The sequence below is a fragment of the Hymenobacter rigui genome (assembly GCF_003944715.1).
GTDB lineage: Bacteria > Bacteroidota > Bacteroidia > Cytophagales > Hymenobacteraceae > Hymenobacter > Hymenobacter rigui.
In genome coordinates this window covers 286853-344523 of record NZ_RWIT01000003.1, presented here as the reverse complement: position 1 = coordinate 344523, position 57671 = coordinate 286853, and the positions used below count along the sequence as shown (strand labels likewise).

The 57671-nt window shown below is 60.5% G+C and carries 45 protein-coding genes (2 of these 45 running past the window's edge); 17 read left to right on the top strand and 28 right to left on the bottom strand.

Annotated features, from left to right (window positions below; all coding sequences use genetic code 11):
• The 3 genes from EI291_RS08485 to EI291_RS08480 all read right to left on the bottom strand — a co-directional run.
• Positions 1–856, bottom strand: the 5' portion of a protein-coding gene (locus EI291_RS08485) for an AAA family ATPase (protein ID WP_125419374.1). The gene continues 461 nt to the left of window position 1, outside the view; the window shows 856 of its 1317 coding nt (coding positions 1–856); the start codon lies at positions 854–856; its stop codon lies beyond the left edge, outside the window.
• 118 nt (positions 857–974) lie between these two features.
• Positions 975–1100: a hypothetical protein gene (locus EI291_RS23340; RefSeq protein ID WP_262697270.1), complete on the bottom strand. Its 126-nt coding sequence runs from the start codon at positions 1098–1100 to the stop codon at positions 975–977.
• A 103-nt stretch (positions 1101–1203) separates the two neighbouring features.
• Complete coding sequence (locus tag EI291_RS08480; protein ID WP_125419373.1) at positions 1204–3300, bottom strand: sigma 54-interacting transcriptional regulator; 2097 nt, start codon at positions 3298–3300, stop codon at positions 1204–1206.
• 234 nt (positions 3301–3534) lie between these two features.
• Between EI291_RS08480 and EI291_RS08475 the strand changes: the two genes are divergently transcribed.
• The 4 genes from EI291_RS08475 (at position 3535) to EI291_RS08460 (ending at position 8267) form a co-directional block, all read left to right on the top strand.
• The gene (locus tag EI291_RS08475; protein WP_125419372.1) at positions 3535–4869 is read left to right on the top strand and encodes a TolC family protein; all 1335 of its coding nucleotides are present in this window, start codon (positions 3535–3537) and stop codon (positions 4867–4869) included.
• A gap of 109 nt (positions 4870–4978) precedes the next feature.
• Entirely contained in the window at positions 4979–5404 is a 426-nt protein-coding gene (locus EI291_RS08470) for a universal stress protein (protein WP_125419371.1), read from the top strand.
• Between the two features lie 86 nt (positions 5405–5490).
• The gene (locus EI291_RS08465) at positions 5491–6597 is read left to right on the top strand and encodes an HlyD family secretion protein (RefSeq protein ID WP_125419370.1); all 1107 of its coding nucleotides are present in this window, start codon (positions 5491–5493) and stop codon (positions 6595–6597) included.
• A 98-nt stretch (positions 6598–6695) separates the two neighbouring features.
• Positions 6696–8267 carry a DHA2 family efflux MFS transporter permease subunit gene (locus tag EI291_RS08460; protein ID WP_125419369.1) on the top strand — a complete coding sequence of 524 codons (1572 nt, stop codon included), beginning with the start codon at positions 6696–6698 and terminating at the stop codon, positions 8265–8267.
• 149 nt (positions 8268–8416) lie between these two features.
• Here EI291_RS08460 and EI291_RS08455 read toward each other — a convergent pair whose 3' ends face one another.
• Entirely contained in the window at positions 8417–9454 is a 1038-nt protein-coding gene (locus tag EI291_RS08455; RefSeq protein WP_125419368.1) for a hypothetical protein, read from the bottom strand.
• Positions 9455–9594: 140 nt separating this feature from the next.
• Between EI291_RS08455 and EI291_RS08450 the strand changes: the two genes are divergently transcribed.
• Positions 9595–11016 (top strand): hypothetical protein, encoded by a 1422-nt coding sequence (locus EI291_RS08450; protein ID WP_125419367.1) that lies wholly within the window; start codon positions 9595–9597, stop codon positions 11014–11016.
• A gap of 72 nt (positions 11017–11088) precedes the next feature.
• On the opposite strand, the gene EI291_RS08445 is transcribed toward EI291_RS08450, so the two are convergent.
• The 3 genes from EI291_RS08445 to EI291_RS08435 form a co-directional block, all read right to left on the bottom strand.
• The gene (locus EI291_RS08445) at positions 11089–12012 is read right to left on the bottom strand and encodes a hypothetical protein (RefSeq protein WP_240635439.1); all 924 of its coding nucleotides are present in this window, start codon (positions 12010–12012) and stop codon (positions 11089–11091) included.
• Positions 12013–12251: 239 nt separating this feature from the next.
• The gene (locus tag EI291_RS08440; protein ID WP_125419366.1) at positions 12252–13625 is read right to left on the bottom strand and encodes an energy transducer TonB; all 1374 of its coding nucleotides are present in this window, start codon (positions 13623–13625) and stop codon (positions 12252–12254) included.
• On the bottom strand, positions 13591–14013 hold the full coding sequence (locus EI291_RS08435) for a BlaI/MecI/CopY family transcriptional regulator (RefSeq protein ID WP_125419365.1): 423 nt from the start codon (positions 14011–14013) through the stop codon (positions 13591–13593). Before EI291_RS08435 ends, EI291_RS08440 begins: the two co-directional genes overlap by 35 nt.
• A gap of 193 nt (positions 14014–14206) precedes the next feature.
• On the opposite strand from EI291_RS08435, the gene EI291_RS08430 reads away from it, so the two are divergent.
• On the top strand, positions 14207–15409 hold the full coding sequence (locus EI291_RS08430; RefSeq protein ID WP_240635437.1) for an alpha/beta hydrolase family protein: 1203 nt from the start codon (positions 14207–14209) through the stop codon (positions 15407–15409).
• Between the two features lie 81 nt (positions 15410–15490).
• Here the strand turns inward: EI291_RS08430 and EI291_RS08425 are convergent, their stop codons facing one another.
• The 5 genes from EI291_RS08425 to EI291_RS22825 all read right to left on the bottom strand — a co-directional run bounded on the left by EI291_RS08425 (position 15491) and on the right by EI291_RS22825 (position 21660).
• Entirely contained in the window at positions 15491–15865 is a 375-nt protein-coding gene (locus EI291_RS08425) for a hypothetical protein (protein ID WP_125419363.1), read from the bottom strand.
• A gap of 21 nt (positions 15866–15886) precedes the next feature.
• Positions 15887–17473 carry a TonB family protein gene (locus EI291_RS08420; RefSeq protein ID WP_125419362.1) on the bottom strand — a complete coding sequence of 529 codons (1587 nt, stop codon included), beginning with the start codon at positions 17471–17473 and terminating at the stop codon, positions 15887–15889.
• 73 nt (positions 17474–17546) lie between these two features.
• Positions 17547–20018, bottom strand: coding sequence for a penicillin acylase family protein (locus EI291_RS08415; RefSeq protein WP_125419361.1), 2472 nt, complete (start codon positions 20016–20018; stop codon positions 17547–17549).
• A gap of 67 nt (positions 20019–20085) precedes the next feature.
• Positions 20086–20643, bottom strand: coding sequence for a hypothetical protein (locus tag EI291_RS08410; protein ID WP_125419360.1), 558 nt, complete (start codon positions 20641–20643; stop codon positions 20086–20088).
• A 198-nt stretch (positions 20644–20841) separates the two neighbouring features.
• The gene (locus EI291_RS22825; protein WP_170172567.1) at positions 20842–21660 is read right to left on the bottom strand and encodes a septal ring lytic transglycosylase RlpA family protein; all 819 of its coding nucleotides are present in this window, start codon (positions 21658–21660) and stop codon (positions 20842–20844) included.
• A gap of 381 nt (positions 21661–22041) precedes the next feature.
• Here EI291_RS22825 and EI291_RS08400 point away from each other — a divergent pair, with 381 nt between their 5' ends.
• Positions 22042–22956, top strand: a complete 915-nt coding sequence (locus EI291_RS08400) for a DUF72 domain-containing protein (protein ID WP_125419359.1) — start codon at positions 22042–22044, stop codon at positions 22954–22956.
• Between the two features lie 60 nt (positions 22957–23016).
• Here the strand turns inward: EI291_RS08400 and EI291_RS08395 are convergent, their stop codons facing one another.
• A complete protein-coding gene (locus tag EI291_RS08395) occupies positions 23017–23697 on the bottom strand; it encodes a hypothetical protein (RefSeq protein ID WP_125419358.1) in 681 nt (226 codons plus the stop codon).
• A gap of 199 nt (positions 23698–23896) precedes the next feature.
• On the opposite strand from EI291_RS08395, the gene EI291_RS08390 reads away from it, so the two are divergent.
• Entirely contained in the window at positions 23897–25957 is a 2061-nt protein-coding gene (locus EI291_RS08390) for a matrixin family metalloprotease (protein WP_170172566.1), read from the top strand.
• Positions 25958–26015: 58 nt separating this feature from the next.
• Here the strand turns inward: EI291_RS08390 and EI291_RS08385 are convergent, their stop codons facing one another.
• Positions 26016–26963 carry a 3-oxoacyl-ACP synthase III family protein gene (locus EI291_RS08385; RefSeq protein ID WP_125419356.1) on the bottom strand — a complete coding sequence of 316 codons (948 nt, stop codon included), beginning with the start codon at positions 26961–26963 and terminating at the stop codon, positions 26016–26018.
• A gap of 159 nt (positions 26964–27122) precedes the next feature.
• Between EI291_RS08385 and EI291_RS08380 the strand changes: the two genes are divergently transcribed.
• Both EI291_RS08380 and EI291_RS08375 read left to right on the top strand, forming a co-directional pair.
• Complete coding sequence (locus EI291_RS08380) at positions 27123–27686, top strand: hypothetical protein (RefSeq protein WP_125419355.1); 564 nt, start codon at positions 27123–27125, stop codon at positions 27684–27686.
• 270 nt (positions 27687–27956) lie between these two features.
• Entirely contained in the window at positions 27957–30845 is a 2889-nt protein-coding gene (locus EI291_RS08375) for a PA14 domain-containing protein (RefSeq protein ID WP_125419354.1), read from the top strand.
• An 84-nt stretch (positions 30846–30929) separates the two neighbouring features.
• On the opposite strand, the gene EI291_RS08370 is transcribed toward EI291_RS08375, so the two are convergent.
• Both EI291_RS08370 and EI291_RS08365 read right to left on the bottom strand, forming a co-directional pair.
• The gene (locus EI291_RS08370) at positions 30930–31637 is read right to left on the bottom strand and encodes a head GIN domain-containing protein (protein ID WP_125419353.1); all 708 of its coding nucleotides are present in this window, start codon (positions 31635–31637) and stop codon (positions 30930–30932) included.
• Positions 31638–31773: 136 nt separating this feature from the next.
• Positions 31774–33165, bottom strand: coding sequence for a carbohydrate porin (locus EI291_RS08365; RefSeq protein ID WP_125419352.1), 1392 nt, complete (start codon positions 33163–33165; stop codon positions 31774–31776).
• Between the two features lie 121 nt (positions 33166–33286).
• Between EI291_RS08365 and EI291_RS08360 the strand changes: the two genes are divergently transcribed.
• Positions 33287–33757, top strand: a complete 471-nt coding sequence (locus EI291_RS08360; RefSeq protein ID WP_125419351.1) for a nuclear transport factor 2 family protein — start codon at positions 33287–33289, stop codon at positions 33755–33757.
• 67 nt (positions 33758–33824) lie between these two features.
• Here the strand turns inward: EI291_RS08360 and EI291_RS08355 are convergent, their stop codons facing one another.
• Entirely contained in the window at positions 33825–35882 is a 2058-nt protein-coding gene (locus EI291_RS08355; protein ID WP_125419350.1) for a M13 family metallopeptidase, read from the bottom strand.
• 94 nt (positions 35883–35976) lie between these two features.
• Between EI291_RS08355 and EI291_RS08350 the strand changes: the two genes are divergently transcribed.
• Positions 35977–36408: a hypothetical protein gene (locus EI291_RS08350; RefSeq protein ID WP_125419349.1), complete on the top strand. Its 432-nt coding sequence runs from the start codon at positions 35977–35979 to the stop codon at positions 36406–36408.
• A 55-nt stretch (positions 36409–36463) separates the two neighbouring features.
• The gene (gene arfB / locus EI291_RS08345; protein WP_125419348.1) at positions 36464–36871 is read left to right on the top strand and encodes an alternative ribosome rescue aminoacyl-tRNA hydrolase ArfB; all 408 of its coding nucleotides are present in this window, start codon (positions 36464–36466) and stop codon (positions 36869–36871) included.
• 231 nt (positions 36872–37102) lie between these two features.
• Here arfB and EI291_RS08340 read toward each other — a convergent pair whose 3' ends face one another.
• The 3 genes from EI291_RS08340 to mgtE all read right to left on the bottom strand — a co-directional run bounded on the left by EI291_RS08340 (position 37103) and on the right by mgtE (position 40235).
• Complete coding sequence (locus EI291_RS08340; RefSeq protein ID WP_125419347.1) at positions 37103–37807, bottom strand: hypothetical protein; 705 nt, start codon at positions 37805–37807, stop codon at positions 37103–37105.
• A gap of 65 nt (positions 37808–37872) precedes the next feature.
• Positions 37873–38790: a magnesium transporter CorA family protein gene (locus EI291_RS08335; RefSeq protein WP_125419346.1), complete on the bottom strand. Its 918-nt coding sequence runs from the start codon at positions 38788–38790 to the stop codon at positions 37873–37875.
• 62 nt (positions 38791–38852) lie between these two features.
• Positions 38853–40235 carry a magnesium transporter gene (gene mgtE, locus EI291_RS08330; protein WP_125419345.1) on the bottom strand — a complete coding sequence of 461 codons (1383 nt, stop codon included), beginning with the start codon at positions 40233–40235 and terminating at the stop codon, positions 38853–38855.
• A 262-nt stretch (positions 40236–40497) separates the two neighbouring features.
• On the opposite strand from mgtE, the gene EI291_RS08325 reads away from it, so the two are divergent.
• From EI291_RS08325 to EI291_RS08315, 3 genes are all read left to right on the top strand, one after another.
• Positions 40498–41319 (top strand): cyanophycinase, encoded by an 822-nt coding sequence (locus EI291_RS08325; RefSeq protein WP_125419344.1) that lies wholly within the window; start codon positions 40498–40500, stop codon positions 41317–41319.
• A 162-nt stretch (positions 41320–41481) separates the two neighbouring features.
• Positions 41482–42735 carry an OmpP1/FadL family transporter gene (locus tag EI291_RS08320; protein WP_125419343.1) on the top strand — a complete coding sequence of 418 codons (1254 nt, stop codon included), beginning with the start codon at positions 41482–41484 and terminating at the stop codon, positions 42733–42735.
• 27 nt (positions 42736–42762) lie between these two features.
• Positions 42763–44202, top strand: coding sequence for an SGNH/GDSL hydrolase family protein (locus tag EI291_RS08315; RefSeq protein WP_125419342.1), 1440 nt, complete (start codon positions 42763–42765; stop codon positions 44200–44202).
• 78 nt (positions 44203–44280) lie between these two features.
• Here the strand turns inward: EI291_RS08315 and EI291_RS08310 are convergent, their stop codons facing one another.
• From EI291_RS08310 to polA, 3 genes are all read right to left on the bottom strand, one after another.
• Positions 44281–45297 (bottom strand): YpdA family putative bacillithiol disulfide reductase, encoded by a 1017-nt coding sequence (locus EI291_RS08310; RefSeq protein WP_125419341.1) that lies wholly within the window; start codon positions 45295–45297, stop codon positions 44281–44283.
• Positions 45298–45343: 46 nt separating this feature from the next.
• Complete coding sequence (locus tag EI291_RS08305; protein WP_125419340.1) at positions 45344–45766, bottom strand: DoxX family protein; 423 nt, start codon at positions 45764–45766, stop codon at positions 45344–45346.
• A gap of 218 nt (positions 45767–45984) precedes the next feature.
• A complete protein-coding gene (gene polA / locus EI291_RS08300; protein WP_125419339.1) occupies positions 45985–48870 on the bottom strand; it encodes a DNA polymerase I in 2886 nt (961 codons plus the stop codon).
• A 143-nt stretch (positions 48871–49013) separates the two neighbouring features.
• Between polA and EI291_RS08295 the strand changes: the two genes are divergently transcribed.
• Complete coding sequence (locus tag EI291_RS08295; protein WP_125419338.1) at positions 49014–49652, top strand: DUF1684 domain-containing protein; 639 nt, start codon at positions 49014–49016, stop codon at positions 49650–49652.
• A gap of 75 nt (positions 49653–49727) precedes the next feature.
• On the opposite strand, the gene EI291_RS08290 is transcribed toward EI291_RS08295, so the two are convergent.
• The 5 genes in view from EI291_RS08290 to EI291_RS08270 are tightly spaced (at most 46 nt apart) and all read right to left on the bottom strand, a layout consistent with a single transcriptional unit that may run on beyond the window.
• Positions 49728–52139, bottom strand: coding sequence for an MG2 domain-containing protein (locus EI291_RS08290; RefSeq protein WP_125419337.1), 2412 nt, complete (start codon positions 52137–52139; stop codon positions 49728–49730).
• A gap of 45 nt (positions 52140–52184) precedes the next feature.
• Positions 52185–53330 carry a DUF4249 domain-containing protein gene (locus tag EI291_RS08285; protein WP_170172565.1) on the bottom strand — a complete coding sequence of 382 codons (1146 nt, stop codon included), beginning with the start codon at positions 53328–53330 and terminating at the stop codon, positions 52185–52187.
• 46 nt (positions 53331–53376) lie between these two features.
• Positions 53377–54522, bottom strand: coding sequence for a DUF4249 domain-containing protein (locus EI291_RS08280; protein WP_125419335.1), 1146 nt, complete (start codon positions 54520–54522; stop codon positions 53377–53379).
• A 39-nt stretch (positions 54523–54561) separates the two neighbouring features.
• Positions 54562–55686: a DUF4249 domain-containing protein gene (locus EI291_RS08275; RefSeq protein WP_125419334.1), complete on the bottom strand. Its 1125-nt coding sequence runs from the start codon at positions 55684–55686 to the stop codon at positions 54562–54564.
• A 4-nt stretch (positions 55687–55690) separates the two neighbouring features.
• On the bottom strand, positions 55691–57671 hold the 3' portion of the coding sequence (locus EI291_RS08270) for a TonB-dependent receptor (RefSeq protein WP_125419333.1). The gene runs 788 nt beyond the window's last position; the window shows 1981 of its 2769 coding nt (coding positions 789–2769); its start codon lies off the right edge, out of view; it ends in the stop codon at positions 55691–55693.

The following is a 57671-nucleotide window of genomic DNA, read 5'->3' as shown; positions in this document are numbered from 1 at the left end:
GCTTATCGGCTTCCAGCAACAGCAGCAACTCCCCGAAAATGCGGGCCACATTGCCCCGGTTCAGCTCATCAATCAGCAGAAAATACGGCTGCTCCGGGTCCTGGGCCGCGCGCTGGCAGAAGTTCAGCAGAATACCGTTCTGCAGGTGAAATTTCCCGTGGGCATCGGGCCGGAAACCCTGCACAAAATCCTCGTAGCTGTAGCTCGGGTGGAACTGCACCAGTTCGATGCGCCGGACATCCGTAGCGCCCAGTTCCAGCCAGGCCAGCCGCCGCGCCAGAAACGTTTTGCCGGTGCCGGGCGGGCCCTGCAGAATCAGGTTGCGCCGCCGCCGCAGGGCGGACAGGGCCCCATCTAGCTTGCTTTCGGTGATAAACAGCTCAGCCAGTGCCTGCTCTCGGTTGTAGGGCGGGGGGGGACTGTAAACCGGCGTTGGCTCCTGCACGGCCGCCGGCTCCGGGGACGGCGCAGGAGCTGCGGCAGCTGACGGGCTTTTGGGTGGCGTTTCCCGTGGCGGGCCGGTGTACAACTCCTGCATTTGCTCCTGGGCAGCTACGTCGCCATCCAGCAGCGGGGAGTTTTCCAGGGTGGGGCGCTTGGTGGCAATAGTGAAGCTGAGCTTCTCCAGTATCCGGTTGGTGGGTGCCCCCGCCGGCAAAGGCCATACGGCCGTGGGTTGCCCCAGCGCCAACCGATATGCCAATTGGGCCACGGTGCGCGGGGCGTACCGCTTGCTCTTGTACACCAAATCGTACACGGTACTCAGCGGCATGCGCTGCCCCTGCGCATCCAGCTGGCGCAGGGCCTGCAATACCTGGGCACGGGTCAGCAGAATAGAATCGGGAGAAGTGGGCATGCGGTTCTAAAGTACGGGCAAAACAGCCGGATGCGGCCAAAAAGGTCCCGCTGGCCGGCCACAAAAAAGCCCAGTCAACAAAGTGCTGACCGGGCTTTTCTGCAGTAGTCAGAACGGTTTAGGAACCTTTCTGGGTGGTTTTCTGCTTGCCGTCGGGCTTATCGGTTTTCGTTTCTTCGTTTTTCTTTTCCTCGCGCTTGGTGGCGGGGTCGGTATGCTTGGGGGTGCTGGTAGTCTGGGCCATGGTCGTCAAATCTGAAGGTGAATAGCCGTGGTATACGGCCCCCGCAACATAATGGCTGACAGAGCGCTGCGCCAGCTTACGCACTGTTGGCTTCCGGTAGGCGTTATCCGGCCGTGATGGTTCGTTGAATACCCAGCTTTTTCATGCGGGCTTCCAGCGTTTTCGGATTGATATCGAGCAGCACGGCGGCCCCGTTTGGGCCGCTTACCCGGCCGCCAGTGCGGCGCAGAGTCACCATAATATGGTCTCGTTCCTGCTCCTTAAGCGTCTTCACAGGGCCCGTTGTTTCCGGTAGTACCGGCGCAGCCTGGGCGGCGGCTGCAAACCCCTGAAACTCCAGAAACGGCCCCTGGCTCACAATAACGGCCTGTTCTACCACGTGCTCCAATTCCCGCACGTTGCCGGGCCAGCCGTATTGCTGCAGGGCGCGCAGGTCCCGCTCGCGCAGGCCGCGCACGGGCTTGCCCATCTGCTTGGTGAAGCGCTCCAGGAAGTAGCGCATCAGGGGCTCCACATCTTCGGGCCGCTCCCGCAAAGCCGGCAGCCGGATGGGAAACACGTTGAGGCGGTAGTACAGGTCGGCGCGGAAGCGGCCGGCGGCTACTTCCTCTTCCAGCACCCGGTTGGTAGCCGTAATTACCCGCACGTCGGTGTGAATAACGCGGCGGCCCCCGATGCGCTCAAACTCCTTTTCCTGCAGGACACGCAGCAGCTTGGCCTGCAGATCCAGCGGTAGTTCCCCTACTTCATCCAGAAAAATAGTGCCGCCGTCGGCCAGCTCAAACTTGCCGATGCGCCGGTCGTGGGCCCCGGTAAAAGCTCCTTTTTCATGGCCGAACAGCTCACTTTCAATGAGTTGGGCCGGTAGGGCGGCGCAGTTGATTTTGATGAGGGCCCGCTCCTTGCGGGGCGAGAGGTTGTGCAGGGCCCGGGCTACCAGCTCCTTGCCGGTGCCGGTTTCGCCGGTAATGAGCACCGTGGTATCGGTGGGGGCTACCTGGGCCAGGCGGGTGTACACCTGCTGCATCACGGCGCTGCCGCCCACGAAGTCGTCGAGGCGGGCGGCGGCGGTGGTATTGATTTCGTCGATGAGGTAGGTACGCTCCTGCTCCAGCTGAGCCCGCAAAGCGTCAATCTGCTCAAAGGCCAGTACGTTCTGAATGGCCAGCCGGATCTGGGGCACCAGCGTCTGAATCAGCTCCAGATTTTCCTCCGTAAACCCAAATGGCTCATGACTGGCGAGGATGAGGGCTACGGTAGTTTCTTCGCCCGTTTTCAGTGGGGTGCACAGCAACGACTGGGTGCCGCGTTCCTCCCGGATATAGCGCATCAGCTCATAGCGCTGCGCCAGGGCTTCAAAATCGGCCCCGACGTACACGCCCGGCGTAGCAAACAGCTCCAGCACGGCCTCCTGGGTGGCCGCCCACTGCGGCAGGTCGTCGTGGCGGTTTTCATCGAGCGGGGCAAAGGTGCCATCGGGTTGCTTATTGAACTCGGCCAGGGCCCGCACCGGCGAGTCGGGTTTGCGCACCCGTACGCCAAAGTAGTCACAGGGTACTACGCGGTTGATTTCGGTGGCAATAGAGCGGAACAGCTCCCCGCGCTCCTTAATGCTGAGCAGCGCATTGTTGAGGGCCAGCTGCATGGATTTTTCCTGTTCCCGGCGGGCCATGTCCTCAAAAGCCAGCGTGTTGGTGACGGCCACGGCCACCAGACTGCCAATCTTCTCCAGCAGGTCCACGTCGTTAAGTGAAAAATCCGGCCGCCGCCGCGCCACCAACGACATCAGCCCGATGAGGTGGCCGCCGGTACGCAGCGGCACCACCACAAAGTAGCGCATACCCCGGTCGAGCAGGGCACAAAACGGCTGGTACTGCGGATACGTTTCCAGCAGTTCCTCTAAGTCGTACTGATGCAGGCGGGACTGCTGCACAAACAGTTCGATGGGCGTGCCTTCGATGGGCATGCGGCCCAGAGGCTTGCGCCCCGGCTGGTCCGGCAGCAGCATCTCACCCAGGTAGTCGCGCAGAAACACCCGGCGGTATTGGTGGTCTGCGTCCAGCGTGAGGATGGTAATGGCATCAAAGGGGAAAATCAGCCGCAGCTTTTCCGTTACGCTCCGGAATAAGTCCTCCTTATTGCGCGTGGTAGCTATGGCATCGTTGAGGTACAGCAGCAGCGAGTCGTCCTGATCGGGCATGGTCTGTAGGAAATAAGTCAGCAGTCAATATTCCTTAAATATCAGGAATAAATAATAGGATTTGCTTACATATCAGGAAAAATACTGAATATATAAAAAAACTAATTTTTGTCTTTTAAAAAATATTATCGGCCTTTCTGAGAAGCAGAGGCCGTTTCTAAAGCAGATTAAAATGATTTTAACGGGTTGGCACGTAGTTAGGTAAAAGGCGGACATCCATAAGCTGTTTCAAATATGCTTTTCCGACCACAACATACCGCACCGTTACTCACAACCCTGGGGTTGCTGATTGGCAGCGCGGCCCATGCGCAGGTACCTATTGCCGCTGCTACTGCCGGCGACTCCCTGACGCTGGATACGACCGTTCGTGCGGTGCTGGATGCCAACCCGGCCATCAATGCCCTGCAGGAAGAAGTTAATCAGGCCCAGAGCCGCCTCGATGAAGCGCGCACCTACCTGAAGCCCGTGGTAGACGGTACCGCCAGCTATACCCGCATCGACCCGGTAGTGAAGATTCCGCTCGGCGACGCCACCTTCCAGCTGGCTCCGGCCAACAACTACGATACCCACGTAACGGCCCGCTACACGGTGCTGGATTTCGGGCGGGCCAACGCGGCCATTAATGCTGCCAAATCCCGGGCCCTCACGGCCTCCGACCAGATCAACGTAACCCGCCGCGACCTGGCTTATGCCGCCGCGCAGAGCTACTATAGCATTCTGTTTGCCCGCGAAGCTATTCGGGTGCAGGATGCCCAGATTGCCTCCCTGCGCCAGCACCAGCGCGAAATGGAGAAGCGGGTAGAAGGGGGCGTGAGCACCAACTTCGACGTGACGACCACGCAGGTGCGCATTGCCCAGGCGCTGGACCGTAAGATTGACCTCCAGAATCAGCTGCGCAATCAGGAAATTCAGTTGGCCCGCCTGCTGCACCGCCCCGAAAGCGACGTAACGCCCGTGCGGGGCCGCTTCGAGTACAATCCGCAGGCTGTGGATGTAGCCGCTGCCCTGACCCGCGCCGCCGAAAACCGCCCGGAAGTAAAGCTGGCCAAGGATGCGGAAGAAACGGCCGCCTCGCAGCTGCGTGTAGCGGAAACCAGCAACAAGCCCACCCTGAATCTGGTAGCCCAGGCCGGGGGGAAGAACGGCTACATTGTGCCAAACCTGGAACGGTTCCGCTTCAACACGGTGGCCGGAGCCCAGCTTAGCATTCCGATTTACGACGGTGACCGGAACAAGTACCAGCGAGCCACGGCCCAGTCGGCTATTAAAGGCGCCCAGGCCCGCACCCAGGATACCCAGGAGCAGGTACGGGCCGATGTGCTACAGGCTGTGAACAACATGCAGACCAGCACCGCCCGCTACGACAACTCGCAGGTGCAGATTGCGCAGGCCACCGACGCGCTAACCCGCGCCAAGGCCCGCTACCGCTACGGCGTAGGCAGCAACCTGGATGTGCTGGACGCCGAAACCCAACTGGCCCAGTCGCGCCTCTCGCGCCTGCAGTCCATCTACAACTATACCCTCGGCCAATACCAGCTCCGCCGCGCCACCGGCGAGCAGATTTGGTAGCAGTGAAATGGTAGGATAGTGAAATAGTGAGCTGATGTTCACCTACAGTCACTTTTCCGGCCAGCCCACTACACTCACCATTTCACTACCTCACCATTTCACCATTGCTATGACCATCCTGTGTCCGGTTGACTTTTCTGCTGCCTCCGAAGCGGTAGTAACGTACGCGGCTACGCTGGCGGCAGGTACCGGGGCCGAGCTACGGCTGCTGCACGTGCTGGAGCCAGAGCCCCGGCCGGCCGGGGTGCCTGTCAATGATGTGGAAATGGCTCAGCGGCTGGCCCGTTACCGGGAAGCGGCCCTGGCTGCCGGGGCCCAGGTAACTACCACCGTGCTGACTGGTGACGCAGCGCATGAAATAGTGGAAGAAGCGCGCCGACATCCGGCCGATATCATTGTCATTGGGGCGCATGGCCAGACGGGCCTCACGCGCTTTCTGATGGGCAGCACCGCCGAAACAGTAGTCCGAACCGCACTCTGCGTAACGCTGCTGGTAAAGCCGGGTCGCCCCAAGGAATACCGCCAATCGGCGTAAACTTCAAACATTCAGTTGGGTAGCGGTTTTATCTGGCCGGCTGCCTGCTCTCCTCAACTCTCGACAACGAACAACCAAGTACCCATATGGCAACTCCCGTTCAACACGATTCGGCTGTAGCGCCCACGCACCAAGCGGCTTACGAGCCAGTAGTGGACGAGCAACCCGAGGGCCGCTCCAAGCGCCCGATTATCTTCATTATCCTGGCTCTGGTGCTGCTGGCTGGTGCCTACTTTGGCTGGCAGCGCTACCAGTTCGGCCAGACCCACGAGGAAACCGACGACGCCCAGGTAGAAGGGGACGTGTACCCGATTCTGCCCCGCGTATCGGGCCCGGTGCTGGAGGTGAAGGTGGAAGATAACCAGCCCGTGAAAAAAGGCGACGTACTGGTAACGGTGGACCCCGCCGACCAGCAGCAGCGCGTGAATGCCGCCGAGGCAGCTCTGGCAGCGGCGCAGGCCAACGTAGTAGCGGCCCGCGCCGCCGTGGGTACGGCTTCGGCCAACGTCAGCTCGGCTCAGACGGCCATTGGTGTAAGTGATGCTACCCGCTCCCGCCTTGAGAAAGACCTGAAACGCAGCCAGTTTCTGCGGAAGGAGGATATCATTCCGCAGAGTGAGTACGACGCGGTGCAGGCCAACCTGAAATCGACCAGCGCCCAGCGTGCCACGGCGCAACAGCAGGTGCGCGTGGCGCAGCAGCAGGTAGCCGCCGCGCAGCAGCAGGTGAAAGTGGCCGAAGCCATGGTAAAGCAGCGTCAGGCTGACCTTGACAACGCCAAGCTGCAGCTCAGCTATACCACCATTACGGCCCCCGGCAACGGTATTGTTAGCAAGAAAAACGTGCAGCCCGGCCAGGTAGTAGGGCCCAACCAGCAGCTGATGGGCATTGTGGCCAGCGGCAACACCTGGGTAATTGCCAATTTCAAGGAAACCCAGTTGGAGAACATGAAAGTGGGCCAGCCGGTGGAAGTGGAAGTAGATGCGTACCCGAACGAGGAGTTCCAAGGTCATATTGAGTCACTGTCGGCGGCTACTGGTGCCCGCTTCGCCCTGCTGCCCCCCGATAATGCCTCCGGCAACTTCGTGAAAGTAACCCAACGGGTCCCCGTCAAAATCGTCCTCGATAAGGTTGACCCCGAGCACCCCCTGCGCGCCGGTATGAGCGTGACGGCTACGGTGAAAACCAAATAACCAATCAGCTGCCGGTTGCTAGTGCTCAGTTAGTAGCTCCTTCGCGGGAGCAATACATAACTGGCAACTAGTAACCGGCAACTGGCAACTGACCAAGTATGGAAACCGGATTTACCAAGTGGATCATCGTCATTACGGTGGTGATGTGCTGCTTGCTGGAACTCATTGATACCAGCATTGTAAACGTGGCCCTTACCCAGATGATGGGTAACCTCTCGGCTACGCAGCAGGAAGTCAGCTGGGTAGTGGCCTCCTACGGCATTGCCAACGTTATTGTAATTCCAATGACGGGCTTTCTGGCCGAGCAGTTCGGCCGCCGCAACTACTACCTGTTCTCGGTGATTCTGTTCACCATTGCCTCCATGCTCTGCGGGCAGAGCACCAACATCTGGGAGCTGGTAGCCTTCCGCTTTATTCAGGGTGTGGGTGGCGGTGCCCTCATGGCTACTTCCCAGGCTATCCTCATTGATACCTTCCCGCCCAAGCAGCTGCCCCTGGGGCAGGCTTTGTTTGGCATGGGTGTGATTATCGGCCCCACCATTGGCCCCACGCTGGGTGGTTTTATTGTGGATAACTACGACTGGCCCTGGATTTTCTACGTGAACGTACCGGTGGGCATTCTGGCCGCCATCTTCACCATTCTCTTCATCCGGGACCCGGAGCGTATCAAGAATGCTATTCCGCGGCCCCTGCGCGAAATCGACTGGGCCGGTATTTTCCTGCTGATTCTGGGCGTAGGCTCGTTACAGCTGGTGCTGGAGCAGGGTGAAACCGAGGACTGGTTTGAGAGCCTGTACATCAACTTCTTCACCCTGATGGCCGTGGTGGGCATGGTGGGCTTCATCTGGCGTGAGCTGACGGCCAAGCAGCCCATTGTGGATTTACGGGTACTCACGCGCAGCCGCAACCTGGCCATTGGGGCGTTCCTGTCGTTTATTCTGGGCTTCGGGCTATTTGCCTCGGTGTTCGTTTTCCCAATTTTCTGCCAGCGCATTCTGGGCTTCACGGCTGAGCAAACCGGCTACCTGCTGCTGCCGGGCGCGCTGCTGTCGGGCTTTATGATGCCGGTAGTGGGTAAGATGATTCAGGGGGGCATCCCGCAGAAGTTTATTCTGCCGGTGGGCTTCACCATCTTCTTTATCTTCTCCTACTGGATGAGCACCCAGATTTCGCCCACGGCCGGCGAGAGTGACTTTTTCTGGCCCCTGATTCTGCGGGGCTTTGGGTTGGCGCTGCTGTTCCTGCCCATTACTACCATGTCACTCAGCGGCATCAGCGGCAAGGATGCCGGCCAGGCCGCCGGCCTCACCGGTATGATCCGGCAGCTGGGCGGCTCGTTCGGGGTGGCGCTGGTGGGTACCTACCTGGAGCGTTCCATTGCCCAGAACCGCGTGGGTATCGCCACTAACGTGTCGCTCTACGACCCCGAGACCCAGCAACGCCTGCAGGGCCTCACGGCCAGCTTCATGAGTAAAGGTGCCAGCTTCCTCGATGCCCAGCAGCAGGCCTTTGCGGCCCTCAGCGGTATGATTATGAAGCAGACATCCATCGTCACCTACGCCCAGACGTTCCTGATGATTGGCACTTTCTTCTTGCTTTGCCTGCCCCTGATTCTGCTGGTGCAGCGCCCCAAACCCGGCGAGAAAGTGGACCTGAACGCCGCGCACTAAGCGGTGAAATTGTGAAAAGTTAGTTTTTATCATTGCACCGCCACGCAAAAGCCCCGACCGTACATTACGGTCGGGGCTTTTGCGTGGGAGAAGTGAAGCTGAAACGGTCATCCGACCATTCACAACTTCACCATTCGCAATTTCACCACTTACTGATACTGAATATACAGCGGCTTGGGCGTCAGCTCGGTCAGGACTTCCTTGGGGGTCATGATGTGGTGCGGAGCGGGGCGGCCGTCGTACTCATAAAACAGCTTGAAGCCGGTGTACTGCACGGGCTCAGCTTGAATATAGTCGCGGTACGAGTCCTTTTTCAGCACGGGGTTGCCGTGGCCGTCCATGTGCATCACCACCTGCACGCGCGGGTCGAGCTTGATGTTTTTGTAGTTGGTAATCATCTTCCGGGTGAAGCGGTGTACCGTCAACACCTTGGGCGGGAGCTTGTTTTCCGATACAATGCGGGCCAGGAAGTTGATGGTGAAATTCACATCCTTGGCATCCAGCGTCCCGATTTTCTGGTTAGGCCGCACACCAGGCTTGGTGGCCAGCGAGAATTCCGGGTCGATGCCCAAGTGAATATCGGGCTGCTTCAGGTACTGCTCCAGCTTGGGCAGCTCCGCCTCCAGGGTGCTGTGGCCAGGCTGCACATCCAGGAACAGAATGCACTTGTGCTCCCGGGCCCAGCTGATAACTTCCTCAATAGTGGCTTTGGAGTTCATCAGGCGCCATTTGCCATCCTTGCCGGGCGTGCCCTGGGCCGTGATGGTTACGTTGTGCAGGGCAGGCTGCACTGGAATGCTGGGGTCGGCGGCCTGCCACTCCTTCAGCACACCCTCGAACTTGCGGAACATCTGCTCCTTCGGCTCCCGGCCCAGAATGCCCATGCCTTTTGAGCGGATGTTGCCATAGAAAGCAATGATGCGGTGACCCGGCAGAATAGCGCCCGGCAACTGTCCGTTCTTCTTGGCAATGGAGTCGGCCTTGAGCGAGTCGCGGCGCATGGCTTCCATTTTCAGCTTCACCGTGTCAATCACAGCGGGCTTGGTAGTATCGGCTACGGCCGTGGGGTTTTCCGAGTCGGTGCCGGAGCGCGAGCCGCAGCTGGGCAGGGTGGTGAGAGTAAAGGCGAGGCCCAGGGAAGCCAGCGCAGGGGCCGTCAGGCGGGTGAAGGTCCGGAAATAAGACACTGAGTGGAAAGGTATTGAAGTCAGGAAACGCAGCGAAGGTACGGGTTTTCTCCCGGCCCATACCCGTAAATATTTCCGCGGCAACTGGCTGGAATTAGCGCCGACGGCGCTAATTTTCGGGGTCTATTCTTTGTAGTATCATGTCTTATTTGATTCGTGCCAGTGTGTTACTGAGCACTGTGCTGGGGCTGGCACACGCAACGCAAGCCCAGCAGGTAACCGTTGATAGTATCAAGCTGGCCCGTATAGGAGGCCTGTATCTGCCAGCCTCCCGTCGGGCACTGATGTTCTCGCTGCAGCCTGAAAACGGCAATACCACCCGGCTGCGGCACTATGTATTCGATGCCAGCCTGCGCCGCCGGGCCCGCCAGGATGTGTACCTGCCGGGGCGGGTAACCATGGTAAATGCCGCCACCAGTCGCCACCACCTCCTGTACCAGTTCCGCCGGCGCGGCACCGACTCTTTACTAACCCTGGTAGTGGATACCACGGGCCGGGTGGTGCATAAGCAGGCCGAGCGGCAGCGGGGCCTGCCCTGGCAGGAGCTGCGCGGGGCGCTGGCGCCTCTGTCGGAGGGCTTTCTGACGGAGGAGCCCAGCCGCCGCCACGATAAAACCCTGGTGCGCTACCTCGCCCCGAATCTGCAGCAGCAGTGGGAGCACCGCTTTACCTCGACGCAGGGTAAAGTAGCCATTGAGCAGGCCGTGCTGGACAGCACCCACCTGTGGCTGGTAGTAAGCACCAATGCCCAAAGCCGCCGGGCTACGGCCAAAGCCTATTGCCTGGAGCTGGCCACCGGCCGGGTGCTGTGCCGCATGCCGCTGGATTATAACAATGAGCGGCGGGTGCCGGCCGTAGGCGCTATGGGGCCGGGCCATAGCCTGCTGCTGGCCGGCTACACCTTTACTGGCAACCGCCCCAGCCGCACGAGTACCGGTCAGCTGTTCTATACCCGCATTACCCCCGATAGTAGCCGGCAGTTCGACCGGCGCATCGCCCTTTCGCAGGAAGCACGCATGCTCTCGGCGCAGGGCCGCAAGGTATTGTGGGAAGCCTTGCAGCCCGATGCGGCCGGCAATGTGCGGCTGGTGGGCGAAACGTACACCAGTACCTCGTTTGGGGGGCACATGGCCATTGCAGTAGCTACGGGCATTGCTACGCTGGGCATTGCCTACCTGAATACCACCACCCTGCGCCCCCGCGACGTGGTAACCCTGAAGCTGATGGCCGATGGCCAAGTGGCCGAAGTGCGGAGCCTGCCGCTGCCCGAGGCGGGCAGCTACACCGTGGGCGGTTACCTGCAGGCCCGCCGCATGGCGGAGGCAGCTGCCCGGGCCGGGGTGTTCCGGCTGCGCGGCTTCACCCCCGACAGCAACCGCATCGTGCTCCGTTCGGCCCGCCGGGTACTCACCTACGACCTGCGCACCGGCCAGCCGGTAACGGTGCGGGAGGTGCCAGCCAATGGATACTTTGATATCTGGTTTGCAGAGGCGAAGCAGATGCTGCTGTACCACGAGCAGCGGATGCCCCAGCGCGTTACGCTGCAGCAGGCAGCCTATTAAGTCTGTGGCAGCACCTATGCACAACGCCCGGCAACTTTCAGGGAAGGTTGCCGGGCGTTGTGCATAGCTTGGCTATTGGTACTGCACGTACAGTGGGCTGGGCGAGAGGCTTACCACTTCCTGAGGCGTCATCAGTCGGGAGCCGGGGCGCTGGTCGTTGCGCAGGAACAGTTTGAAGCCGGCATATTCCACGGGTTCCTTCTTGATGAACTTGCGGTAGGAGCTGCGCTTGATGCTGGGTGTGCCCCAGCCATCCATGTGCATCACAATCTGCACGCGTGGGTCCAGCCGGATGTTCTGGTAGTTGGTAACCATATCCTGCCGGAAGCGGTGCACTACCAGTACCTTCGGAGGCAGCTGATTTTCGCTTACCAGCCGGGCCAGAAAACTCCGGGCGTAGTTGATGTCCGTGGCATCAAACTCGCCCACCTCGGTACCCGGCCGCCGGCCCGATTTCATGGAAAACTCGGGGTCGATGCCCAGATGTACGAAGGGCAGGCGTAGGTACTTGGCCAGGGGCGGCAGCTCGTGCTGCAGGTCCGAAAGGCCTACCTGCACATCCAGAAATACCAGCGTCTTGTGCTCCTGGCCCCACCGGATTACCCGCCGGATGGTGCTATCGGGTAGCGGCAGGCGGTACTTGCCATCAGCTCCGGAGTCGCGCTGGGCAATAACGGTAATCAGGTGCAGGGCGGGGCGTACCGGTAAGCTGTCGGCCTGTTGCCAGCGCGCAGTCTGTGCCCGCAGGCGCCGCAGCATCTCGTCCTTGGGATATTGACCCAGAATACCCATGGTTTTGTACTGCGGGTTGCCATAAAACGCCACAATACGGCTGTCGGGCAATACGGCCCCCGGTAGCTGCCCGCCGGCCCGTGCCACGGAATCGGCCCGCAGCGAGTCGCGGTGCACCAGCAGGCGCTTACGGCGGAGCTGTTCGGCGGCCGTCAGGGGTTTCCTGGATGCCGTGCCGGGTGAGGTGTCGCAACCGGCCAGCATACTGCCAAGGAGGAAAGTCAGGCCGGCCATCAACGGGCCCAGCCACTTCACGAAAGGTATTGGTACTATCTGCTGCATTACATCACACTCATTGCGCCATCGGGCCTAAAATCCGCCGCTACTACTGCCTCCGCTGCCCGCAGGTGAACCGGACAGTGAGAACAATATACGGCCCGAAACGCAAAACCGCTGCCCACCCGGCGGTGTGCAGCGGTTTTGCTGGATGATAACGGTGGTACTTATTTCAGGGAAAAAGTGATGGGTATGGTATATTCCACGGCTACCGGCTTACCATCCTGCCGGCCCGGCGTCCACTTGCCCGGAAGGTTCTGCACGGCTGCCAGCGCTGCCTCGTTCATGGCGCGGGCTTCCGGAGTAACGGCTTGCGTTTTTACGGTAGCGGCTCCCGTGGCGGAACGCTTCACGGATGTTTCAATGCCCTTGGTTATCTGTGCGGCCTGAATAATGCCCTCGGGGGTGACGATAAACTTGACGAATACCCGACCTTCCAGCTTGGCATCTTTGGCGGCCTGCGGGTACTTAACCAATCGGCCAATATCCTGCAGCAGCTGCAGCTGGCCGCCGGCGTACTCGGGCATTTGCTGCACATAGGTATACACGGCCGGAGGCGGCGGGGGCGCGGGCATAGTTGCATCGGCCACGGTGGGCGGCGGGGGAGGAGGCAGCTCGCCGGCTTTTTCGCAGGCTGCCACACTGGCCAGCAGGGCCGTGCCGAGGGGCAGGAGCAGCCACTGTTTCCAACGGCGGGCGGAGGAGGATTGGGTAAGCATACGGATACGGGTAAGGGTGAGGGATTGGGTGAAGGATTGGGTAAGCGGTAAATCGGGTTGGTAGGGGCGTAGGGCCAAGCGGGCCAGCAGGCTGGCGTAAGCCGTGGGTGAGGCCGTAACCGGAGAAGCCAGCCGCAGCGCCGCCGAGTCGGCCATGAACTCCTGCACCTGCGCCAGAGCCCGCGGAAACAGGTGCACGAACGGTACCGGCCATAGCAGCGCCCGCACCAGCTCCAGGCGCAGCTTTTCGGCGGTGTGGCCCTGTTGCACGTGGGCTATTTCGTGGGCCAGCACGGCTTGGGCCTCCGCCGGCGTGAGGAGCACGGTTTCATCCCAGAGAATCCAGCGGCCGAATGAGCTGGTGGGTAGCTGCCCGCCGGTGCGCACCAGCACGTAGCCGTTGCGGGGCTCCCGGGGCAGGTGGCGGGTACGCAGCCACAGGCGCAACAGCCGGACCGCCAGCAATGCCAGCATCAGGAGTACGCCGCCCAGGTACAGCAGCGGCAGCCATTGTGGTAAGCTGTACAGCGCGCTGCCCACCGCCTGCACCGTGGGGCCGGGCAGCAGCCCGGCGCTCAGCACTGCCCCGGTTTCACCCGAAACAGGCTCGGCGGGCCAATGCTCCAGCCCCACGCTCACCAGCCGGGGCAGCAGCAGCGCCAACCAGGGCGTGAACTGCAGAAAGCGGCGGTTGTAGTGAAAAAAACGCTCCTGTTGCAGCGCACACCGGTACAGCAGCCAGCAGGCTCCCAGGCAGAGTGTACTTTGCAGCAGACAGCCCAGCAGCTCAGGCGTGGTGCTCGGTAGTAGGGTCGGGCTCATCGGTGGGTGGGGTTGGGGAGGAAGCCTGGGCGTGGCGCATCAGCTCGTCGAGCTGGGCTGCATCCAGGTTTTCTTCCTGCGCGAAAAAGGAAACCAGCCGGGTGAAGGATCCGCCGAAGTAGCCGCCCAGTAGCTTGCGCAACGAAAAGCGCCGGTACGCATCCTGCGCCACCAGCGCGTGGTAGCGGTGGGTGCGCCCGAAGGCCTCGTGGCCCACAAAACCCTTCTGCTCCAGAATGCGGATGATGGTGGATACTGTGGTGGTGGCGGGAGTGGGCGGGGGCAGCTCCGGCACCACGTCCTTCACAAACGAAGGGCCGCGCTGCCACAGTACCTGCATCACCTGCTCCTCAGCCCGGGTCAGTTCCGGGAAGTTTGTATCGGCCATTGGTAGTTAAGTGAAGTGTAGAACAAGTATAACTAATTTTTTAGTTAATAAACTATTTTTTTAGCTGAAATAGTTCTGCAGGGTACAAGTTCTGTTCCTATCGGAACAAGAAATGCGGTTTTTGCTGTTGTAGAGGCAGGTTCAGAATTCAGCTAATCAACTGCCTGTGATATTGATTTCCCGATTGCGCCACTTGGCGTACGCACATAAACTGGGCCTGCTGGGTCTGGTAACTACCGTATTACTGGGGGCAGGCTGCCAGAACTCAGCCTCATCCGACCCGGCCCCGGCCATCACGCCCGATACCACGGTGCCGGTCACGGCACTCACGGGCAGCACGCTACTGGGCGAGTACACCCCGGCTCAGTTGGCGGGACGGGTAGCAGATATTCCACTGGTGGGCTCCCTGGCGCGGTACTCCGTGAGAGTGTATCGCCTGACCTACACCACCCGCAACACCGATGGGCAAATGGTAACGGCCTCGGGGGCGCTGCTGGTGCCGGTAGCTACTACGGCTCTGCCAGTCATCAGCTACCAGCACGGTACCATCCGGCCCGATGATGAAGGCCGGGCTCCGTCGTACTACAGTCAGAACAGTGAGCTATGGTCGGCGGTATCGGTGCTGGCTTCTACTGGCTACGTGGTATCGGCTCCCGACTATATTGGCTACGGAGCCAGCAAGGCCCTGCCGCACCCGTATGAGCACGCCGGCTCCCTGGCCTCGGCCTCGGCTGATATGCTACGGGCGGCCCGGGAGTTCTGTAAAAAGGAGAGCATCAGCGTGAACCAGAAGAACTTCCTGCTGGGCTATTCTGAGGGCGGCTACGCTACTATGGCGCTGCACAAGTATCTGGAAGAGAAATACCCCACGGAGCTGCCGGTAACGGCCAGTGCGCCGGGTGCGGGGGCTTATCATAAGTCGGAGTTTGCGAAGTACATCATGAACTCCACGCAGCCGCTTAACTTCCTGAGCACCTACGTATGGGTGCTGGATACCTACAACCGGGTGTATAAGCTCAACCGGCCCAACAGCTATTATTACCAAGAGCCTTACGCCACCCGCCTGCAAGCTGATCCTTTCAGCGAGGTGCCCACCCAAGCTACGGCACTGTTTGCTCCGGGCTTTCGGCAGGCGGTATTGTCTGGCTCCGATGCGGCCTTAAGTGCATCCCTGACCGATAACGACATCTACGACTGGAAGCCGAAAGCCCCAACCGCTCTGTTCCACGGCACGGCCGACGACTACGTGCCTTACTTCAACTCGCAGGATGCCTACAACGCCATGCGGACCCGGGGCGCCACGCAGGTAGAGCTACGGCCCATTCAGGGCGGCAACCACTTTACCTCCGTAACAACTTACACGCTACAGGCCTTTGCCTTCATTTCACAGTATTAGGTTGAACAGCATTCTGTGTTTACCCAAAAAGGCTCATCTGATTCCAGATGAGCCTTTTTTATGGATTTTGTAAGGGCGCAGTCAGGCGGCCGGCAAAGCATTGCGCGGTTCGGCAGCCCGGCGTAGTAAGGCTCCGCTCAATGCTGCCAAGCCTCCTGCCAACCCAGCCAGCACGCCGCTGAGCAGTACCAGCAGCCACGGCTGTCCAGCCAGCGGCAACAGCGTGGCAACGCGGGCGGCCAATAGGTTTGCGCCGTGGGTATTCAGCCAGGCGGCCGGCAGCCACCAGCTAAGGCCCACCCCCAGCAAACCGGCCAGAAACGCCTGCCCGCCTGTGGGGCCGCGCCAGGCCGCCAGGGCCAGACAAAGGGGCACCACGCTCCACCACGGCAGCACCAGCTGCAGCAACACGCTACCGAGGAAAATGAGGAGTAGAAGGAAGGCAGTCTTTTTCATCGGGAAGTGAGTGGGCAGTCGTTAGTTGTTGATGCCGGCTTTGCGGGGCAGCTCGGGAGCGGGCATGGGAATGAGCACCTGTTGGCGCACGGCAATGGGCTGGCCGGCGGCGTCGCGGGCGGGGGCCCAGGTAGGCATGGCGCGCACCAGGCGCAGAGCTTCCTCGTCGCAGCTGCGGCAGAGGGGCCGGGTTACTTCGGCCGCGCCAATTTTGCCGTCGGCCTGCACCACGAAGCGCACCTCCACGGCTCCGCGCAGGTTTTCCTGGGCCAGCACTTTCGGTTCTTTCAGCTTCTCGGTGAAATACTGGCGCAGGGCCACGCCGCCACCATTAAACGTGGCCTGGGTTACGGCCTCCCGGGGCTCGAACACGTGATTAGGGCTAAAAAACTGCAGAGCCTGCGTGAGCTGCACGCGCACCGTCTGGCCGTTCTGCCGGCCGGGCTCCAGGCGGGGCAGCTTGCTCACGGCTGTCAGGGCGGCGGCGTCGCAGGCGGGGCACAGGGAGCGGACGATTTTGGCGTCCTCCGCTTTGCCATCCAAGCCTATCACGAAGCTCACGTACACCCGGCCCTCTTTGTCTCCTTTTACTACCTCCGCCGGCAATACCACGGCCGCCTGCAACGCCGAGGCAATGGTGGCTTCGGTGGTGCCGACTAAGCGGGGCATCTGCTCCACGTAAGTGTATACTTTCTCCTCGGGCTTCGGTAGGATGGGAGCGGGCGGAATGGCTACGCCGGGGGCTCCCGGAGTGGTTTGCAGACTGAAGGTGATAGGCACTGTGTAGTACACCTGCACCTGGCGGCCGTTCTGCTTGCCGGGCTCGAAGCGCGGCAGCGCTTTTATCACGCGCAGCGCCTCCTCGTCGCACCCGGCTCCGAGGCCTTTCTGGATTTCAGGCTTCGTCACGCGGCCGTCAGTGTCCACAACGAATTTCACGAATACTCTGCCCTCTACCTGCTGCTTGGCGGCCTCGGCGGGGTAGCGTAGAGTGGCCTGGATGTAGTCGATGAGTCCCGTTTGCCCGCCGGGGAATACCGGCATCTGCTCCACGTACATGTACACTTTATCCGTAACTACCTCCTCGCCGGCGGCCGGCCGTAGCCCCATCAGGTCGTCGCTGCCTTGCACCGTAGCCGCCGGCCGGGGCGGCTCGAAGCTGACGGCCAGCAGCGTCCGGACCGGTACGACCTCGTCACCGTGGCGGCCGGGCCGCCAGCGGGGCATGGCTTTCACCAGCCGCAGGGCTTCGGCGTTGCATTCTGCGCTCAGTCCTCGGGCCACGAACACGTTGGTGAGGCGGCCGTCGGGCTGCACGGTGGCGGCTACCTGCACGATGCCGCGCAGGCGGTTGTCACGCACGGCGGCCGGCAGCTGCACCTGGGTTTTCAGGTACTGCTGCAGCTTGTACTGGCCCTCGGCGTACTCGGGCAGGAGCTGCACTTCGTAGGGCTCGTACACCCGCGGCGCGCCCGTTTTGGTGGGAGCAGGCTTGGTAGTAGCCGGTTTCGCGGCGGTTTTCTGGCCCCAGGCCGGGGCCGCCAAACCCGCCGTCAATGCCAATGCCAGTACTGAAGGAATAGCCGAAACAGGCAGATAAGAAGACATTACGCGGAAATAAAAGCAGCGGAAATACGCAAGTAGCCCAGCAAGTTACGCACGAAACGGGTACTGCCGAAGACTACTTTTCCAGCCGCCAAGCCGCCTGCAGACGGGGATGGTTTTCATCGGCAGCGCGCAGGAATACCAGCTCGTCCAGCTTGCCTACGCGCCAGCTTTCCAGCATATCATCATAGTACCGAGAGGCCGGGTTGCCGCTCTGCCCGCCGGGGAAGATGCCGTAGGCTTTCACCTGCGGCCCCAGGGCCACCACCATGCGCCAGGAGGGGCCGTTGCGCGGACCGGTGGCATTCACGGTGCCGGGGCTGCCGGCGCACACAATATCCTGGTGTCCGAAGCCCGGCAGCTGGGCCAGGTGGTTGATGTCGGTGCTTTTCTGGTTGGCCCAGCCCCACTTCGGCCCCAGTGGCCCAAACTTGCGGGTCAGCGAATCCACGGCGAACTGCAGGGAAGTCGTCAGCAGGTTGTTGCCGTTTTCGCGTAGCGGCGTGCGTCGGTCGTCAATCCAGGGGCTGGTGGCGGCTTGTTCCAATAGTAGCCGGTTGGTCCGGTCGCGCGAGGGGTAGCGCATTTCCAGTCCGGTAGCCGCCTTGCCGAAATCATCCTCCCAAAGGCGTTTCATCAGCTCCTGATACCACAGTTCGAAAATGGTAGCGGCCACGGCATCGGTGGTATAGTGGTAGTCCCACCGACCCAGAACGGCCAGCGCATCTTTTTCAGCCGGACTCAGCAAAGCGGCCGGATTTTTAATAATAGCCAGCCGGTTACCCAGCGTATTATCCAGCATCCACGGCAGCATGGTTTGGGCGTTAATGCCGAGGTTGTCATTCTGCAACTCGCGTAGCGTGTCGGCGGTGGCGCGGCGCATCTTGGCCAGCTGCTGGTTGATGCGGTGGCCCCGGTCCCAGGGCGCGTAGTCCCAGCCGATGTAGTAGGGGTAATCGGGCCCGGCCGAGTGCTGGTTGGCCGACGATACGAAGCCCCGGGCCGGGTTCTGCACCCGCGGCGTCTGCGTCATCGGAATCCAGCCCTGCCAGTCGGCGCGGGCATCGGTGCCATCCAGAATAAACTTCCCCTGCTCCGGCCATTTCAGTGGGTAGCGGCCGTTGGGGCGGATGGCAATGTCGTTCTGGTTGCTGGCGAAGATGAAGTTCTGAGCCGGGGAGGCGTAGGTGCGTAGGGCCCGGTCGTAATCCTGGTAGTTACGGGCGTGGTTGAGCTTCACGAAGGCCAGCACCTCGTCGGCCCCCTCGTGAGCCGTCCAGCGCATGGCGTGCTGGGTGGGCGTCTGCGGGTTGAAGGGCTTTTCGTCGTGGTCATACACCACGGGGCCGTGGTGGGTGTACAGCACCGTGTCGAGACGGTCGGGGAGGCCGCGCACCACAATGCGTTCCACCACCCGGCGCACCGGTTTCCAGCGGCCGTCGTGCCAGTACTCGCGCTTCGTGTTGTCCCGGAACTTGAGCTGGTACCAGTCCAGCACGTCGCCGCCCACGTTGGTCACGCCCCAGGCCACCTGCTCATTGAAGCCGATAATCACGGCCGGCGCACCCGGAATGGTCACGCCGTACACGTTCTGGCCGGGCGCGTGCAATTGCACTTGGTACCAGATGCTGGGCAGGTTCAGCTGCAAATGCGGGTCGTTGGCCAGCAGCGGCAGGCCCGAGGCCGAGCGGCTACCCGCCACGGCAAAGTTGTTGGAGCCCAGCTCGGCATCCGGCTCCCGCTGCGGCACCTTATCCGACAAGGCCGCCGTGAACGAGGGCGGCGTGGCCGGCACCGGCAGCGGCTTGAAATCGAGGGGCGTGCCCACGGGCACAATGGGGTCCTCACGGAACGGGTAGTCGGGGAATAAGTCCTGCGTCACCTTCGGCCCGTATTTGCTCAGGATGTTGCTCAGGCGCAAATCGTCGGAGCGGCCGCTCAGGTCCCAGGCCATCAGCTTCAGCAGCAGGGCACACTTGAGCGGCTGCCAGGGTTCGGGCGCGTAATCGAGCAGCTTGTACTCAAACGGATATTCCCGCGGCGAAAGGCTGCTGATGTAGGCATTCACCCCCGCCGAGTACGACTCCAGCACCAGCCGCGTCGTGTCGTTCTTCAGCATGGCCCGTAGCGAGTTTTCAGCCCCATACGGCAGGCCCATGCGCCGCTGAAACCGGTCGTACTCCAGTGCCCGGGGCCCCACCACTTCCGAAATGCGGCCGGCCGCCACCCGGGTCATAAACTCCATCTGCCAGAGCCGGTCCCGGGCCGTGAGGTAGCCCTGGGCGTAGTACAGGTCGTGGTCGTTCTGGGCGAAGATGTGGGGCACCCGCCGGTTATCAAACCGCACCCGTACCGGCTGCTGCAGGCCGGGCAGGTGCAGGGTCTGCTGTTCCGGGAAGTCGGTGGGGGCTTCGCCATTCTGCCAGAAGCCGCGGTATGGACTCAGCAGCCGGGCCACGGGCGGCACGTCGCCCTGCTTGGTGTTCAGAACCCAGGTAAGAGTAAGCGTAACGAGGAGCACCAGAGTGCCCGGAAGAAATCGAAGCATTTGCCAACCAGTTTCGCGGGAGCGGAAGGTAGCAAATGCTTCGGTTTCTGGTAGTATCGCCGCTTGACTACTGGCCCAGGTAGGCCCGCAGGCCGATGGTCAACGTCAGGCCATCATAGCCCGACGTGAAACCGCCCTGCTGATAAGCCGCCATGGTTTCTATTGCCACACTCGGAGTCAGGAAGTAGGAATAACCGGCTCCGATACGCACGAACCCGCCGAAATCGTGCCCTTTGAAATCACCGATGCGCGGCACTCCCAGCGGGTCATATACTAGCTGCCGACCCCAGTAGGCATTGTACAATGCGCCTATCTGCGCCTCCGCAAATACCCGATGCCGGCTCTGGGAAGGAATATAAAACCGCAGCCAGGGGGCCACGCCCGTTATCAGTTCGTTGTGGTGCTCGTCCATTCGCTTGTAGCGGAAGGCGTGATACTCTATCGGCAGCGCAACCCCAACGGCCCAGTTGTTGGCGAAAAACACCCCCGCAACTGGCTCAAGTGCCACGTCAAAAGCGGAAGTACTGGCTTCGGACCGGAAGAACAGATTGCCGGCGGAAACTCCCAGTACGCGGGTGCCTTTGGTAGAAGTGCTTTGGGCTACTGCGGCGTACAGGGGTAACAAGCAGGCCGCTGCAAGCAGTAAAACAGGTTTATACACGATAAAAGCTGAAATAGGATAAATGGAAACCGGCTCAAGTTATTCGGAATACTTGATGATGCTAAATTCCGGCCCCCACTAAAGAACAGGAGCATCCTCCGCTACCGGAAGATGCTCCTATAAGGTCTGACGTAATCCGAAAAAACCGGCTGAACCTAATCTTTACAAATTCTCGCCCTGCCGAACTAGCCCAGCCACGCCCACGCGGGCCAGCCGCTGGCGGACTTCATCGGCCTCGGCCTGGGTGGCGAAGCGGCCTACTACCACGCGGTTCAGGGCACGGCCCTCGGCGGTGGTGGTAGCCACGGTGGTTACCAGTAGCTTGGGCTCCACGCTCTGGATTTTGTCCATCACGGCGCGGGCGTTGCGCGGGTCGCCGAAGGTGCCGGCCTGGATAACATAGGTAGCGGCGGGCTCGGGCGTGAGGGCTACATCAGCGGCTTCGGTTTCGCCAGCCACAATGTTGGTGTGAATATCGGCCGTGATGGTGGAGTCAGCGGCCAGCAGCGCCAGGTTCTCGGGAGCATCGGTGGGGCCTAGTGGCGTTTCCGGATCCACTACCTGCGCAACTACCGAAACAGCGCCGTGGGTAACGATGCCCAAGGGGCGGGCGGCAATTTCCGACAGATCCAGAATGCGCTGGTGGCGGAAGGGGCCCCGGTCGGTTACACGCACTACTACTGATTTGCCGGTCTCAGGGTTGGAAACCCGCAGCTTGGTGCCGAAGGGCAGGGTTTTATGGGCGCAGGTGTACTTGTTACGGTCGAACCGCTCCCCGTTGCTGGTGCGGTGACCCTGATGTTCGCGGCCGTACCAGGAGGCGCGGCCCCGCATGGTGGCGGCCTTTTTGGTGGCGGCAGCCGGGGCTTTTTCATCTTCACTTTCCCGCCGGAAGCGAGCTGAGGCCGAGAAGGCCGTCAGCAACACGAGGAGCAGGCCCATCATCAAGCCCGAGAGATGCAGTCGTAGAGTCAACTTCATGTATTCTCTTGGTTGGTGAGTCGGACAAATCTAGAAGTCACTTCCAAACCGCTGCCCCGACGTACTGCGTATAAGCTACCGACTATTCTTTGTAATTGATCTTTTCAAAGAAATATTGCATTTAAATAATTGGATGAAAAGCCGTGAAAAGCGGTTTTGTGTTTGGTTAAGATAGATTTTGCACTCTTTTTAGACGTTGGCTAAGCCCGTCAGGAAATTAGAATATCCGCCGCTTAAAAAATTTTGGCATTGGAAGCCGGTGATGCCCCCAAGGCATGTTGCAAAAATCCCGGAAATATACTAAGACGTGTGCGCGAGAGAATTCCGGATTATCCCTTTGTATACCTCAGCCGCTCCCCGGCATTTGCCGTATCTTCGGGTATGGATTTTGGCCGTCTTTCCGACCTGCGCTACGTTGATTTTCGCCTCCCGCCCGACCACCCCGAAACGGCTAGGGTACTGACCCAGGCCCTGCCCACGCAGCCGGCCCCGCCAGCTGTGTACGTGGGCTGCCCCATCTGGACGAATAAGGCGTGGCTGGGCAGTTACTTCCCGCAGGGCATTCGGGATACTGACTACCTGCACTACTACGCCCGGCAGTTCAACAGTATTGAGCTGAATACCACGCACTACCGCATTCCGGATGCGCCCACGGTGCGCAAGTGGCGCACGGCCGTGCCCGATACGTTCCGTTTCTGCCCCAAACTGCCCCAGGTTATCAGCCACGACCGGGCCCTGTACAACGCCGACGACCTGACCCAGAGCTTCTGCCGGTCCATTGAGGGACTGGGGCCCACGCTGGGGCACGCGTTTCTGCAGCTACCGCCCACGTTTGGGCCCGAGCACCTGCCCCGGCTGGAGCGGTACCTGCTCGATTTTCCGGACTATGTGCCCTTGGCCGTGGAGCTGCGCCACCCAGCCTGGTTTTCGGATAGAGGCCTGCTGGATGCGGTGTCGGCTATGCTGGAGGCGCTGAGCAAGCCATTGGTGTTGAGTGATGTGGCTGGCCGCCGCGACGTGCTGCATCAGCGTCTGACCGCACCCGTGGCGTTTCTGCGTCTCAACGGTCACGCTTTGGTGGATTCCGACTTCCGAAGAGCCGACGACTGGGCTGCCCGTGTTGCCGGGTGGCTGGAAGCCGGCCTGCACACGGCCTATGTGTTCATCCACCAGAAAGACATTCTGCATTCTCCCATCTGGGCCGAGCATTTCCTGCGCCGCCTGCACGAGCTGACGGGGATGCAGGTACAGCCGCCGCGCGTAATTCCGCAGGCCGTGCAGGGGAGTCTGTTTTAAAGGTGAACATGTGAAGTGGTGAAAGTTCTATCAGTCACCACTTCACAAGTTCATCTTTCACTACCTCGCCACTTTTCCCAAGCTGAATTTGATGCCTAACTCTGGGGCGAAACCAAACCGGGCCGCATACTTGGTGGGGCCGTAGTACCCATTGTACGTGTAGCCCGGCTCCCGCCCGATACCGCCACCTATGTAGGCATCAAACCAACCGTATTTGCCAATGCGCCGCTGCATGCCCCATACTACCGTCAGGGTAGAATACTGATAGGAAAGGCGGTAGCTGTCGGGGTTGAAGGTAGAGTTACTGTGCAGGGCCAGATAGTTGCCCTGAAATGGTCCGGTAGTCCGGCCTTGCTGCCGCCGCTTCTCCTGGTTGTAGTAGTATTTTACGCCTAGGTCAAAGCCATAGTCGCCAAGTCGGGATTGATGGCGGCTGTCGAAAAATTGATAGCGCCGGCCCATTTCCAGGCTGGCGAAGGTGTTGCCGTAAACAGATAATGTAGGAGTAAGGTGGTGTTCAGCACTTAGTACTACGGGCAACGAAAGACCATTGTACCCACCTATTGCGAATCCCCGGGTGAGGCCCGTGCCCAGCTTGATAAGTGTACCGGAGCCTTCTGTAGTGGCCGGGGCTGGTTGGGAAGTGGCGGGTTCGGTGGTTTGGGCAACGGCTGAGGCTGTAATCAGCAGAGCCAGGGCTGTTGGGAGAGCCGCTGTTGCGGCCAGGGATGCGATACGCATACGTTATATAAATAGAAGTAAGCATTCAATAGGGAAGATGCAGCACTGTTTCCTGCGGTTGCATAAGGCCGGCAGAAACTGCGAAAAAGCACCCGCCTCAGCCAACCAGAAACAGGTAAATAGAGTACCTTACCTGCCTTGCTGTTGGTGTAGCCGTACCTGTATGTATCTGAAATTTCCCCCCTGCTTACTTATTCTGATGGGTTGCTGGCTGGCGGTGCAACCGGCGCACGCGCAGGCTCCCGCCGCCCTTGAAACCCACTGCCTGCTGATTCCCCTTGATCCTGCTGTCCGGATGGCTCGTGCCGCCCGCATAGTGGAGGCGGAAGTAGTGGATGCCACCAGCTTTCGAGGTGGCAACAGTCTGATTTTTACCCGTCACCGACTGCGGGTTTTCAAGCAGTTTAAAGGCCCGGCCGCTGAAACGCTGACTATTGTGACGGAAGGCGGCACCCTAGGCCTGGAGCGGCAGGAGCTTACCAACACGCTAAGGCTGGCCTCCGGCGAGCAGGGAATTTTCTTTCTGGAACCTGCTACGGCAGATGGGACTACCGGCGGTAGTTGGCAGGTGTATGGCAGCCAACAGGGCTTTATCCGCTACTCGCTGGCGGATGGAACCGCCTCAGAGCCCTTCCGGCAGTATCCGCGCCTGGATGCCGCCCTGTACCAGCAGGCAACGGCGGCCGCGCCACGGGTGGTGCAGCCTAACCGGGCCCTGGAGGCCGCGCTGCAGCGGCTGCGGCAGCCGGTGGCCGCCCGAGGCCAGGCCCCCATCGTCACTACGCTGGCTCCGGTCAGCCTCACAGCCGGGACGAATACCGTCCTGACGGTTTCGGGCTCGGGCTTTGGTGCTTCGCGGGGCACCGGCAGCGTGGAGTTTCGCAATGCCGATGACGGTGGAGCATCTTATACCAAAGTGAATAACGACGACTACGTAAGCTGGTCGGATACGCGCATTCAAGTGCGCGTACCGTCGCTGAGCGCCACGCGCAACCCGGCCGGTACGGGTACCGTGCGCGTAACCACCGACGGACAGCTGCAGGCCACCAGCCCCGGCATCGTAACGGTGGTGTTTGCTGCTACCAATGTGCTGGATACCAATACTGGTCAGCGTACGGTACCCGCGCACCGGAACTTTGATGGAGCAGGGGGAATGACGTTCCGCTTCGACCCTGATTTTGCGGCTAACACCGCCGCCTCCTCCTCTTGGCAGCGGGCCCTGGCTACCTGGCGCTGCCAGACTGGTGTGAACTGGACGGTAGGGGCCACCCGCACCAAAACCGGTGTGGCCGAGGACGGGGAGAATTCTGTGGGCTTTGATGGGAGTGGCCAATTGCCAACCGGGGTGCTGGGTCGCACTACCAGCTACTACCGCGGCTGCTACCGGCCTGATGGTACCGTGGTTTTTTACGTGCAGGAAGTGGATACGCAGTTTGATGATGCGACCAACTGGCAGTTCGGGCCCTCCGGACCTTCCGTGGCGCAGGTCGATTTTGAGTCGGTGGCGGTGCATGAGCTGGGCCACGCGCAGCAGCTGTCCCACCTGATTCTGCCCACGGCCATTATGCACTACGCCATTGCCCGTGGTCAGCGGAGCCGCACCCTGGCTGCCGGCAGCGACATTGCCGGTGGCCGGTACATACTGCGCACCCGCAGCTTCCGGCCGGCCGTGTGTGGGCCTGCACCCATGCTACCGGCCCCGCTCACGGCTCAGAGCGCCGGCTTTGCGGCCGGCTCCGGCGTAACCGTGCGCTGGACCACCCGCGACGAATGTTACCTGAGTGGCTTTGTAGTGGAGCGGGCTCCGGCCGATACTACGGCGGGCTGGCAAACGGTAGCCACAGTAGGGGCGGGGGCCACTACCAATCAGTACACCATCACCGATGCCCAGCCGCTGGGAGGTTTGAGCTACTACCGCCTCCGTCTGCGCCGCCCCGATGGCTCTGCCGATGCTACCCTGCCAATGGGCGTAACCGACGACGCCACGGCCGCCACGGCCTTGCAGCTGTTCCCGAATCCGGTTGGCCGTAACGTGCCTCTCAGCGTGCAGTACGTGGGCGGTACTACGGCGGGGGCGCTGGTGATACGCTTCTACGATGCGGTGGGCCGCTACCTGGGCGGCACCCGCTCCGATTATCTGCCCGGCCTGAACGTGCTGCGCGTAACGCCGCCTTCCTTGAGAGCCGGTTACTACCTCATCCGCTGGACGGACACCAACGGCCGTGAGGGAAGCACGCCCTTTGTGGTAGCAGACTATTAACGCCCTACGGCCCGCCAACCGGCGGGCCGTAGGGCGTTATGGGGAATAGTGCTTTGGTTTAGCGTTCCAGCAGCATAGCGCCGTACGAGTAGCCACCACCGAATACGGTTACCACAATATGGTTGCCGGGCTGCAGCTTGGGCCAGATATCCGCCAGGGCAATGGCCGCGCCGGCGCAGCCCGTGTTGCCCAGCTCTTCAATGTTGGAAATGCCCTTCTCCTCCGGGAGACCCAGCTGCTGCAGCACGTTCTTGGTAATGCGCAGGTTGGCCTGGTGCGGAATCAGATAGGTTACATCATCTATGCCCAGGTTGTTGTGTTCCAGAATCTGCTGGGTAACGCGCGTCATGTAGGTGCAGGCGTGCATGAACACATCCTTTCCGAAGGGCATCACAATCCCCCGCTCTACTGGCTTCAGCGTAACGGCCTGGTCGGCCTTGCCCACGTTGCCGGCCCCACCCGTCCGGATGGATTGCACGTGCAGATCCTGCGGGGCGAGGCGTTCAGTGGAGAGTAGCAGCACGGCGGCACCGTCGCCCCATAAGTGGCCGGCTACGGTATCCTGGTCGTTGTTATAGGCGGTGTTGTGCTCACTTACTACCACCAGCGCCCGTTTCGACTTACCCAGCGCAAAGTAGCCTTCCACAATCTCCACTGCATTCAGGAGTGAAGAGCAGGCGGAGGAAATGCTCACTACCGGAATATCCGACACGTTCAGCTCCCGCTGTACGGCATGAGCAAGCGTGTAAATAGTATCGTGCGGGGTATAAGTGCCACCCACAATCAGGTCTACCTCTTCGGGCCGAAACGCCGTGGTTTGGGTAAAGGCCCGGCGGGTAGCCTCCAGGGCCATAGTGTTGGTGTTTTCACCGGGGCTTGCCTTCCGGCGCGCCCGAATGCCGGTGCGCTCCGTTATCCACTCGTGCGAGAGGCCGTTAAGACGAGTGAAATGTTCGTTGGTGACAATGTTGGTCGGCAGATAGGCCGCCACTTGGTGAATGTACACGGGAGTGACTGGAAGGAGTAAGGCAATGCTAAACAGGCCGGCAAGGTACGGCGTTCCAAACGAGTTGCCGGCTATTCCGGCTCTGGCCCGTACTTTGCGCACGCGCTGTTCGTTCAACGCGGACCACCAAGCCAGGTTCAGCGGCTTACTTACAAGATTATGATGTTTCCTTTTTCGCTGCGGAGAGCCGGGTTACTGGCCGCCCTGGCCGGCACCGGTGCCGTGGTGGCCCCGGCCGCACAGGCCCAGAAATACCACACCGCTGCCGGCCTGCGCCTGGGCAAAAACAACTACGGCCTGACCGTGCAGCAGAAGATATTCGAGAAAACTACCTTGGAAGGACTTGGCCTGGTAGGCTCCCGGGAGCTAAGCGCCACGGTGCTGGCTGAGCGCCATTTTGGTATTCTGGGGCCCAGCCTGAACTACTACTTTGGGGCCGGCGGCCACCTGGGTAAGAATAAAGACACCGGCGGCTTTGGCGGCTTCGATGCGCTGGCGGGATTGGAGTACAAGGTGGCCTTTGTGCCAATTGTACTGAGCCTGGATTTCAAGCCCACCGTCGAAATCAACTCTGATGACTGGGCGCGCTTTCCCACGGCTTTTTCCATTCGCTATGTGCTGATCAAGGATAAATCCAGCGTGTTCGACGGCCTGTTTGGCGACGGGAAAAAGAAGAAAGCTAAACCCAAGAGCAGAGCGCGCAAAGGCTTGTTCGATTTCTAACCGTTAGTCATGTCACCGAAAAGCCCCGGCACGCATAGTGTCGGGGCTTTTTTATGTATGTACAGAAATCAGGAACATATAAAAAAGAGTGGAAAAGCTACGGCAGCTGATACCCTGATTTGGCGGGTATTTCCTGCAAGTACATCGGAATAGTGAAAACCTGCTTGTTTAATTAATACAATAAAAAATAAATAATTTGCAATTATAAAAACTTAGCTTACATTTATTAGTACGCATTGCACTGTCTTTATTATATAAAATCATCCGAAGATGAAAAACTTCTCTTCTCTCTCGAAGTGGCTTCGGCTTGGATGGAAGCTGGCCGTACTTTGGATTATGCCTTTGTGGGCGGCACAGGCCCAGTCGGGAGCATGCAGTGGCACCGACCCCGGCGGAGCAGCCGCGGCCAACGGCCTGTACGCGGAGTATTTCAGCGGGTACTTTGATGACAATCCGGCGTTTTTCTCCGATAACAGCAACCCGGCCGGCCTCACCCGGACGGAAGCAGAAGTGAACTTTGCTACCAGCAGCAGCTTCGGTAACCTGCTACAGGTGGCGGGCGGCTCTGCCCAGGACCCTGACCGGTTCAGTGCCCGCCTGCGCGGCAGCCTGAACATTGCCACGGCCGGCAGCTACACGTTCTACCTCACCGCCGATGATGCGGCCTACTTGTGGCTGGACAACACAGCCCTGGCGCTACCACCTGACCTCAACAATGCCCTGATTAACAACGGAGGGCGCCACTCCGTGGTGACGCGTTCCGTTACCGTGACGCTGGCGGCCGGCCGCCACAACGTACTTATTCTGTACGGCGAGGACTGCTGCGACAATATACTGGTGTGGGAGTACGAGGGGCCGGGCATTACGCGCCAGGTAGTGCCCAACGCGGCGCTGTGCACTTCGGTAGTACCGCTGCCACCCGCGCCGCAGGGCATCAGCTACAGCCCGGCCTCCCGGGCGCTGCCGACCGGGGCCAGCGGCAGCTCGGGTGTGCCAACGGTACAGGATGGCGGCTCCCCCGTAACCGGGTTTGCGCTGGGCAACAGCGGCAGTCTGCCGGCCGGTATCAGCATTGATGGGGCCACCGGCGTGCTCACGGCCGGGCCGTCGGTGCCACAGGGTACGTACAACGTGGCGGTTTCGGTGAGCAATGCCAACGGCACCAGCACCTTCAGCAACGCGTTTCAGTTCCTGGTAACGGCTCCGCTGCCCGGCGGCTGTGGTGGCACCGACCCCGCTGGGCAACCCACGTCGGCGGGATTATACGCGGAGTATTACAGCGGCTACTTTGCCGATGATGCGGCTTTCTTTATCAATACCACCCCCGGCTTAGTCCGCACCGATGAGCAAATCAATTTTCCGAACAACGACAGTTTCGGGAACCTGCTGGCGGTGGCTAACGGCACGCTGCAGGACCCCGATGAGTTCAGCCTGCGTCTGCGGGGCAGCCTCTATATCGCCATGGCCGGCACCTATACGTTCTACCTCACCGCCGATGATGGTGCGTTGCTGTGGCTGGATAATCCGGCCCTAGCCTCGCCGGCCGTCCGGGCTGATGCGGCTATTGACAACGGCGGTTTTCACCCCACCACCACCAAAACGGTAACCCTCACCCTGACGGCCGGCCTGCACAACCTGCTGCTGCTGTACGGTGATAATGGACTGGGCAATAGCCTGGTACTGGAGTATGAAAGCGCCGGCCTGGGTATTGCCCGCCAGGTGGTGCCGGGTAATCTGTTCTGCACTTCCCTGCAGCCGGCCATACCGCTGACGGCGTCGCTCAGCTACTCGCCCAAAGTGATGCGGGTGCTGGTGGGCTCGTCCACAACCTCCGGCGCACCCGCCGTCAGCAGTGCCTCGCCGGTAACGGCGTATGCCCTGGATAATGCCGCTACCCTGCCGGCCGGCATCACCATCAATGCCACTACCGGCCAGGTAGCCATTGCCGCCACCGTACCCGAGGACTCCTATACATTGGATATTTCGGTCCGGAACGCGGGAGGTGTGGCGGTATTTGCCCGCTCGCTCACCGTACAGGTAATTCCGCCCGCGCCTTCCGGCTGCTCGGGGCTGGATGGGGGCGGCCGGCCGGCTTCTTCGGGCCTTTTTGCCGAGTATTTCCCGGGGTATTTCAATGATGATCCGGCCTTTTTCAACACTACCGCGCCGGCACAGAGCCGCAACGTGCAGGTGCTGAATTTCGGAAGCGCCGCCAGTTGGGGCGACCTGACCGGTGTGGCCGGCGGTACCGCCCAGGACCCCGACGGTTTCAGTGCCCGGTTTAAAGGGCGCATCAACATACCCGTTACGGGCACCTACACTTTCTACCTGACGGCCGATGACGGCGCGTTTCTGTGGCTGGATAACGCGGCCCTGGCCACTACGCCCACCCTGGCCTCCGCCCTGATTCAGAACGGTGGCCAGCACCCGCCCACTACCGTTACCGGCACGGTAACGCTTGCGGCCGGCCTGCACGATGTGCTGGTGCTGTACGGTGAAAATATAAGCCTCAATGAGCTGAAGCTGGAATACGCCAGTACCGATGCCGGCGTGGCCCGCCAGCTGCTGCCCGCCACGGGGCTGTGCTCCTCCAGCTCCAATGCCCCGCTGCCGGTAACGCTGACCCGATTCGGTGCTACCACCCAAAATACGGTGGTAGCCGTGTCCTGGGAAACGGCTCAGGAGCTTAACAGTGCCTATTACGTAGTGGAGCGCTCCGCCAATGGGAAGGTATTTGAAGCGGCCGGTAAAGTAGCGGCGGCCGGCACTACCCAGCAGCATCAGCGCTATTCCTACCTCGACCATACGCCACTGTCCGGCCTGAGCTATTACCGCTTACGGCAGGTTGATGCCGACGGAACAGAGTATTTCTCTTCGGTGGTGGCCGTGCAGGTAGCGAAACAAGGTGCCGCCGCCCGGGTCGTTTTGTCGCCGAACCCAAGCAAAGGGGTGCTGATAGCCAGCGTGGAGCAGGAAGCTCCCGAAGCGGCTATCCTGGAAATCCTGGATATGCGCGGCCAGGTAGTGTATCGGCAGCAGCTGCTGGCAGTAGCATCACAACAGCTGCCGCTGAATCTGACGGCGGTGCCGGTGGGCGTGTATATCGTCAGAATCCGTACTCCGCACGGCCTCCTTACCCAGCGGCTGTTGCTGGAATAGGCTCCCGACATGCTGCAAACGCAAAAGCCCCGACACAGTGCGTGTCGGGGCTTTTTGTTGGTGAAAAACGACGGATTGACCACGCTATTCGCGGTGCACCCGGCCACTGCCCACCACTGAGCTTTTTACCTGCGGGTTGCCCGTCACGTACACGTCGCCGGAGCCGACGATGCTGGCTTCCAGCAGCTGGGTAGCCTGTACGCGGCAGTCGCCGGAGCCACTGATGCTGATGCTGCAGGTTTTGCTCTGGAGCTTCGAGGCCTGAACACCGCCGGAGCCGCTCACGCTGATTTCCTGCTCGGGTGCCACACCCGCCGCCTGAATAGTGCCGGAGCCTGATAACGACGAGCTGATTTTGGTGGCAGTAACGCTGGTCAACTGAATAGTGCCGGAACCACTCACACCCAGGTCCAGCTTATCGGCCTTGATTCCGTCGGCGGCTTTGATACTGCCCGAACCACTAACCGATAAGGCGTTGATAGTGGGCACGGTTACGTACACCGTTACGGGCGCTTTGAAGTTGTACCAGCTCATGCCGCTTTGCTTCTTGGTATTGATGCGCAGCTTGCCGTTGCTCACCACGGTTTCCAGGTGGGCCAGGTCTTCGGCTTCTCCTTCCACCTCCACTTTTTGCGGGCTGCCCTGGCGCAGCACCACTTTCATCGAGCCCCCCAGGCCCACAGAAGTAAAAGTGCCTACCGAACGGGTTTCGCGGGTTCCGGCAACCCGGAAGGCCGATAGTACAACCAGCGCCATAACCAGCGCCGGTAACAGGAAGCGGAGCGTTTTCATACACTACAAGGAGTAAGGTGAGACATCTGCGAGTATAGATGACCCCGGAAGCGCAACCGTTGCCCGGAGCCCTAAAAAGAAGCAAGCCGGGTCTGTTTGCTTATGTGTGGAGGTTAATTGTCTGTGAATTAATGGGCTAAAAAGCCACGTGCAGCCGCCCACCCAGCACCTGCACCGGGCCCCGGTCGTGGTTGTAGGCGGGGTTGAGAATGAGCTGATAGTCGGGGCTGAGCGTGGCGTGCTGCCGGGGCAGATTGACGCTGTAATAAGCTTCGGCGGCCATTTCCGGGGCATAGTTGAGTTGCCCGTCGCCAATCATGAAGCCGTGGCCCCCGGCCGCCAGAAAGCTGCGGTGGGGCTGGGAGAGGCCGTTGGCTACCACGGCCAGGCCCAGCCGGTCGTTCGGGCGGTGCCAGCGCGTGCCGGTACTCACGGCTCCCAGACTCGCGGAACGGTCAATTTCAGTAAAGGCCCAGGTTTCGCGGCGGCCGTCGTTGTAGCTCAGCCGGGCAAATAAGCCGACTTCCGGGGTCAGGGTTTGCTCCAGGTTCAGGCCGAAGCCCGTTTTGGTACGGCCCGGCTGGCGGGTGGCCGTCAGGTCGAGGTCGGGCCGCAGGGTGGCCGTGCGGTAGTCACCCATGCCCGCTACCGTGCGGAAGCCCAGGGCCCGTACCGTGCCCGCCTGCCGGCCCAGGTGGTAAGTGCGCGTGAGCTCCAGCGTTTCGGAGTGCGCCTTGCCGTAGTGAAAATCGATGGTGGGGCCGTTGGCGTACGTGGGCACCAGTGCCGACGACGCCCGCACGGCTCCCAACGGCGTCACGTATTCCAGCACGGCCGCCACCGTGTAGCCGCGGGTGTTGGCCGGGTAGTCCCAGCCGCCGTTGCTCATCAGGCCCCAGTTCAGAAACTGGCTGCGCGGGTCGTGGCTGTAGCTGTTCTGGTCAAAAAAATCGGTGAGGCTGAGTTTGCCCACATTCAGGGCCAGAAACCGGGCCGGGCCGGAGCCGGCCAGCTGGTTGGGCGCATCTTCCACCACCTGCGTTTCAGTGCCCAAAGCCCACACCTGCCGCAGAAATGCCCGCGCCACGTACAGGTGCGGGGCCGGGTCGCCGATGCGGAAGGTTTCGCCGTTGGGAAAGCCGGCAATGCCCCGGGCCTGACTCAGCCCGCTACCGCCCGCCAGCTCCGGGTTGAAGAAAAAGCTACCACCGCGCCACAGCCGCCGGCCCAGAAAAAACGTGCTGGTGAGCGAGGTTTTGGCCTTTTCACGCTGCGCCAGACTATAATCGGCCGCGTACGGAGCCCGGAACGACGGATGCCACTGCGTCACCAGCGTCTGCTGAAAATGCAGGCTCCAGTTAGGCTGCCGGCTGGAGTCGGGGGCGGGGTGCTGGAGGGCGGGCGGCGGGGCGGGGGCAACCGGGGCCGGAGTAGCCGAGCGGCGGGGCACGGTTTGGGCTTGCACAGTCAGCACCGAAGTGCCCAGAACTGCCAGCAGCACTCCTTTTCGATAGGAAAAAGGCAGCATGAGGAGCGTTTTTTCAGGCAAAGCACAACAGGTTGCGTGTGCTTCCTATGAAGGAAATACCCGTTCAGCTAGTGCTTTTTGGGTAGCTTTAGCGGCCTCATCTTTTCGGGGCTTTTCTCCTATGCATCCGCACCAAGCCCTGCTTAACCGTTTCTACCAAGCCTTCCAGCGCCGCGACCATGCCGCCATGGCCGCGTGCTACCATCCCGAAGCCACCTTCGAGGATGCCGCCTTTCACCTGAAAGGAGCCGAAATCGGGCAGATGTGGCGGATGCTCTGCGAGCGGGGCGGCGACCTGCGCCTGGCGTACAACGACGTATGGGCCGATGAGCAAACCGGCCGCGCCACCTGGGATGCCCGCTACACCTTCAGCAAAACCCGCCGCAAAGTGCATAACCACGTGCAGGCCCGCTTCACGTTTCAGGATGGCCTCATCCGCACCCACCACGATGAGTTCAGCTTCTGGCGCTGGTCGCGGCAGGCACTGGGGCCCATGGGCTGGCTGCTGGGCTGGTCGGGTTTCCTGCAGGCCAAAGTGCGCAAAACTACCCGCGAAGGACTGGAGCAGTTCATGGCCCGCCCCAAGCAATAGAACTACACAAAAACGGCTTCCTGCACAGTGCAGGAAGCCGTTTTTGTCTTCAGTCAACAGGCAACACCTACCAGATTTTCACCCGGGCCGAATCGGGCAGGTAGAGTTTCTGGCCGGGCTTCACGTTGAAGGCCTCGTAAAACTCGGGTACATCGGCGAAGGGGCCGTTGATGCGGAACTGGGCCGGCGAGTGGACGTCCGTCATGATGCGCTGGGCCAACTGCTCGTCGCGCTGGTGAATCTGCCAGCCCAGGGCATAGCCCAGGAAGTAGCGCTGCGTGGGCGTGAGGCCGCCGATTTTTTCGCCCTTCTTGTACTGGTCAGTTTTCTTGAAAGCATCCAGCGCAATGACGATGCCGCCCAGGTCGGCAATGTTTTCGCCGGCCGTGGCCTTGCCGTTGATGTGCAGCGAATCGAGCACCGTGTAGCCGTTGAACTGGCGCACAATGCCGTTTACGCGCTGCTGGAAGGCAGCCCGGTCCTTCTTGCTCCACCAGTTGCGCAGGTTGCCCTTCTCATCAAACTGGCTGCCCTCGTCGTCGAAGCCGTGGGTGAGCTCGTGGCCGATAGTGCTGGCCCCGGCGTAGCCATAAATGATGGCATCGTCGGCGTTGGCATCAATGAGGCCGGGAATGGCGAAAATGGCGGCCGGCAGCACAATTTCGTTGTTCGAGGGGTTGTAGTAGGCGTTGTAGGTCTGGGGCGTCATGCCCCACTCGGTCCGGTCAACGGGCTTGCCCAGCTTGTTGAGGTTGTAGCGGTAGGCCCACTCGTTGGCGCGCATCACGTTGGCGGCGTAGGAGCTGCGGTCCACTTTCAACGAGGAGTAATCCTTCCACTTGTCGGGGTAGCCTACTTTGCGGGTAATTTTGGTGAGCTTCACCAGCGCCTTTTGCTTGGTGGAGTCGCTCATCCAGTCCAGCTTCTGGATATGCTCACGGAAGGACGCCACCACGTTTTCGGTGAGGTCTTCGTAGCGCTTCTTGGTTTCGGGGGTGAAGTATTCCTTCACGAATAGCTGACCCAGGGCCTCGCCCATGGCATTTTCCTCGGCATCGAGCACCCGTTTCCAGCGGGGGCGCTGCTCCTTGGCGCCCTGCAGCACGGTGCCGTAGAAGCGGAAGTTCTCGTTGTCGAAGTCCTGGCTGAGCGTGCCGGCGTAGGCGTGCACCAACTGCCACTGCAGGTAGGCTTTCCAGTCATCCAGGGGCGCAGTGGTGAGCAGGCGGCCGGCTTCCCGGTAAAACTCGGGCTGGCCCACAATTACCGTATCCACCTTGGCAAGCTGCATCTGCGCCAGCCAGGGCTTCCAGCTGAGGCCGGGCGTGAGCTTATCCAGACCCGAAACGGCCATCTTGTTGTAGTTGGCGTATGGGTCGCGCAGGGCTTCGAGCTTGCGCGATGAGGCCGCCAGCTTAGTTTCCAGCTGCACCACGCGCCGGGCGCTGGCCTGGGCCGTGGCCGCATCCTGGCCCAGCAGCCCGAACATCTTCACCAGGTGTTTATCGTATTCCTGCCGGATGTTCTTGGTGCGGGCGTCCTTGTTGAAGTAGTAGTCCCGGTTGGGCAGGCCCAAACCTGACTGCCACAGCTGCAAAGCCATCTTGTCGCTGTTTTTGGCATCCTGACCCACATAGTAGCCAATCAGCGCATTCACGCCCAGGGGCTGCAAACGGGCAATGGCGGCCTGCACATCGGTCACCGATGCCATGGCCTGAATACGGTCCAGCTCAGCTTTCAGCGGCGCTACGCCCTGCTTGTTGATGGTGGCGCTGTCCATGCCCGTGGCCCAGAAGTCGCCGATTTTCTGCTGCACCGAGCCGGCAGCGGCATTGGCCTTGGCGGCGTCCTCATTGAGCTTGCGCAGGCGGGCGTACACCTCGTTCTGCACTTCCTTGCCAATGCCCCAGTTGCTTTCGGAGGCCGGAATGGGATGTTCCTTAAACCAGGCCCCGTTGGCGTAGGTATAAAAATCGTCGCCGGGACGCACGGTGGTATCCAGGTTGGCCTGGATGAGGTCGGGGCCGGTGGCCGTGGATTTGCCGCCGGGCTGGCAGGCCGTGAACACGAGGCCCAGCAGTGGGGCCGCCAGCAGCCAGGGCCGCAGAGTGGGGGAGAGGGTCATGGAAAATTGCGAGTAAGGGAAGGCGAATGTAGCGCGAATGGGTTGTTTCACGTAGCGCCAAGGACGCGGCCATCCTGGCGGCCGTTGCGCATCTATGACTCTGGCCCAATTGCTCCTGCTTAACTTCGCCCTGGCTGCCTACCTCACCGGCCTCATCTGGACGGTACAACTGGTGCATTACCCCGGTTTCGCGCAGGTGGCTCCCGAGAAATTTCCGGCGTTTCACCGGCAGCACTCCACCCGCATCAGCTGGGTGGTAATGGCCCCGATGGTGCTGGAGCTGGGTCTCGCGGCGTGGCTGGCCTGGCAGGCTCCTGAGCTGGGCGCAGCCCGCTGGTGGCAGCTGGGGCTGGTGTTGCTGGTGTGGGCCAGTACATTTTTCATCACCGTGCCCTTCCACAACCGCCTCGGCCACGGCTATGACTATGTGGCCATCGACGGGTTGGTGCGCACCAACTGGCCCCGCACCCTGGCCTGGACGGCCCGCGCCGGGCTGCTGGGCTGGCTGCTGTGGCGCATGCTGTAGCGCGAAGCCTTTGCTTTGCGCTACATTTCATCATCCTTTACATTCCAAGCTTTCTATGCTCCCCGCCGCCGATGCCTTTTTGCCCGAACTCCAGTTCCAGACCAGCCGCAGCAGCGGGCCGGGCGGCCAGAACGTGAACAAAGTGGAAAGCCGCGTGGAGCTGCGTTTCCGCCTCCTCGATTCCCAATTGCTCACCGACGAGCAGAAGCAGACGCTGCTGCAGAAGCTGGCCTCCAAGCTCACCTCCGAGGGCGAACTGCTGGTAGTGGCCCAGGAAGACCGGAGCCAGCTGCGCAATAAGGAAACCGCCCTGCGTAAATTTCACGAGCTGCTCAGCAAAGCCCTCTACAAGCCCAAGGCCCGCCGCGCCACCAAACCCAGCAAAGGCGCCGTGCGCCAGCGCCTGGAATCCAAAAAGAAACACGGCGACAAGAAAGCGAACCGTGGCCGGGTGGATTATTAGGTGTTAGTGCATGGTAGTTGGTGCTTAGAGCTTAGAATATGAAGCTGTTTAGGAAGTCTGGTTTAGCTACTTATCTGTCATCCTGAGCGCAGCGAAGGACCTTCTCACGTCAGAACAACGGCTGTCCAGACGTGAGAAGGTCCTTCGCTGCGCTCAGGATGACAACGGTTTTGATTTCCTAAACAGCTTCTATGAGAGTAGCCTAAGTACTAAGCATCAACTACTAACTACCTAATTCAGATCCAGGCCGAACAGGACGCCGAACCAGGGGCGGTGCTGGTAAATCCAGTGGCTACCATCGGGGCCCAGCAGGTGGTCGGCCCCGACGGCCAGGCCCAGGTTGAAAATGTGCGCGTCGTAGATGGCGGCGGCCCCGGCGTGCAGCACGAAGCCCTCGTAATCGGTGGTGGCGTGCTGGTGGGTGAAATCGGGGGTGATGGCCGAGGAGCCCAGCCCAGTGAACAGCCCGTAGCCGAGGCCCGTGGTGCGTATCAGCGGCCGGCGCGGCCCGCCCACCTGAGGGTGACTGGTGAGGTGGTAAAAATCGAGGCGGCGTCCCAGGTACAGGGCGGCGTTGAAGTTGGAGTTGAGTTGTACCGGTACCCCTGCCCGGGGCGGGCGGATTTTAAACGGAATCGTAAACACGTCGAGGTCGAAGCGACGGGCGGCCAGGACAACGTGGCGACCCGGCTGTAGTCGGTAGTAGGGCGACAAGTTGGGGTCGGCGGGCTGGCGGCTGAGGCTGTCCGGGAGCAGGTATAGCGTGTCGGCGCTTTGGCGGGCGTAGACCGGCTGGCCCAGCGGCAGGCGGGCATGCAGCGCCACGTCGTTGGTCTGGATGGCGCGGTAGCGGCCTTCGGGCAACGTATCAAGCTGACCCACGGCCGCGCAGCCGGAAAGCAAAGCCGCAGGTACGGCCAGTAACAGCCGGCTCAACTGGCGGGGGAAAGCAAGGAGTAAGCGAGGTGTTATCATCGAATAGAATAAACCGGTAAACCTCCCTATATCCAGCCCTTGCGCTTAAACCACACGTAAATTCCCACCGAAATAACCACCATCGACAGAATGGAAAGCGGATAGCCAAACTTCCAGGTCAGCTCGGGCATGTGGCTGAAGTTCATGCCGTAGATGCCGGCAATAAAGGTGAGGGGCAGGAAAAACGCCGAAAACACCGTGAGTACGCGCATGGCCTCGTTGGTGCGCTGCGACGACAGGGAGAGGTACAGGTTCATGAGGTTGGTAGCGCCGCTGTCCAGCTGCTGGTACATGGTTTCCACCTTCACCTGCAAATCCTGGGTGTCCTGCAGCAGCGTATCGTCGGTGTTGGAGTGGGCCAGCTGCCGGCGCAGCATCGTGAGGATGTCGCGGGTGAGGAGCAGCAGCTGCTTGGCCGCCGAGGCCTTGCGCTTCAGAAAGTACAGGCCCTGCAACGCATTGGGTACTTCCTGCTTCAGAAAGATTTCGGCCTCGTAGTCGTCCAGCTCCCGCGTGAGGCGGAGGGCCGGCTGCATGTAGCTGTTGAGGGCGTAGCGTACTAAGTGAAAGGCCACCTCGGCCGGCGTGCTGCTCGCCTCGCCGGGGGCACGGGCCACGCGCTGCAGCTCGTTCAGCACCGGGTGCGGCAGCCGATGCACCGTAATCAGGTAATCGGGCGTATAGAAAATGGCAATTTTGGTGCTCAGCTCCTGAATGGTGTCGGCCTCGTTGGTCTTGGGCGGATTGAATACCCGCAGAATCACGAAGTTTAGTCCGTGGGTGGCCTCAAATTTGGGCAGGTGAGTAGGCTCCAAACAGTCGCGCACCAGCGAGTCGGGCAGGTCGTATTGCTCGGCTACGGCCTGCAGCTCGGCCACGGTGGGACTGGTGATATCCAGCCACGCAAACGCGGATTCCTGGCGGGTGAGAAGTTGTTCGGTCATGGGCGGCGCGGTTGGCAACAGGTCCTGTTACGCGAAAACGCGCTCCACCGACGAGCTACGCCCTACAGCAGCGTGCCGCTGAGGAACAGGGTGGCGAAGGAGAAGTAGATTACCAGTCCCGTCACATCCACCAATGTAGCCACGAAGGGGGCCGAGGACGTGGCCGGGTCGAAGCCCAGCTTTTTGAGCAGCAGCGGCAGCATGGAGCCCGCCAACGAGCCCCACAGCACAATACCCAGCAGCGAGAAGCTCACCGTCAGGCCAATCAGCGGCCAGTGGGTGCCGTAGTCCTTCAGGCCCGACATCTGCCACACCACAATGCGCAGGAAGCCAACCAGCCCCAGAATACCGCCCAACGACAACCCCGACAGAATTTCGCGGCGCATCACGCGCCACCACTCCCCAATGGTGATTTCGCCCAGGCTCATGGCCCGGATGATGAGCGACGTCGCCTGGGAGCCGGCATTGCCGCCCGAGCTGATAATCAACGGCACAAACAAAGCCAGCACCACGGCCTTCTCAATTTCTCCCTCAAAGAAGCCCATGGCCGTGGCCGTAAACATCTCGCCCAGAAACAGAATCACCAGCCAGCCGGCCCGCTTCTGAATCATTTTGGGCAGGGCAATGGTCAGGTACGGCTCATCAAGGGCCTCCGAGCCCCCCAGCTTCTGAATATCCTCGGTGTCTTCTTCTTCCCGGATGCTGAGGATGTCGTCGATGGTCACGATGCCGAACAGCACGCCTTCGTCGTTCACCACGGGCAGGGCCACCCGGTCGTTGCGGCGAAACACCTCAATGGCTTCCTCCTGGTCCTGCATGGTGTTGAGCTGCACATAGCGGCGGTCCATCAACTCACTCACCCGCTTCTGTGGGTCGGCCAGCAGAAACTCCCGGATGCGGATATCGTCAATGAGGACGCCCCGCTCGTCGGTCACGTACAGCACGCTCAGGGTTTCCGACTGCCCGCCGTGCCGCCGGATATAATCGAGCACCTGCTGCACCGTCCAGTTTTCGCGGATGGCAATGTAGTCAGGCGTCATCAGGCGGCCCACCGAGTACTCGGGGTAGCCCAGCAGCTCCAGCGTTACCTTGCGTTCCGGCTCCGACAGCGTCTGGATCAGTTCCCGCACCAGCTCGTCGGGCAGAAACTCCAGCAGCGCCGTCCGGTCATCGGGCGACATTTCGTTGAGAATGTCCGAAATCTTATCCTGCGAGAGGTTGGCCAGAAAGTGCTTCTGAATGTCGAGGTCCAGGTACTCGAACACCTCCGTGGCCAGCTGCAGCGGCAGCAGCCGGAAGATGATAAGCTGCTCCCGCTCCTCTTCCTGTTCCAGCAGCTCTACTACTTCGTTCGGCTCAAATAGCTTGAGCGCCTCCTTGAGTTTGAAAAACTCGCCCTCCTGAATCAGGGACGTGATGTGGTCGGTAGTCGGGTGCTGATTCATGAACTACAAGAGGGGTGTTTTTTCGCTAGGCAGACGGGAGTTGGTGGGCGGTTAAAACCGGCGCGCAAAAGTAGGGCTTTCGAAGGCGGATTCCGTGCCCCGGCCGGTAACTTTCTGCGCAGGTTGAAAGCCTATACGCGAAACCCGGCCGCAGGGCCGGTTGGGACACAGCAACCACCAGCGCCGCAGGAGCCGAATGCCGCCGGATGTTGCCAAATTGCGCAGGTAGCGTACATTTGGCTCCTACTCCCCTCCGCCCACTATGCCTCACTCTCCCGCCGTGCAGCCACTCGGTACGCTAGTAGCCCTCGGGGGCGGCGACGACGATGCCATGCTGGCCCTGCTCTGCGACATGCTGCCGAAGCCCGGGCTGCCGGTTGAAATCATTACAGTGGCCTCCCGCGACGATACCCGCTCCGCCCGGGCCTACGAGCGGGCTTTGCGTGAGCTGGGCTGCGTGGGAGCCCGCCACCTGCGCATCAGTGAGCATCACCCCGCCGATGCCCCCGATACGCTGCGCCGCCTGCGCCGGGCCAGTCTGGTGTTTTTCAGCGGCGGCGACCAGGAGCGGATTACCGATTTTCTGCTGGGTACGGAGTTTCTGCGGGTGCTGCTGGAGCGCTACCAGCAGGAGCCGGACTTCATTATTGCCGGAACCAGCGCCGGGGCCGCCGTAATGCCGGAGTTTATGGTAGTAGAGGGATATGGCTGGCGGGCCCTGCGTAAGGGCGGCATGCTCACCAGCAACGGTCTGGGCCTGCTGCCTCGTCTGCTCATTGATCAGCACTTCGTGGAACGGGGCCGGTTCGGGCGGCTGGCGCACGCGCTACTGGCGCACCCGATGTGCCTGGGCATGGGCCTGGCCGAGGAAACCGGTGTGATTATCCGCCAGGGCCGTCATGCCGAAGTATTCGGGGATGGGGTAGTAATGGTGGTGGATGGCCGCCACCTGACGGGCAGCAACCTGGGCCGTATCGGGCGGGGCGAGCCGGTGAGCGGTCAGAACTTTGTGGTTCACCTGCTGGTAGCCGGGCAGGTGCTGGATCTGCACTCGCGCCGGGTGCCCGATACCGAAGAAGTATGAATCCATAAAAAATGCGCTACTGGCTTCACCAGTTCACTGAGCAAGTACTCACAAACCCATTAAAAGCAGCACAGAAATTTATTCGGCACGCCGAATAAACAAAGTCATTTTCCATACATTTAGGGCACTAACCCCACAAATTCTCACTCACTCTTCTTTCGTATGAATCTAAAATCTCTACTCCTCGTGGGAGGGGCGCTGCTCTCGGGCACGGCTGCTTCGGCGGGCGGCTTCCAGGTAACGCTGGCCGGGCAGAAGAACAACGGCATGGGCGGCGTAGGCGTAGGCCTGTCTCTGGACCAGGCGGCCATGTTCTATAACCCCGGTGCGCTGGCCATGGTGCGGGAGCGGGGCGTACAGATTGGCGGCAACGTCACGCTGGCTCGCCAGTCGTTTCGGGGGCAGTTCGGCTCCGATGAGCGCACCCTGCGCAACAGCATCGTAACGCCTTTTAACCTGTACGCGGGCTTCGGCCCAGCGGAAGGCAAATGGCGGTTGGGTATTGCCGTATATACTCCCTTCGGCAGCAAGCTGCAGTACGCTTCCGGCTGGGAAGGCCGCTATAGCCTCACCGACATCGACCTGAAGTCGGTTTTCGTGCAGCCTACTGTGAGCTACGCTATTACCGACCAACTGAGCATTGGCGGTGGTCCGGTAATTCTGGCCTATGGTGCCGTAAACCTGCAGAAGGACATCAGCATCGGTAACTACCCCGACGGCCACGTGGAGCTGGACGGCAAAGCCGAGCACAAAGTGGGCTTCAACGCCGGCGTGTTCTTTAAGCCTTCGGATAAGCTGAGCCTGGGTGTCAGCTACCGTTCTCACATTGATGCGCACGTGAAGGATGGTACCGTGACCATCACCAACACGCCCACGGCGCTGGCCTCCTCGTTTGCTGCTACCAAGTTTGACGTAACGCTGCCGCTGCCCGCCACTACCAGCATTGGTGTAGGCGTAATGCCCAACGACAAGCTGACGCTGGGCTTCGACGTGAACTTTGTACAGTGGAGCCGCTACAAAACCCTGGACTTCACCTTCGATCAGAACCTGGGCACCAGCAACAAATCCACCTCGAAGCGCTACTACCAGGACGCTCTGACGTTCCGCCTCGGTGGCCAGTACAAGCTGACCGACGGCCTGACGGTGCGTGCCGGTGGCTCCTATGACAACTCGCCGGTGAAAGACGGCTACGTAACGCCGGAAACGCCGGATGCTGACCGCGTGAGCGGTACGCTGGGCGCCACGTACTCCTTCGGCAAGTTTGGAGTTGACCTTTCGGCTCAGTACGTGAGCATTAAGAAGCGCACCCAGACGCAGAACGAGCTGCTGAACAATGGTACGTCGCTGGACCGCGTGGCGGGCACTTACAAGACGAACATTGTAATTCCCGGTATCGGCTTCAATTACAACTTCTAATTCCCACCTCTGCCTCCTCTTTTGTATATGAATACTTCTGCTCTGAAAAAGGCGCTGCCCGCGCTGGCACTGCTGGCGTTGGCAGGTTGCCAGCCGGAGCTGGATGCTCCGGCTCCGGCTACCAGCGGCTCGGCTAATTTCTCGCGCTACATTGCGGTGGGTAACTCGCTCACGGCCGGCTACTCCGATGGTGGTCTGTACCTCGAAGGCCAGCTGAACTCGTACCCCAACCTGCTGGCGCAGCAGTTCAAACTGGCCGGCGGCGGCGACTTCGCGCAGCCGCTGTTCACGGATGCGCAGCGCAATGGCTCGGGCTACCTGCGTCTGGCCGGCTTTGACGCCAGTGGCTCGCCTATTACGGCTCCGGTAACTACCAGCCTGGCTATCCGGGGTGCTTCGCCCACCGGCGGCCCCCTGTACACCCGCTACGATGCGGCCGTGAATAACCTGGGCGTGCCCGGCATCCGGATGGACAACGTGCAGACACCGGGCTACGGCAGCGTGGCCGGTAACCCGTATTTCGAGCGGATTACCCCCACTACCAACCCGCTGGAGACCTACTTCCAGCGCGTGAAGCGTGAAGCCGCTACGGCCACCTTCTTCAGCTCCTGGCTGGGTAACAACGACGTGCTGGGCTACTCCACCAGCGGCGGCGCCTCCACGGCGGCCACCAACACCATCACCCGCACTGATACGTTCACGCTGAAAGCTACGCGTATCATTAACGTGCTGACGGCTGGTGGCGCGAAAGGTGTTATTTCCACGATTCCGGATGTATCGGGTATTCCGTTCTTTACCACGGTAGGCCCGCGTCTGCGTACCAGCCTGAGTGCCGCAGGGGTACCCGGCCTGGTAATTACCACTGGTGCAGCTACTGGCGGGCCAACTTCTGCTAACCGTAAAACCATTGCGGTAAGCGACATCCGGGATGCCGGGGGCAGCGGCCGCCAGCTGTTCACGCTTACTTCGTCGCCGTTCGTGGGCCTGATTGGCCGGCCCGGTGGACGCGTGTGGCGCTACCTGTACGCGCAGTCGGGTCAGCCGGCTGCGGGCTTCCCTTTGTTCCTGACGGCTTTCGGGGTGGATACCACCAAGGCCCTGGGTGTAACGGCGGAAAACCCCTTCCCCAGCGCCTTCGTGCTGGATGATGTGGAGCAGGCTACTGTGGCTACGGCTACGCTGGGCTACAACACCGCTCTGCGCAACCTGGCGGCTACCAAAGGCCTGGCGCTGTTCGATGCCAACATCTTCTTCAACCAGGTAGCTGCCAGTGGCTATGGCACTAATGGGGTTACCAACACGGCCAGCTACATTTCGGGTAACCTGTTCTCGCTGGATGGTGTGCACCCCACGCCCCGTGGCTACGCCATTATTGCCAATGAGATAATCAAGGCAATCAATGCGCAGTATGGCTCTACGCTGCCTTATGTAAACCCCAACACTTACCGTGGCGTAACGCTGCCCTAGGTATTTGCGGGATAATCATAAAAAGGCCCTTCTGCTTCGGCGGAAGGGCCTTTTTTAATAAGGACTAAATCAGCAGAATCAGGAGAACTGCACGGGCTGTAAAACGTCCGGCAATTTGGGCATTGCCTCACCGCCCAGGCGGGCAGCAATAAGTTGGGCATGGTAACGGCCATTCTCAATAAACCAGCGGCTGGTGTTCAGGCCGCCGCACACGGTACCGGCCAGGTACAGGCCGGGGCGGTTGGTTTCCAGCGTGTCGGCGTGGTGGGTAGGCGTCTGGGCGGCGTCGGCCTCGCAGGTGATGCCCAGGGTAGCCAGAAACCGGAAGTCGGGGTGGTAGCCGGTGAGGGCGTACACGTGCTGGGCGGGCAGGGTGCGCGGGCCGTCGGGGGTGTTCAGCTCCACGGTGGAAGCGGTGATATTGGCCACGGTGCTGTTGAAGTAGCAGCCGATGCGGCCTTCCTTGATGCGATTCACCAGGTCGGGCCGGATCCAGTACTTCACCGACTCGCTGATTTCCGGGCCGCGCACGACCAGCACGGGCCGGGCCCCGGCGCGCAACAACTGCAAAGCCGCCTTGGCCGAGGAGTTTTTGGCCCCGATAATTACCACGTCCTGGTCGGCGTGGGCGTAGGGTTCCTTGTAGTAGTGCGTTACATGGGGCAGGTCTTCGCCGGGCACGCGCAGCAGGTTGGGCGCGTCGTAGAAGCCGGTGGCCACAATTACGAAGCGGGCTCCAATACGGCCCTTCTCGGTTACGACTGTAAAGCTACCCTGCTCGCCTTCGAGGCCGGTTACCCGCTCGTAGAGGCGCAGGGTGAGCTTTTCGGCCTGGGCTACGCGGCGGTAGTAGTCGAGGGCATCTTCCCGCAGGGGCTTGTAGTGCAGCGTGGTCATGGGATGCCCCCCGATTTCGAGCAGCTCGGGCGTGGAGAAAAACTCCATGTTGGTGGGGTAGCCGATGATGGAATTCACCAGCGCGCCCTTGTCGAGCACGCACACCGAGAGGCCACGCCGCTGCACTTCCAGCCCGCAGGCTAAGCCCACGGGGCCGGCCCCAATCACCACCACATCAAAAGAAACGTCGGTTGTCATACGCACTACTACCGGCCCGGAGGCCAGGTGTTTAAAGCAATTGAAGCTACGAGCGTTTTTTTAGCGCATTCAGCGCCCCCGTGCTCCACAAGGCCCAGCCCATCAGCACCGGCTGAAAAAACAGCCGCGCTAGCCGTTTCTGGTCGGTATCGAGGCCGAAGGCGGAGAGGTGGTGGGTGTACTGGTGAATGTTGCCGGGAAACACGGCCGCGTAGAATGCCGCCAGCCCAATGCCCATTCGTACCCGATTTTTGCCTTTCAGGGCCAGCAGCCCCAGTCCCAACCCAATTTCCACTACGCCCGAGGCCAGCACGGTGGTATCCTTGCTCAGCGGTACAAAGTCGGGTACCTGGGCCTGGAACTCCTGCCGCTGAAACGTGAGGTGGCCGGTGCCGGCTACTACCATAAAGGAGCCCATCAGAACGCGGGCCACGTTTTGCAGGGTGGTGGTGTGGGGTTGGGAAGCCATGAGTGCAAGCCGTAAAGTGAGCAGTATAATTGGGCTATACGGCCCGCGGGGCACGAAGATGCCTTACCGCTCCAACCCTTAGGTCAGACTACGCTTGCAATAAGAACCGACAGGTAATAGCGCGAACGGTGCAGCTCGCGCCCCTAAGCCGTTCAAAAGATCCTAACGGTGCGGAGGCACGAACTACACAGTTCGCGCTACTACTGAAAGCTGACGTTTTAATGGGCCTGCAGCCAGTTCTTGCCGGTGCCTACTTCCACTTCCAGCGGCACGCCGTGGGGGAGGAGCAGGGCGGTGGCCATCAGCTCCTTGATTTTGGGGGTGATGTAGGCCACTTCCTCCTGCACGGCGTCGAACACCAGTTCGTCGTGTACCTGCAGGATCATCTTGGTGCCGAGCTTTTCCTGACGCAGCCACTCGTGGATGTTGATCATGGCCTTCTTGATGATGTCGGCCGCGGTGCCCTGGATGGGGGCGTTGATGGCGTTGCGCTCGGTGTAGCCGCGCAGGGTGGCGTTGCGCGAGTTGATGTCGCGCAGGTAGCGGCGGCGGCCCAGCAGCGTGGTGGCGTATTCCAGCTCCCGGGCTTTGTTGATGCTGTCGTCCATGAACTGCTTCACCGACGAAAACTCCTCGAAATAGGTGTCGATGATTTCGGTGGCTTCCTTGCGCGAGATGCCGATGCGCTGGGCCAGGCCGAAGGCCGAAATGCCGTAAATGATACCGAAATTGACGGTTTTGGCCTTGCGGCGCATCTCGCTGTCTACCTCATTCAGCGGCACGTGGAACACCTTGCTGGCCGTGCTGGTGTGGATGTCGAGGCCCTGACGGAAGGCTTCAATCATCGTTTTATCCCCCGAGAAATCGGCCATGATGCGCAGCTCTACCTGCGAGTAGTCGGCGGCCAGCAGCACGTGGTTGGCGTCGCGCGGCACAAAGGCCTTGCGGATTTCGCGGCCTTTCTCGGTGCGGATGGGAATGTTCTGCAGGTTAGGGTTGGTGCTGCTAAGGCGGCCGGTGGCCGTTACGGCCTGGTTGAACGAGGTGTGCACGCGGCCGTCCAGCTCGCACACCAGCTGGGGCAGGGCCTCCACGTAGGTGCTGCGCAGCTTGCTGAGCTGGCGGTGCTCCAGAATCAGGCCGGCAATGGGGGCGTCGGCGGCCAGCTGGCTGAGCACTTCCTCGCCGGTAGCGTACTGGCCGGTTTTGGTTTTCTTGATTTTGCCCCGGCCCAGGTCCATCTTATCAAACAGCACCTCGCCCAGCTGCTTCGGCGAGCCGATGTTGAATTCCTGGCCGGCTTCCGCGAAAATCTGCTTCTCAATGTCCTGAATGTAGCCCTGCAGCTCGGCCGAGTACTCGCCCATGGCCGAGGAGTCGATTTTCACACCCTCGTATTCAATATCCGCCAGAACCGGCACCAGCGGGTTTTCTACCTCGTTGAGCAGCTCCAGCAGGCCCACTTCCTTCAGCATGGGCTCAAACACGTGCTTGAGCTGCAAGGTCACGTCGGCGTCCTCGCAGGCGTAGTCCGATACCTCGGCCGGCGGAAGGTCGGCCATGGTTTTCTGATTTTTGCCTTTGGGGCCGATCAGCTCCGTGATGCTGACGGGCGTGTAGTGCAGGTAGGTTTCGGCCAGCACATCCATGTTGTGGCGCATGTCGGGCTCCAGCAGGTAATGGGCCAGCATGGTATCAAACAGCGGCCCGTTGATGGCGACTTTATAGTGCTTAAGGATGGTGAGGTCGTACTTGATGTTCTGGCCGATCTTGAGGATGTGCGGGGCCTCGAAGAAGGGCTGAAACTCGTCGATGAGGGCCTGGGCGGCGGCGTGGTCATCGTGCGGCACGGGCACGTAGTAGGCCTCGCCGGGCAGCCAGCAGAAGGAGAGGCCCACCAGCCGGGCCGTCATGGTATCCAGGCCGGTGGTTTCGGTGTCGAAGCTGACTTCGGTTTGCTGCAGCAGGAATTCCAGCAGCGACTTGCGCAGCTCGGGCGTATCGATGAGGTGGTACTGGTGCGGCACGTCCTGCAGGGTCAGGCGTGGCCCAGCGGGCGCCCCAAACTCACCGGTTTCGCCTTCCTCGGCCCCAATGGCCACGGCCGCATCCGAGGAGGAGCCGAACAGGCTGCCTTGGCCTTCCGCCACCTTGGGGCGCCGTGCTCCGCGGGAGGCCGGGGCGGCACTCACGCCGGCGGGGCTGCCGCCGCCCAGCACGCGGGCCGCCAACTGGCGGAACTCCAGCTCGTCGAACAGCTGGCGCAACTGCTCCTCGTCGGGCTTGTCCAGCACCAGCTTGTCAGCCTCAAACTCGATGGGCACATCCAGGTGGATGGTAGCCAGCTCCTTGCTCATCAAGCCCTGCTCGGCGAAGTTGCGCACGTTTTCCTGCTGCTTGCCCTTGAGCTGGTCCACGTTGGCAATCAGGTTTTCCACCGAGCCAAACCGCTGAATCAGGGTTTTGGCCGTTTTCTCGCCGATGCCCGGAATGCCCGGAATGTTGTCGGAGGCGTCGCCCTGCAGGCCTAGAATGTCAATTACCTGCTCGGGCCGCTCAATCTCGAAGCGCTGCAGCACGTGCGCTATGTCCAGCACCTCGGCGGCGTTGCCCATGAAGGCCGGCCGGTAGATTTTGATGCAGTCCGTCACGAGCTGGCAGTAGTCCTTATCGGGCGTCATCATGAACACCTCGCCGAAGCCCTGAGCCTCGGCCCGGCGGGCCAAGGTGCCAATCACATCGTCGGCCTCGTAGCCTTCTACCATCAAAATGGGAATGTGGAAGGCCTTGATAATCTGCTTGATGTAGGGAATAGCCAGGCCGATATCCTCGGGCATGGCCTGGCGCTGGGCTTTGTACTCGGCGTACTGCTCGTGGCGGAAGGTCTTTTTGGCCGCATCAAACGCCACCCCAATGTGGGTGGGCTTCTCCTTCTGTAGCACTTCCACCAGCGTATTGGTGAAGCCCAGGATGGCCCCGGTGTTGAGGCCCTTGGAGTTCACGCGCGGGTTCTTGCTGAAGGCAAAGTGGGCGCGGTAAATCAGGGCAAAAGCGTCGAGCAGGAAAAGCTTGTGGGGCTGGGCGGCGGGAGCGTCGGGAGTCATATCTGCGAAGGTACGGAAGGCAACGGGGCCGGACTAGCACAACCCGCAGCCCGGCAACCGGATTACGCAACTTCGGCACCGGGTGGCGAGCCAGGCACCGGAATTTACACGGGCGGTGGGGAGTTTGTTGTTTCTTTGCCCGTATGCGCTTTCTCTTTTGCTTGTCTCTGAGTACGCTGTGGTTTGGGTGCGGAGTCGCGTCAGCCCAGTCTGCTTCAGTAGTCCGCCCCACTGCTCCCGAGCATGCCCGGCAGGTGGCCGCCTTCCAGCAGGAACTCAACACGGAATACCGCGACTCTACCCGTACGCCGTTGCCTCGCGCGGCCCGCGCGGCGTTTGCCGGACTGCCGTTTTACCCGGTGCGCTACGCGGCCTGCGTGGTAGCACGCTTCGTGCCTGATTCCCTCTCGGCCCCGTTCCCGATGCCGACCAGCACCGTGCGGCGGCCGCTCTACCGCAAGTATGGCGTGCTGGAATTCGTGCTTGACGGCCAGCCGCGGCAGCTCACTGTGTACCAAAGCCTGGACCTGCTCAACACCACCGACTACCGCGACTATCTGTTCGTGCCCTTCACCGACCGTACCAACGGTCACGGCAGCTACGGCGGCGGCCGCTACCTTGATTTGCGCCGGGGCCAGATCCGCGGCGGCCAGGTACTACTCGATTTCAACCGAGCCTACAACCCGTATTGCGCCTACCAAAGTGGCTATTCCTGCCCCGTGCCCCCACCGGAAAATCGATTGGCGGTGGAGGTACAAGTGGGAGTGATGAGCGACCATTAAGCTGCCTGCCAAGCCTCATACAAGCAAAACGGCCGCCCCAATTGGAGCGGCCGTTCTTCATAAGGCAGCCGGTAGCTACTGAGCCGGTGTAATATCGAACATGCTAGTGTTGCTGCCCGCCGCACCCGATGTGGACAGACCCTGTACCACTATCCGGTACTGACCGGGTTGGTCAGGGGTGAAGAATTCAAGTACGGCCGGCTGGCCTGGAGTAGTCATTACCTGTGGGTTCCAGTACACCAGGTTGCGCAAGTCGGGAAGACGGCTCTGCCGGGCCTCGGGGGTGTCGTAGCGAGGCGCATAGAACTCCCGCTGCCGCTGCAGGCCGTCGTATTCCTGTACGAGGGCGCGGGCGTCGAGCGGAAACCCATCCAGATTTCCTTTGTAAGTGGAGAAGCTGATGATGCCGTTGTATAAAGCGCGGCCCTGGAAGTAGCGGCTGTCCAGCACTTCCAGTTTCTTGATTTTGGCCGGGTCATAGGCCATCATCTTGTTGGTGTTGAACACGGGCATCCCATCCAGCAGCACCAGCGGCTCATCCGTGAACATGGTGCGGTTAGGGTTATCGAGGACGTTGAAGTGAAAACCATCCTTGCGCAGGCGCACCTTTACGCCCGGCACATACTCGCGGAGCACTTCCTCCAGCGTTTTAAAGCGGGTATAGTCATCCAGCCAATACTTCTCATCTGGTTTCCCGAAGAATGCCAGAGTATCGGTGGCAGGCTGCGAGAAAACGCTGGTGAACTTGCGGTTATACGTCGTCTGAACCTGGTTTTGCAGGTGACGCAGGGTGAATTCGTCTTTGAAGCGTGGATACGGCGTGAAAGGTCGGGTAAACATACTCGTCGCAAAGGCTTGTGAGTACGGCGAATCCAGTTCCACCCGGTAGGTACTGTCGCGCTGCGTGTTCGTTTGCACCACCACATCCCGAACCCCGTAGAAGTCGGCCGTTTCAAACAGCACAGTTCCATCGGCGGCACTGATGCTGTTGCTCAACCGTACTGTACGGCTGGGCGAAGTGAGATACGCCGTAATATCCGGGGCGGGCTGGTTGTTCTGGCGCTGGGTAATGCGGCCCCGAATCAGGTGTCCGTTTACTTCGGGCAGATACGGGAGGCGTGGTGGCTGACGGCGCAGCACATCCTCCCACCGGAACCGGCTCCAGCCGTGCGTGAGCATCAGGTTATCGGTAGCGGCAGCAGTTTCGGGCTCCGTGCTGGTGAAATAGTAGGCTGGATTTTCAATGGTACCCTGCAGGTCAGAAGTCAGCCAGAGGTAGCTGCGGATATCGGCCCCGGTTTCTGCCACCAATGAATCGGCGCGGTACACTGCTACGGAGAGGCTGGCCGGCAGGGACTGCCCGGCCGCCGTGGCGGTAGCAAGCCGGAGGTTTACTTTGCTGCGGGAGGCATACTGGCGCTTATCGGGCAGCGTCTGAATGGTTAACTGCTCCGTGGGTCGCCGGAAGTATAGCCGCTCACACACCGGCTGGCGGCGGCCATTGAACAGCGTAAAATGCGAAATTCCGTCAGCCAGGGCCTTGCGGTCCACTACAAACTCGGCCTGCCCGTTCACTATGGGGGCGCTGGTAGCCAGGGCGAGCTGCTGCCGCGCATGACCCAGCAGATACACTGTTTCCTGGTTGTGGCCCGGGGCCTGCACGGTAATGCGCACACGCTGGGCATCGGGCTCGGTGAGGTGCAGCACGTAGCCCTCGGCAAAGGCAGCCGGCAGCTTGCGCGTCAGCAGGCGGCCATTCGGTAGCTTGAGCACGGCAGTGTAGGGGCTGGTAGCGGCCGGCGTGAAGCGAAAGGAGCCCATGCCAAATTTCAGGGTTTTGAAGCTGGCCTGCGTCTGTCCCTGGCTGTCAAGCACGGTGCCTTCCACCGGAACGCTCTGGCCGGTGCGGTTACTTACCTTGAATGCCACCTGGCTCTGCACACCCTGCACCAGGTTGCCGCCTTCCGGAAAAAACTGCACGTCATAGGCCGTGGTATCCAGTGTCGACACGGCCCCGGAGGCCTGCAGCGTATTCACGATGGTAACCGGCGCGTGGAAGAAAAACTCGGGGCTGAAGTTTTTCATCCAGTTGGTATAGGCCCGTACTGTGTAGCTGCCGGAGTTCAGGCCGGCCGGCAGCTGGAATGAGCCCTGGCCGGTGGCGTTCTTAAGCGGCACTTTGGCTTGCAGCACTGGTTGCCGGTTTCTATCCAGCACTTCCACATACACCACTTTGCTCATGGTCAGTGGCTTGCCGTACGTACCATCGGTGGCGTATACCTTAAACCACAGTACCTCACCACTGAGATACAACGGCCGGTCCAGGTGCAGATATACTTTCTCCTGCAGCGTCTGCTGCTGATACGCAGTGAAGCGCTGCGTGAGGGTACGAAGTGAGTCAGACTGAGCCCGGGTCGTACTGGCCGTTGCCAGGCACGCCAGCAGCGCAACACTGCAGGAAATAGGTGAGCGGGTAGCAGATAACATAAGGACGAAAGAAAGGAAGAACAGACCGGTTGGGATACTAGGCGGCTAAGGCCAGAAGCTAGGCTTGGTGGTGGTGCCTCGTAGGCGGCAATCCACGCAGGCGGGGCTTTGAGAAGTATAGAAGGGCCCATTGACACTTACCGGAATACGCTCTTCCGGGCTGGCAAAGTATTCCTGCAGAGTAAGCCCCTTCCACCGCATACTGGGAAAAGTATCCAGACCAATGCAGTTTTCGTAGCCATCCAGGTTGGTCGGCCAGTCATTGGGCAGGTCGATGCGGTCAATGAAGATGCGTCTTTCGACCACGGTAGAAGCCCCCACAAAGCCGAGCACGGGCTCCTGGGCATCGGAAAGGCAGTGCACGTTACCCTGAATCTGGCTGGGCAATGGGTCGAAGAGGGTGCCGATGTTTTCCGTGTTCTTCTTCACGGCCTCCCAGTAGTCAAACTCCGCCTGCGACATCCCGTACTGCCGCACCAGAATGCTATACTTACTGCGCAGGCGGCCCGCGGTAGCCGGAATAAACAGCAGGCGGTAGTCGCGCACGGCATCCTGACTCAGGCGCACCGTGCTGGTGGTATTCAGCGAGGTTGATTTCTCGGTGCGCCAGCAGTTGTAGATATTATCGGTGCGGGGGACTACCCGGTTGTTTACGTAAACGACGGTGCTGCGGAAAGCGGAGGTAAACTCCCAGGTTTCCTCGTACTGCCAGCGGTAGTAGCGGGTCTGGCTCTGGTCGTCGTGGGCACTGATGTAGAACTGCAAGCCACCCGCCTGCGGCCGGCCGCCAAACGCATCAATGGCGGGTGTCGTCTTCAGCGGCGTAAAGTCGGAGGCGTATTCACGGCCGGTAGCCGTGCGAATATAAAGGCGGTAATTCTGATTGGCGGGCAGCACCTGGGTTGGTGAGGTATACACGCCGGGCGTAGCTTCCTTCAGCGCATAGCGCTGGTTGCTGGCGCTTTCAATGAACACCACGGCCCGGGTTTCGGGTGGGTAGGTACCCTTGGCCGCCAGCTGCAAGGAGCGTGTAAGCGAAACGCTGGTTACCCCATTGCCATTAATGAAGCCGTCCACTACCAGGTAGTTGTTGTCGTCACTGATGACAGCAGGCAGGTATTCCTGTACGCAGCTGCTGAGGCTGAGGGCCAGCCACAAGCTCAACAGAGAATAACGTAAAAAAGAAGGCATGCGCATGAGAAAAGGTGTGGTATGCTGGCTTGGTAATCAGTAGGAGTTAGGGCCAGTAGCTGGGTTTTCTGTTAGTGCCGCGTATCCGGCAGTCGACACAATCTATGGTTTGCATAGTGTAACCACCCCCTACACGGGTGACAGGCGTCCGGTACACGGAGTCGCCGAACATATCATCCATGGTGTAGTCCTGGTATTTGATGCTAGGCCAGTGGTCGAGGCCGGTGCACGCCTCGTAGCCCTCCTGTTGCGGTATCCACTCACGGGGCAGGCTGCCTCTTTCAATGAAGATTCGTTTTGCTACCACGGTAGAAGCCCCCACGAAGCCGAGCACGGGCTCCTGGGCATCGGAAAGGCAGTGCACGTTACCCTGAATCTGGCTGGGCAATGGGTCGAAGAGGGTGCCGATGTTTTCCGTGTTCTTCTTCACGGCCTCCCAGTAGTCAAACTCCGCCTGCGACATCCCGTACTGCCGCACCAGAATGCTGTAGCGGGAAAGCAGCTTTTCAGAAGCCCGCGGAATAAACAGCAGGCGGTAGTCGCGCACGGCGTCTTGGCTCAGGCGCACCGTGCTGGTGGTCACAATGGTGGTAGAAGGCTCAATGCGCCAGCAGTGGTAAATGTCCTCCTTGCGGAGGACCATTTTGTTGTTACCCGCGTACCGGTAAAGGCTCTCGTAGGCGGAGGTAAACTCCCAGGTTTCCTCGTACTGCCAACGGTAGTAGCGGGTCTGGTTCTGGTCGTCGTGGGTACTCAGGTACAATTGCAGCCCGTTGGTCTGGGTGCGCCCCTCCAGCTGATCAAAAGCGGGTGCAATTTTCAGCGGAGTGTAGTCAGAGGCATATTCCCGGCCGGCAGAAGTACGAATGTAGAGGCGGTAGTTCTGGTTGGCCGGCAGCGTCAGCCGTTTCGAAGTATAGAGCCCCGCTGTATCGGTTTCGGTGAGGTAGTAGCGCTGGCCAGCCTGGTTTTCAATGACTACTGTAGCCCGGCGCTCCGCCGGAAACACTGAGGGCGAGGCTATCTGCACACTGCGGGAAAGCCGGATACGGGTAGTGCCGTTGCCGTCGATGAAGCCGTTAATGACCAAGTAGTTGCTGGGAGCCGTAACGGCCTCAGGGGCATAAGGCTCCACGCAGCCGGTTAGCAGCAACAGTAAACTCCAGATAGCCAGACGCATGAAAGCCGACATAAGACAGGGTGTAAATTTTAACTACGTGTATATCAGTTATTAAGGCCAGAAACTGGGCTTGACGTTGCTGCCCCTCAGTCGGCAGTCTACACACTCCCGTGGAAGCATCGTACTGCGGCTCACGAGCTCCAGATTCAGCTCTCCGAATAGCTGCTGTGCGGTATAGCCACTGGGGGCCGGAAACGGCTCAGGGCACTGTTCGTATCCCTCATTGATGTAACTCCACTCCAACGGCACATCCAACCGGCCAATGAAAATACGCTTTTCTACCTGAGTAGTAGCGCCCACGAAGCCAAACACCGGCTCCTCGGCATCACTCACGGCGTGCACGTTGCCTTGAATCTGGCTGGGCAATGGGTCGAAGAGGGTACCAATGTTTTCCGTGTTCTTCTTCACCTCTTCCCAATAGTCAAACTCCGCCTGCGACATCCCATACTGCCGCACCAGAATACTATACTTGCTGCGCAACTTCGGCGACCGGGGCTGAATAAATTGCATGCGGTAGTCGCGCACGGCATCCTGGCTCAACCGGGCTGTACTGGACGTTTCAATGGTGGTTGATTTCTCGGTACGCCAACAATGGTAAATGCCCTCCTTGCGCGGAATTGTCATGCCGGAGCTGGGTACATACTCGTACAGGCTTTCATGGGCGGCAAAAAACTCCCAGGTTTCTTCGTATTCCCAGCGGTAGTAGCGGGTTTGGTTCTGGTCGTCGTGGGTGCTCAGATACAGCTGAACGCCGTTGGGCTGCACTCGGCCCTCTAGCTGGTCAACGGCCGGGGTGAGTTTGAGCGCAGTGAAGTCGGAAGTATAGTCGTGGCCTGCTACGGTGCGGATGCGCAAACGGTATTGCTGGTCGGTGGGCAGCTTCTGGCTTACCGAAGTGTACAGCCCCGCCGTGGTTTCGGCCAGTGGGTAACGCTTGTTGGCGAGAGTTTCAATGTACACGGTGGCCCGGGTTTCGGGCGGATAGACCCCGGTAGCGGCCAGCTGCTGTGAGCGGGAAAGCTGAATGCTGGTTACCCCATTGCCATTGATGTACCCATTCACTACCAGGTAGTTATTGGGCGCAATTATCACCTCCGGGGCATACGGCTCCACGCAGCCTGCCAATAGCAACAGCAGCAAGCTTCTCATCCAGCGCCAGCTTCTCCCCGTCAGCATGGCGCTAAAACTTGAAGTTGTAGGTAATCGTGGGAATGGGCTGGCCGAAGATGGAAAGCTGATACCCCCGAATCTGGCCGCCGACCGATTTGAAGTACACGGAGTAGGGGTTTTTGCGGCCGGTGAGGTTGTACACGCCAAACGTCCAGGAACTGTGGAAGGGCTTCTTCACCTTGTGGTTGCCCTCCAGGTTCAGGGCCAGGTCGGCGCGGTAGTAGTCGGGCACGCGGTAGGCATTGCGCTCCGAGTAGTACACCCGCGTGGCATTGCTCACGTAGTATTTAGCGAGGGGCAGCGTAATGGGGCGGCCGGTGCTGTACGTGTAGTTGAGCGAGGCACTGATGCGGCGGCTGAACCGGTAGTTGCCAATCAGGGTAAAATCGTGCGGCTTGTCGAAGTTGCTGGGGTAGTAGCGGCCCCCATTAATCATGTCGGAAGTAGTGCCCTGGTTTACCTGCACCAACGAGCGGGAGTAGGTGTAGCTCACCCAGCCATTGATTTTGCCGGTCAGCTTGCGCAGCATCACTTCCACTCCGTACGCCTTGCCTACGGCATTTACAATGTCCGTTTCAATGTGGTGGTTCAGGATGAGGGTGGCACCTCCCTTGTAATCCACAAAATCCTTGGTGGATTTGTAATAGGTTTCTACCGAAGCCTCAATGGTATTGGCCCGGAAGTTTTTGTAGTACCCGATAGAATACTGGTCGCCCACCTGGGGCCGGATATTGGAGTCGCTCAGCTTCCAGATGTCCGTCGGCGACATGGCCGTGGTGTTGGACAGCATATGAATGTACTGGCGGGTGCGGTTGAAGCTGAGCTTAACCGACGAGTTGTGCGTAAGTGAATAGCGCGCCGAAAACCGGTACTCGGGCCCATGGTAGGTGGCCAGTACTTTGCCCGGCCCATAGTAGGAAGTATCGATGATGGTGTTGAGCGTTTTGGAAAGGCCCGGGGCGTAGTTATACACCTCGCGCGGCCCCAGCGCATTGTAAATTGAATAACGCAGGCCAATGGATACCGATAGGCGCGAGGACACGTCAATCCGGTCGGAGAGGTAGAGGGCGCTTTCCACTCCCTGCTCCCGGGCCAGTACGTCGGGCGTAATCAGCGACTCGGCTCCGGAAGGCGTCAGCCCGCCCGGCGACACGTGGTATAGCACGGAGCTGGCCCCGAAATCAATGGTGTGCTTGGCGTTGGGCGCGTACGAGAAATCGAGCTGGGCCTGGTACTGCTTGATCTTGTAGGTCAGTTCCGAAGCCGTAGCCGCGTCCCGTTTGCTGGTAATGTCGTACTCGTAGTGGCTCATAGCCCCCGTAAGCACGCCGTACAGCTTGTTATTGATAGTGTGCCGCCATTTCACGCTGGCATTCTTGTTCAGGTACCGATAGGCCGTGTCACTGGCCAGTTGGAACTTGTCAGTACTCAGGTAGCCCGTGGCGTACACCGTGTTCTTGTCGTTGAACTCGTGGCTGATATGGGCACTGATATCGTTAAACGCAGCCGAGCTTTGCTTGAAGCTTTCGTTGGGCAGCAGATGCAGTATCCAGTCGGAATAGCTGGAGCGTGCCCCAATGATAAAGGAGCTCTTATCCTTCAGGATGGGACCTTCCAGCGTCAGGCGGCTGGTAAGCGGACCAATGCCGCCGGCTCCGGCCAGCTTCTTCTTGTTGCCTTCCCGGGTGGTAATATCCAGCACCGACGACAGGCGGCCGCCATACTTAGCCGGGATAGCACTTTTGTAGAGCTCCACCGATTTAATAACATCGGGGTTGAAGGCCGAAAAGAACCCGAACAGGTGCGAGGGGTTGTAGATAGTCGCGTCGTTGAACAGAATCAGGTTCTGGTCGGTGGCACCACCGCGCACGTTCAGGCCGGTATTGCCTTCCCCCACCGATTTCACGCCGGGCAGTGTCAGCACCACCCGCAGCACGTCCGTTTCGCCGAAGGCCGTGGGCACCTGCCGCATCGTTTTGATGTCCAGTTTC

What these genes read in the sequence shown, in the direction of transcription:
- EI291_RS23340 (WP_262697270.1), bottom strand. Translation starts at nt 1,100, where the DNA reads ATGGCCCAGACTACCAGCACCCCCAAGCATACCGACCCCGCCACCAAG.
- EI291_RS08480 (WP_125419373.1), bottom strand. Translation starts at nt 3,300, where the DNA reads ATGCCCGATCAGGACGACTCGCTGCTGCTGTACCTCAACGATGCCATA.
- EI291_RS08475 (WP_125419372.1), top strand. Translation starts at nt 3,535, where the DNA reads ATGCTTTTCCGACCACAACATACCGCACCGTTACTCACAACCCTGGGG.
- EI291_RS08470 (WP_125419371.1), top strand. Translation starts at nt 4,979, where the DNA reads ATGACCATCCTGTGTCCGGTTGACTTTTCTGCTGCCTCCGAAGCGGTA.
- EI291_RS08465 (WP_125419370.1), top strand. Translation starts at nt 5,491, where the DNA reads ATGGCAACTCCCGTTCAACACGATTCGGCTGTAGCGCCCACGCACCAA.
- EI291_RS08460 (WP_125419369.1), top strand. Translation starts at nt 6,696, where the DNA reads ATGGAAACCGGATTTACCAAGTGGATCATCGTCATTACGGTGGTGATG.
- EI291_RS08450 (WP_125419367.1), top strand. Translation starts at nt 9,595, where the DNA reads ATGTCTTATTTGATTCGTGCCAGTGTGTTACTGAGCACTGTGCTGGGG.
- EI291_RS08445 (WP_240635439.1), bottom strand. Translation starts at nt 12,012, where the DNA reads ATGCTGGCCGGTTGCGACACCTCACCCGGCACGGCATCCAGGAAACCC.
- EI291_RS08440 (WP_125419366.1), bottom strand. Translation starts at nt 13,625, where the DNA reads ATGAGCCCGACCCTACTACCGAGCACCACGCCTGAGCTGCTGGGCTGT.
- EI291_RS08435 (WP_125419365.1), bottom strand. Translation starts at nt 14,013, where the DNA reads ATGGCCGATACAAACTTCCCGGAACTGACCCGGGCTGAGGAGCAGGTG.
- EI291_RS08425 (WP_125419363.1), bottom strand. Translation starts at nt 15,865, where the DNA reads ATGAAAAAGACTGCCTTCCTTCTACTCCTCATTTTCCTCGGTAGCGTG.
- EI291_RS08420 (WP_125419362.1), bottom strand. Translation starts at nt 17,473, where the DNA reads ATGTCTTCTTATCTGCCTGTTTCGGCTATTCCTTCAGTACTGGCATTG.
- EI291_RS08415 (WP_125419361.1), bottom strand. Translation starts at nt 20,018, where the DNA reads ATGCTTCGATTTCTTCCGGGCACTCTGGTGCTCCTCGTTACGCTTACT.
- EI291_RS22825 (WP_170172567.1), bottom strand. Translation starts at nt 21,660, where the DNA reads ATGAAGTTGACTCTACGACTGCATCTCTCGGGCTTGATGATGGGCCTG.
- EI291_RS08400 (WP_125419359.1), top strand. Translation starts at nt 22,042, where the DNA reads ATGGATTTTGGCCGTCTTTCCGACCTGCGCTACGTTGATTTTCGCCTC.
- EI291_RS08395 (WP_125419358.1), bottom strand. Translation starts at nt 23,697, where the DNA reads ATGCGTATCGCATCCCTGGCCGCAACAGCGGCTCTCCCAACAGCCCTG.
- EI291_RS08390 (WP_170172566.1), top strand. Translation starts at nt 23,897, where the DNA reads ATGGGTTGCTGGCTGGCGGTGCAACCGGCGCACGCGCAGGCTCCCGCC.
- EI291_RS08380 (WP_125419355.1), top strand. Translation starts at nt 27,123, where the DNA reads ATGATGTTTCCTTTTTCGCTGCGGAGAGCCGGGTTACTGGCCGCCCTG.
- EI291_RS08375 (WP_125419354.1), top strand. Translation starts at nt 27,957, where the DNA reads ATGAAAAACTTCTCTTCTCTCTCGAAGTGGCTTCGGCTTGGATGGAAG.
- EI291_RS08370 (WP_125419353.1), bottom strand. Translation starts at nt 31,637, where the DNA reads ATGAAAACGCTCCGCTTCCTGTTACCGGCGCTGGTTATGGCGCTGGTT.
- EI291_RS08365 (WP_125419352.1), bottom strand. Translation starts at nt 33,165, where the DNA reads ATGCTGCCTTTTTCCTATCGAAAAGGAGTGCTGCTGGCAGTTCTGGGC.
- EI291_RS08360 (WP_125419351.1), top strand. Translation starts at nt 33,287, where the DNA reads ATGCATCCGCACCAAGCCCTGCTTAACCGTTTCTACCAAGCCTTCCAG.
- EI291_RS08355 (WP_125419350.1), bottom strand. Translation starts at nt 35,882, where the DNA reads ATGACCCTCTCCCCCACTCTGCGGCCCTGGCTGCTGGCGGCCCCACTG.
- EI291_RS08350 (WP_125419349.1), top strand. Translation starts at nt 35,977, where the DNA reads ATGACTCTGGCCCAATTGCTCCTGCTTAACTTCGCCCTGGCTGCCTAC.
- arfB (WP_125419348.1), top strand. Translation starts at nt 36,464, where the DNA reads ATGCTCCCCGCCGCCGATGCCTTTTTGCCCGAACTCCAGTTCCAGACC.
- EI291_RS08335 (WP_125419346.1), bottom strand. Translation starts at nt 38,790, where the DNA reads ATGACCGAACAACTTCTCACCCGCCAGGAATCCGCGTTTGCGTGGCTG.
- mgtE (WP_125419345.1), bottom strand. Translation starts at nt 40,235, where the DNA reads ATGAATCAGCACCCGACTACCGACCACATCACGTCCCTGATTCAGGAG.
- EI291_RS08325 (WP_125419344.1), top strand. Translation starts at nt 40,498, where the DNA reads ATGCCTCACTCTCCCGCCGTGCAGCCACTCGGTACGCTAGTAGCCCTC.
- EI291_RS08320 (WP_125419343.1), top strand. Translation starts at nt 41,482, where the DNA reads ATGAATCTAAAATCTCTACTCCTCGTGGGAGGGGCGCTGCTCTCGGGC.
- EI291_RS08315 (WP_125419342.1), top strand. Translation starts at nt 42,763, where the DNA reads ATGAATACTTCTGCTCTGAAAAAGGCGCTGCCCGCGCTGGCACTGCTG.
- EI291_RS08310 (WP_125419341.1), bottom strand. Translation starts at nt 45,297, where the DNA reads ATGACAACCGACGTTTCTTTTGATGTGGTGGTGATTGGGGCCGGCCCC.
- EI291_RS08305 (WP_125419340.1), bottom strand. Translation starts at nt 45,766, where the DNA reads ATGGCTTCCCAACCCCACACCACCACCCTGCAAAACGTGGCCCGCGTT.
- polA (WP_125419339.1), bottom strand. Translation starts at nt 48,870, where the DNA reads ATGACTCCCGACGCTCCCGCCGCCCAGCCCCACAAGCTTTTCCTGCTC.
- EI291_RS08295 (WP_125419338.1), top strand. Translation starts at nt 49,014, where the DNA reads ATGCGCTTTCTCTTTTGCTTGTCTCTGAGTACGCTGTGGTTTGGGTGC.
- EI291_RS08290 (WP_125419337.1), bottom strand. Translation starts at nt 52,139, where the DNA reads ATGTTATCTGCTACCCGCTCACCTATTTCCTGCAGTGTTGCGCTGCTG.
- EI291_RS08285 (WP_170172565.1), bottom strand. Translation starts at nt 53,330, where the DNA reads ATGCCTTCTTTTTTACGTTATTCTCTGTTGAGCTTGTGGCTGGCCCTC.
- EI291_RS08280 (WP_125419335.1), bottom strand. Translation starts at nt 54,522, where the DNA reads ATGTCGGCTTTCATGCGTCTGGCTATCTGGAGTTTACTGTTGCTGCTA.
- EI291_RS08275 (WP_125419334.1), bottom strand. Translation starts at nt 55,686, where the DNA reads ATGCTGACGGGGAGAAGCTGGCGCTGGATGAGAAGCTTGCTGCTGTTG.